This window comes from Bradyrhizobium sp. BRP19 (genome assembly GCF_020194195.1).
In the GTDB taxonomy this organism is placed as follows: Bacteria; Pseudomonadota; Alphaproteobacteria; order Rhizobiales; family Xanthobacteraceae; genus Bradyrhizobium; species Bradyrhizobium yuanmingense.
In genome coordinates, this window is the sequence record NZ_JADYVZ010000003.1 from 732,540 (window position 1) to 788,743 (window position 56,204).

Annotated in this window: 55 protein-coding genes (2 of these 55 cut by a window edge); 20 read left to right on the plus strand and 35 right to left on the minus strand. The window is 64.1% G+C overall.

What is annotated here, in order from left to right:
* Positions 1-1,285: the 3' portion of a winged helix-turn-helix domain-containing protein gene (locus I6F36_RS13730; protein ID WP_225152893.1), read on the plus strand. It extends 272 nt beyond the left edge of the window; 1,285 of the gene's 1,557 nt are visible here — the last part of the coding sequence; its start codon lies beyond the left edge, outside the window; it ends in the stop codon at positions 1,283-1,285.
* Positions 1,286-1,328: 43 nt separating this feature from the next.
* On the opposite strand, the gene I6F36_RS13735 is transcribed toward I6F36_RS13730, so the two are convergent.
* From I6F36_RS13735 to I6F36_RS13750, 4 genes are all read right to left on the minus strand, one after another.
* On the minus strand, positions 1,329-2,006 hold the full coding sequence (locus I6F36_RS13735; protein ID WP_225126518.1) for a hypothetical protein: 678 nt from the start codon (positions 2,004-2,006) through the stop codon (positions 1,329-1,331).
* Positions 2,007-2,096: 90 nt separating this feature from the next.
* The gene (locus tag I6F36_RS13740; RefSeq protein ID WP_192893067.1) at positions 2,097-2,810 is read right to left on the minus strand and encodes a hypothetical protein; all 714 of its coding nucleotides are present in this window, start codon (positions 2,808-2,810) and stop codon (positions 2,097-2,099) included.
* 133 nt (positions 2,811-2,943) lie between these two features.
* Positions 2,944-3,192, minus strand: a complete 249-nt coding sequence (locus tag I6F36_RS13745) for a hypothetical protein (protein WP_035997560.1) — start codon at positions 3,190-3,192, stop codon at positions 2,944-2,946.
* Between the two features lie 136 nt (positions 3,193-3,328).
* Positions 3,329-4,294: a nitronate monooxygenase family protein gene (locus I6F36_RS13750; protein ID WP_225171590.1), complete on the minus strand. Its 966-nt coding sequence runs from the start codon at positions 4,292-4,294 to the stop codon at positions 3,329-3,331.
* 108 nt (positions 4,295-4,402) lie between these two features.
* On the opposite strand from I6F36_RS13750, the gene I6F36_RS13755 reads away from it, so the two are divergent.
* Entirely contained in the window at positions 4,403-5,965 is a 1,563-nt protein-coding gene (locus tag I6F36_RS13755; protein WP_225171591.1) for an AMP-binding protein, read from the plus strand.
* 374 nt (positions 5,966-6,339) lie between these two features.
* Here the strand turns inward: I6F36_RS13755 and I6F36_RS13760 are convergent, their stop codons facing one another.
* The 7 genes from I6F36_RS13760 to I6F36_RS13790 form a co-directional block, all read right to left on the minus strand.
* Positions 6,340-7,113: a thioesterase family protein gene (locus tag I6F36_RS13760; protein ID WP_035997551.1), complete on the minus strand. Its 774-nt coding sequence runs from the start codon at positions 7,111-7,113 to the stop codon at positions 6,340-6,342.
* A 22-nt stretch (positions 7,114-7,135) separates the two neighbouring features.
* Positions 7,136-8,104 (minus strand): nitronate monooxygenase family protein, encoded by a 969-nt coding sequence (locus I6F36_RS13765; RefSeq protein ID WP_225111599.1) that lies wholly within the window; start codon positions 8,102-8,104, stop codon positions 7,136-7,138.
* Between the two features lie 271 nt (positions 8,105-8,375).
* Positions 8,376-9,776, minus strand: coding sequence for an aspartate ammonia-lyase (locus I6F36_RS13770; protein WP_035997546.1), 1,401 nt, complete (start codon positions 9,774-9,776; stop codon positions 8,376-8,378).
* A 30-nt stretch (positions 9,777-9,806) separates the two neighbouring features.
* The gene (locus I6F36_RS13775; protein WP_035997543.1) at positions 9,807-10,346 is read right to left on the minus strand and encodes a hypothetical protein; all 540 of its coding nucleotides are present in this window, start codon (positions 10,344-10,346) and stop codon (positions 9,807-9,809) included.
* Between the two features lie 47 nt (positions 10,347-10,393).
* Positions 10,394-10,996 (minus strand): YqaA family protein, encoded by a 603-nt coding sequence (locus I6F36_RS13780; RefSeq protein ID WP_081492862.1) that lies wholly within the window; start codon positions 10,994-10,996, stop codon positions 10,394-10,396.
* Between the two features lie 46 nt (positions 10,997-11,042).
* Entirely contained in the window at positions 11,043-11,447 is a 405-nt protein-coding gene (gene hisE, locus I6F36_RS13785; RefSeq protein ID WP_036036484.1) for a phosphoribosyl-ATP diphosphatase, read from the minus strand.
* A gap of 117 nt (positions 11,448-11,564) precedes the next feature.
* On the minus strand, positions 11,565-11,924 hold the full coding sequence (locus tag I6F36_RS13790) for a hypothetical protein (protein ID WP_225126523.1): 360 nt from the start codon (positions 11,922-11,924) through the stop codon (positions 11,565-11,567).
* A 227-nt stretch (positions 11,925-12,151) separates the two neighbouring features.
* Between I6F36_RS13790 and I6F36_RS13795 the strand changes: the two genes are divergently transcribed.
* From I6F36_RS13795 to I6F36_RS13820, 6 genes are all read left to right on the plus strand, one after another.
* Positions 12,152-13,201, plus strand: a complete 1,050-nt coding sequence (locus I6F36_RS13795; RefSeq protein WP_225126525.1) for an ABC transporter substrate-binding protein — start codon at positions 12,152-12,154, stop codon at positions 13,199-13,201.
* Positions 13,202-13,282: 81 nt separating this feature from the next.
* On the plus strand, positions 13,283-15,079 hold the full coding sequence (locus I6F36_RS13800) for a glucan ABC transporter ATP-binding protein/ permease (RefSeq protein ID WP_036021230.1): 1,797 nt from the start codon (positions 13,283-13,285) through the stop codon (positions 15,077-15,079).
* Positions 15,080-15,268: 189 nt separating this feature from the next.
* Positions 15,269-16,774, plus strand: coding sequence for a D-alanyl-D-alanine carboxypeptidase family protein (locus I6F36_RS13805; RefSeq protein WP_074447682.1), 1,506 nt, complete (start codon positions 15,269-15,271; stop codon positions 16,772-16,774).
* A 190-nt stretch (positions 16,775-16,964) separates the two neighbouring features.
* Positions 16,965-18,650 carry a long-chain fatty acid--CoA ligase gene (locus I6F36_RS13810; RefSeq protein ID WP_036021219.1) on the plus strand — a complete coding sequence of 562 codons (1,686 nt, stop codon included), beginning with the start codon at positions 16,965-16,967 and terminating at the stop codon, positions 18,648-18,650.
* A 15-nt stretch (positions 18,651-18,665) separates the two neighbouring features.
* The gene (locus I6F36_RS13815) at positions 18,666-19,220 is read left to right on the plus strand and encodes a DUF924 family protein (RefSeq protein WP_036021216.1); all 555 of its coding nucleotides are present in this window, start codon (positions 18,666-18,668) and stop codon (positions 19,218-19,220) included.
* Positions 19,221-19,328: 108 nt separating this feature from the next.
* Positions 19,329-19,814 carry a peroxiredoxin gene (locus I6F36_RS13820; protein WP_028180275.1) on the plus strand — a complete coding sequence of 162 codons (486 nt, stop codon included), beginning with the start codon at positions 19,329-19,331 and terminating at the stop codon, positions 19,812-19,814.
* 161 nt (positions 19,815-19,975) lie between these two features.
* Here the strand turns inward: I6F36_RS13820 and rnhA are convergent, their stop codons facing one another.
* The 3 genes from rnhA to ispH are packed head-to-tail and all read right to left on the minus strand — an operon-like array spanning position 19,976 to position 22,395.
* Positions 19,976-20,440: a ribonuclease HI gene (gene rnhA, locus I6F36_RS13825; RefSeq protein WP_035997507.1), complete on the minus strand. Its 465-nt coding sequence runs from the start codon at positions 20,438-20,440 to the stop codon at positions 19,976-19,978.
* On the minus strand, positions 20,437-21,420 hold the full coding sequence (locus tag I6F36_RS13830) for a homoserine kinase (protein ID WP_035997505.1): 984 nt from the start codon (positions 21,418-21,420) through the stop codon (positions 20,437-20,439). The genes rnhA and I6F36_RS13830 overlap by 4 nt, the downstream gene beginning before the upstream one ends.
* Before the next feature lie 6 nt (positions 21,421-21,426).
* The gene (gene ispH / locus I6F36_RS13835) at positions 21,427-22,395 is read right to left on the minus strand and encodes a 4-hydroxy-3-methylbut-2-enyl diphosphate reductase (RefSeq protein WP_036021214.1); all 969 of its coding nucleotides are present in this window, start codon (positions 22,393-22,395) and stop codon (positions 21,427-21,429) included.
* Between the two features lie 263 nt (positions 22,396-22,658).
* Here ispH and I6F36_RS13840 point away from each other — a divergent pair, with 263 nt between their 5' ends.
* Positions 22,659-23,354 carry a DUF1013 domain-containing protein gene (locus I6F36_RS13840; RefSeq protein WP_035997500.1) on the plus strand — a complete coding sequence of 232 codons (696 nt, stop codon included), beginning with the start codon at positions 22,659-22,661 and terminating at the stop codon, positions 23,352-23,354.
* Positions 23,355-23,437: 83 nt separating this feature from the next.
* On the opposite strand, the gene I6F36_RS13845 is transcribed toward I6F36_RS13840, so the two are convergent.
* The 5 genes from I6F36_RS13845 to I6F36_RS13865 all read right to left on the minus strand — a co-directional run bounded on the left by I6F36_RS13845 (position 23,438) and on the right by I6F36_RS13865 (position 29,522).
* On the minus strand, positions 23,438-24,184 hold the full coding sequence (locus tag I6F36_RS13845; RefSeq protein WP_225126527.1) for an OmpW family protein: 747 nt from the start codon (positions 24,182-24,184) through the stop codon (positions 23,438-23,440).
* Between the two features lie 193 nt (positions 24,185-24,377).
* Complete coding sequence (locus tag I6F36_RS13850; protein WP_225126530.1) at positions 24,378-24,647, minus strand: hypothetical protein; 270 nt, start codon at positions 24,645-24,647, stop codon at positions 24,378-24,380.
* Positions 24,648-24,805: 158 nt separating this feature from the next.
* Positions 24,806-26,716: a propionyl-CoA synthetase gene (locus I6F36_RS13855; RefSeq protein WP_225126532.1), complete on the minus strand. Its 1,911-nt coding sequence runs from the start codon at positions 26,714-26,716 to the stop codon at positions 24,806-24,808.
* 349 nt (positions 26,717-27,065) lie between these two features.
* Positions 27,066-28,457, minus strand: a complete 1,392-nt coding sequence (locus I6F36_RS13860; protein ID WP_225126534.1) for a tetratricopeptide repeat protein — start codon at positions 28,455-28,457, stop codon at positions 27,066-27,068.
* Between the two features lie 306 nt (positions 28,458-28,763).
* The gene (locus I6F36_RS13865; RefSeq protein WP_109142345.1) at positions 28,764-29,522 is read right to left on the minus strand and encodes a tetratricopeptide repeat protein; all 759 of its coding nucleotides are present in this window, start codon (positions 29,520-29,522) and stop codon (positions 28,764-28,766) included.
* An 86-nt stretch (positions 29,523-29,608) separates the two neighbouring features.
* Here I6F36_RS13865 and I6F36_RS13870 point away from each other — a divergent pair, with 86 nt between their 5' ends.
* Positions 29,609-31,186, plus strand: coding sequence for a sodium:proton antiporter (locus I6F36_RS13870; protein ID WP_225126535.1), 1,578 nt, complete (start codon positions 29,609-29,611; stop codon positions 31,184-31,186).
* A 111-nt stretch (positions 31,187-31,297) separates the two neighbouring features.
* Positions 31,298-32,068: a hypothetical protein gene (locus I6F36_RS13875; RefSeq protein WP_225135423.1), complete on the plus strand. Its 771-nt coding sequence runs from the start codon at positions 31,298-31,300 to the stop codon at positions 32,066-32,068.
* 75 nt (positions 32,069-32,143) lie between these two features.
* Here the strand turns inward: I6F36_RS13875 and I6F36_RS13880 are convergent, their stop codons facing one another.
* Positions 32,144-33,637, minus strand: a complete 1,494-nt coding sequence (locus I6F36_RS13880) for an FAD-linked oxidase C-terminal domain-containing protein (protein WP_225171592.1) — start codon at positions 33,635-33,637, stop codon at positions 32,144-32,146.
* A gap of 229 nt (positions 33,638-33,866) precedes the next feature.
* Here I6F36_RS13880 and cycA point away from each other — a divergent pair, with 229 nt between their 5' ends.
* Positions 33,867-34,262, plus strand: a complete 396-nt coding sequence (gene cycA / locus I6F36_RS13885; protein ID WP_035997470.1) for a cytochrome c-550 CycA — start codon at positions 33,867-33,869, stop codon at positions 34,260-34,262.
* A 119-nt stretch (positions 34,263-34,381) separates the two neighbouring features.
* Here cycA and I6F36_RS13890 read toward each other — a convergent pair whose 3' ends face one another.
* Positions 34,382-35,338 (minus strand): alpha/beta fold hydrolase, encoded by a 957-nt coding sequence (locus tag I6F36_RS13890; protein ID WP_036021165.1) that lies wholly within the window; start codon positions 35,336-35,338, stop codon positions 34,382-34,384.
* Between the two features lie 328 nt (positions 35,339-35,666).
* Between I6F36_RS13890 and I6F36_RS13895 the strand changes: the two genes are divergently transcribed.
* Positions 35,667-35,849: a hypothetical protein gene (locus tag I6F36_RS13895; protein ID WP_028180446.1), complete on the plus strand. Its 183-nt coding sequence runs from the start codon at positions 35,667-35,669 to the stop codon at positions 35,847-35,849.
* 7 nt (positions 35,850-35,856) lie between these two features.
* Here I6F36_RS13895 and I6F36_RS13900 read toward each other — a convergent pair whose 3' ends face one another.
* The 3 genes from I6F36_RS13900 to ykgO form a co-directional block, all read right to left on the minus strand.
* Complete coding sequence (locus tag I6F36_RS13900; protein ID WP_036021163.1) at positions 35,857-36,117, minus strand: hypothetical protein; 261 nt, start codon at positions 36,115-36,117, stop codon at positions 35,857-35,859.
* A 124-nt stretch (positions 36,118-36,241) separates the two neighbouring features.
* A complete protein-coding gene (locus I6F36_RS13905; RefSeq protein WP_057028269.1) occupies positions 36,242-36,877 on the minus strand; it encodes a tetratricopeptide repeat protein in 636 nt (211 codons plus the stop codon).
* Between the two features lie 120 nt (positions 36,878-36,997).
* Entirely contained in the window at positions 36,998-37,123 is a 126-nt protein-coding gene (ykgO, locus tag I6F36_RS13910; protein WP_006611362.1) for a type B 50S ribosomal protein L36, read from the minus strand.
* 342 nt (positions 37,124-37,465) lie between these two features.
* On the opposite strand from ykgO, the gene I6F36_RS13915 reads away from it, so the two are divergent.
* Positions 37,466-38,350 carry an amidohydrolase family protein gene (locus tag I6F36_RS13915; RefSeq protein WP_036021159.1) on the plus strand — a complete coding sequence of 295 codons (885 nt, stop codon included), beginning with the start codon at positions 37,466-37,468 and terminating at the stop codon, positions 38,348-38,350.
* Positions 38,351-38,751: 401 nt separating this feature from the next.
* A complete protein-coding gene (locus I6F36_RS13920) occupies positions 38,752-41,283 on the plus strand; it encodes an NAD-dependent epimerase/dehydratase family protein (RefSeq protein ID WP_225171593.1) in 2,532 nt (843 codons plus the stop codon).
* A 411-nt stretch (positions 41,284-41,694) separates the two neighbouring features.
* Here I6F36_RS13920 and I6F36_RS13925 read toward each other — a convergent pair whose 3' ends face one another.
* Positions 41,695-42,429, minus strand: coding sequence for an SDR family NAD(P)-dependent oxidoreductase (locus tag I6F36_RS13925; RefSeq protein ID WP_225171594.1), 735 nt, complete (start codon positions 42,427-42,429; stop codon positions 41,695-41,697).
* A gap of 160 nt (positions 42,430-42,589) precedes the next feature.
* Here I6F36_RS13925 and I6F36_RS13930 point away from each other — a divergent pair, with 160 nt between their 5' ends.
* Positions 42,590-42,961 carry a helix-turn-helix domain-containing protein gene (locus I6F36_RS13930; RefSeq protein ID WP_225171637.1) on the plus strand — a complete coding sequence of 124 codons (372 nt, stop codon included), beginning with the start codon at positions 42,590-42,592 and terminating at the stop codon, positions 42,959-42,961.
* A gap of 203 nt (positions 42,962-43,164) precedes the next feature.
* Positions 43,165-43,482 (plus strand): DUF1648 domain-containing protein, encoded by a 318-nt coding sequence (locus tag I6F36_RS13935; RefSeq protein ID WP_225171595.1) that lies wholly within the window; start codon positions 43,165-43,167, stop codon positions 43,480-43,482.
* Positions 43,483-43,784: 302 nt separating this feature from the next.
* Here the strand turns inward: I6F36_RS13935 and I6F36_RS13940 are convergent, their stop codons facing one another.
* From I6F36_RS13940 to I6F36_RS13970, 7 genes are all read right to left on the minus strand, one after another.
* Positions 43,785-45,176 (minus strand): hypothetical protein, encoded by a 1,392-nt coding sequence (locus I6F36_RS13940; protein WP_225171596.1) that lies wholly within the window; start codon positions 45,174-45,176, stop codon positions 43,785-43,787.
* 4 nt (positions 45,177-45,180) lie between these two features.
* Positions 45,181-46,161: a DUF6384 family protein gene (locus I6F36_RS13945; RefSeq protein WP_225136530.1), complete on the minus strand. Its 981-nt coding sequence runs from the start codon at positions 46,159-46,161 to the stop codon at positions 45,181-45,183.
* A complete protein-coding gene (locus tag I6F36_RS13950) occupies positions 46,154-47,332 on the minus strand; it encodes a cell surface protein (protein WP_225171597.1) in 1,179 nt (392 codons plus the stop codon). The genes I6F36_RS13945 and I6F36_RS13950 overlap by 8 nt, the downstream gene beginning before the upstream one ends.
* 452 nt (positions 47,333-47,784) lie before the next feature.
* On the minus strand, positions 47,785-47,952 hold the full coding sequence (locus I6F36_RS13955) for a hypothetical protein (RefSeq protein ID WP_225149806.1): 168 nt from the start codon (positions 47,950-47,952) through the stop codon (positions 47,785-47,787).
* A gap of 73 nt (positions 47,953-48,025) precedes the next feature.
* Positions 48,026-48,364: a hypothetical protein gene (locus I6F36_RS13960; protein WP_225171598.1), complete on the minus strand. Its 339-nt coding sequence runs from the start codon at positions 48,362-48,364 to the stop codon at positions 48,026-48,028.
* Positions 48,365-48,643: 279 nt separating this feature from the next.
* Complete coding sequence (locus I6F36_RS13965; protein WP_036021153.1) at positions 48,644-49,309, minus strand: CPBP family intramembrane glutamic endopeptidase; 666 nt, start codon at positions 49,307-49,309, stop codon at positions 48,644-48,646.
* A gap of 19 nt (positions 49,310-49,328) precedes the next feature.
* Positions 49,329-49,562: a hypothetical protein gene (locus I6F36_RS13970; RefSeq protein ID WP_035997430.1), complete on the minus strand. Its 234-nt coding sequence runs from the start codon at positions 49,560-49,562 to the stop codon at positions 49,329-49,331.
* 800 nt (positions 49,563-50,362) lie between these two features.
* Here I6F36_RS13970 and I6F36_RS13975 point away from each other — a divergent pair.
* Positions 50,363-51,094 carry a haloacid dehalogenase type II gene (locus tag I6F36_RS13975; protein WP_225171599.1) on the plus strand — a complete coding sequence of 244 codons (732 nt, stop codon included), beginning with the start codon at positions 50,363-50,365 and terminating at the stop codon, positions 51,092-51,094.
* A 41-nt stretch (positions 51,095-51,135) separates the two neighbouring features.
* Positions 51,136-51,603, plus strand: a complete 468-nt coding sequence (locus I6F36_RS13980; RefSeq protein WP_035997420.1) for a YbaK/EbsC family protein — start codon at positions 51,136-51,138, stop codon at positions 51,601-51,603.
* 6 nt (positions 51,604-51,609) lie between these two features.
* On the opposite strand, the gene I6F36_RS13985 is transcribed toward I6F36_RS13980, so the two are convergent.
* Positions 51,610-51,948 (minus strand): hypothetical protein, encoded by a 339-nt coding sequence (locus I6F36_RS13985; protein WP_035997417.1) that lies wholly within the window; start codon positions 51,946-51,948, stop codon positions 51,610-51,612.
* Between the two features lie 252 nt (positions 51,949-52,200).
* Here I6F36_RS13985 and I6F36_RS13990 point away from each other — a divergent pair, with 252 nt between their 5' ends.
* Positions 52,201-54,807 (plus strand): autotransporter domain-containing protein, encoded by a 2,607-nt coding sequence (locus tag I6F36_RS13990; protein WP_225171600.1) that lies wholly within the window; start codon positions 52,201-52,203, stop codon positions 54,805-54,807.
* 6 nt (positions 54,808-54,813) lie between these two features.
* Here the strand turns inward: I6F36_RS13990 and I6F36_RS13995 are convergent, their stop codons facing one another.
* On the minus strand, positions 54,814-55,803 hold the full coding sequence (locus I6F36_RS13995) for a tripartite tricarboxylate transporter substrate binding protein (protein ID WP_225126560.1): 990 nt from the start codon (positions 55,801-55,803) through the stop codon (positions 54,814-54,816).
* Positions 55,804-55,937: 134 nt separating this feature from the next.
* Positions 55,938-56,204, minus strand: partial view of a hypothetical protein gene (locus tag I6F36_RS14000; RefSeq protein WP_146207665.1) — the end only. 579 nt of this gene lie beyond the right edge of the window; only the last 267 of its 846 coding nucleotides appear in the window; its start codon lies beyond the right edge, outside the window; it ends in the stop codon at positions 55,938-55,940.

The window sequence follows — 56,204 nt, forward strand, 5'->3', positions numbered from 1 at the left end:
CAAGGGTTTTCGCTTCGTCGGCGACGTCCAGACACAAATCGGCGCGGTCGCGCCGGAGCCGGTCCGGATCGCCCCGTCCCAGGCCACCTTCGCGCTGCCGGAGCGGCCCGCGATCGCTGTGCTGCCCTTCACCAATATGAGCGGCGAGGTCCAGCAGGATTATTTCTCCGACGGTATCAGTGAGGACATCATCACGGCGCTGTCGAAGCTGCGCTGGTTCTTCGTCATCGCGCGCAACTCCTCCTTCGTCTACAAGGGCCGCGCCGTGCACATCCACGAGGTCGCGCGGGAGCTCGGGGTGCGCTACGTGGTCGAGGGCAGCGTGCGGCGGAGCGGCGAACGGGTGCGCATCTCGGCCCAGCTCAACGACGTCTCGACCGGCAGCCATCTCTGGGCCGAACGCTACGACCGGGAGCTCGCCGACATCTTCGCCGTGCAGGACGAGATCACGGAAGCGATCGTCGCCGCCATCGAGCCGCAGCTCTATGCTGCCGAAAGCTTCCGGGCCCAACAGAAGCCGCCGGGCAGCCTGGATGCATGGGACCTCGTGATGCGCGCGTTGTCGCATTATTGGCGCATCACCCGCGAGGACAATGCCGCCGCGCAGAAGTTGCTGGAAGAAGCGGTCGCGGTCGATCCCGCCTATGGCAAGGCGCTCGGCCTGCTCGCCACCAGCCATATCTTCGGCGCGCATATGGGCTGGGCCGACATGGCTGCCACCATGCCGGTCGCCGAGCGTGCGGCGCTCGCGGCGGTGGAGGCCGACCGCGAGGATGCCTGGGCCCATCACGGCCTTGCTTACACCTACCTGTTCCGCCGCCGCTTCGACGACGCGCTGGCTGAATTCGAGCTGGCCTTGCGGCTCAATCCGAATTTCGCGATGGCGCATGCCTTCCACGGCGTGACGCTGTGCTATGCCGGACGTTGGCAGGACGGCGATGCCGCCGCCCGCCGCGCGCTGCGGCTGAGCCCGCGCGACCCGCTAGCGGCGATCTATTGCGGGGTTGCGGCCTATGCCCGGTTCGTCGGCCGCGACTACGCGGGCGCCGTGCAGATGGCTCGGGAATCGATGCGCCAGCGCGGGGATTTCGTCGGCGCCCACCGCGTGCTGACGGCCGCCGCCGGCATGCTCGGCGATCCCGCCCTCGCGGCATCCGCCCTGGAAGGCCTGCGCCGCTCCCAGCCCGAGGTCTCGCTGGCCTGGATCACGCGCGAGCTGCCGATGCTGCGGGAAGAGGATCGTACGCACTATCTCGAGGGGTTGCGGCGCGCCGGAATGACGTGACGGTCGCTGGCGCGACCGCTCCGCTTGATCCCCGTGTCAGGTGCTAATCGTCGTCAGGCCCGAACAGCCTGATCTGCGGGAAGCCGCTGCGCGACCGCCCCGCGTAATCGCGCGCATCGGAATCCTCGCGGATGTTGCGCGCGACGTCATCCCAATCGGTGCGGTCGCGCAGGCCGCGCGGCTCGCGGGACTCGTAATAATAGCGGCGCTCGGCCCAGCGCTCGCGACGCTCGGCTCGGCGCCGTTCGGACGCGGCGCGCTTCACATCGGAATCCCTTGCCTTGGCATAGGCGTTATTCGGTAAGGACGACGGCTCGGTCGAGGCCTGCTGCTCGGCAGGCCTTGCGGCCTGTGGCGCAGCGGCGGGCTTCGGCGGCTCGACTGCAGCGGCTTGCGAGGGTTGCGGCGCCGGTGCGACATTCGCCTGCGTGGTTGGCGTGTCGGGTTTTGAGGGTTCAGGCTTTGCTTCGGCCTGTGCGGGCGCGGCGATCATCGCACCGAAGGCTTGCGAGCCGGTGAGATAGTTCACGCGCTCGGAGGGAGCGTTGGTGCTCACCGGCGTGGGACTTGCCGCGCGCTGCGCCATCTTGCTGGTGTCCGGCCCCTGTTTTGACGCAACCGGATTCATGATGTTGCCGGCGACGATGCCGCCACCGAGACCAATGGCGATGGCCGCGACGATGGTTCCGGCACCGACAAAATAGGCTGTCGAGGCGCGCATTTGTCCACTCCCTCTTTCGGAGCGGGCAACGCGTGGGGATTGCCAGATGTTCCTGATAAGCCGCGGCTCCTCGACGAGGAACCGCGTGCGTCAGATCTGCTGCGCGACCTTCTCAAGCCCGATGAGGCGAGCGAGCTTGCGCACTTCTTCCTTCTGGTCGTCGCGAAGCTGGAACAACAGCGGCATCGCGGCCGACTTCAGCTGCTGCACCTCGTCGCAATTCGGATCGATCTGTGCGCTGGGCGGTGCATTCGGATTCGACAGCCTGTTCGCCTGGATCTTGCGCGCGACGTTGCGCAGCGCGGTCTCGACCGAGGGCCAGTAATATTCCTGAGACGAGGAGAGTTTCAGGCGATCCCTGATGCCTGCGATCTGCACGTCGGACAGCAGCGAGTAGGATTTTTGCGGCTGCGGCTTGGCGACGACTTTCGGCTTGGCCGGAACTTCGACGGCCGGAACCTCGGTCGCGGCGGGCGCCTCGTGCGCGCTCGGCTTCGGCATCGGAAAATCGGAGGGGGTGGCGGCGGCGAAGGCCTGACGCAGCGGCTCGGTCAGGACCGGTGCCTGCGCCAGCTTGTCGGCGGCAACCTGGACCGGCTCAATCGCGGCCGAGGCCAGCGCGAGCGTCGGAACCAGACGGTCGGCCTTGGCGGCGCGGTTGGTTGCGAGCGGCTTGGCTGGGGGCGTCTCGGCGATCATCGCGGCGCTGACGCTGGGAACGCTGTCGCGGCCGAGGATGGCGGTGGTGGCGGCGCCGAGGACGAGGAAACAGGTCAGCGCGACGATGGTGATGGCTTTGGACAAACGTCTCTCCGCGTCCGACTTCAAGTCCACGTGATCACTGCCCGGAAACTGGGCGATAATTAAGGCTGAACCGTGCTATTGCGGCGGCAATCGCGCGGACTAAGGCGACATCGCCCGGAAACCCCCAACGAAATCAGGCTGCTGCCGCAAGGTCATAGGCATCCTGGATGTCGGCGACGATCTCCGAGGCTTCCCAGACCGCGCGCGGCTCGACCGATTGCAGCGTCACCGTCCAATTGCCGCCGCGGCGGGTCCGGGGGATGCTGACGATGTCAAACCGGACGTTGCGGCACAGCGGGTGGCGGGCCAGCGCATGGGCGACGCGGACGCGGATCTCGTCCAGGGTCGCGGCCGTTTTGCCGTTGAGATAATTGAAGTCCATCGCCTGTCCCTCTCGTCCTGATTGGCGGCCACAAGAGGGATTCTTGGCTGGCGATGGTTAATCCGCCGTTAAGTGGGATGGGCCGGAGGCATACGGGATTAACCCTGCCCGATCCGCTGTGGGAGAGGCGACGACGCTACCGCCCACTCGCCTCCCGATATTCGGCGATCGTCTGCGCAACGAGATCCTCGACCGCGAGCACATCGGTGACACCCGAGGTCGAATGCCCGCCGCTCCAGATATCGCGCCAGCGCTTGGGGCGGCTGTCGCGGGCGGCGACGTCGATATCCTCAGTGATATTGATCGCGCCGCGCGCCGGCAGATTGTCGGGATCGAGCCCGGCGGCCGCGATCGATGGCCTCAGCATGCTGGTCTGCAAGCCCGTGAACGCGGTGGTGAGCAAGATGTCGTCGGCGCTGCTCTCGACCAGCATCTGCTTGTGACGCTCGTCCGCCATGCTCTCACGCGTCGCGATGAACTTCGTGCCCATATAGGCGAGATCGCAGCCGAGCACTTCGGCGGCACGCAGCGCGCGACCGTCGCTGATTCCGCCCGCGAGCACGATGATGCCGTCGTAGAATGCGCGCACCGCACGGACGAAGGCGAACGGGTTGAGCCAGCCGGTCTGGCCGCCGGCACCGGCAGTGAGCAGGACCAGCCCGTCCGCCCCCGCTTCCGCGGCGCGTTCGGCATGGCGGATCGAGGCCACGTCCGCCAGCACCAGCGCACCGGCGTCGTGCAGCGGCTTCAAGACTGGCGCGGGCGAGCCGACCGACGTGATGACGATCTCCGGCTTGTGCCGCAGCAGCACGGCGAGATCCTGCTCCAGCCGCGCGTTTGAGCGGTGCACGATCAGGTTCGGACAAAGCGGCGCGGCCCGGCGGCCGGCCTGATCTTCGTGCCATCGCAAACGCGTCTCGATCTCGGTGAGCCATTCATCGAGCTGTTCCGCGCCACGGCAATTCGCGGTGGGAAAGCTGCCGATCACCCCGTTGCGGCAGGCCGCGACCATGAGCTCGACGCCCGATACCAGAAACATCGGCGCCGCGATCAGCGGCAGAGCAAGACGATCGCGGAAGCGTTGCAGTCGATCCGATGGCATGCATGCCTCCCTCGCGCGGGCTTTGTGGTTTCCTCCCGCAGTCTCTGTGCTAGCGTCGTCAGCAACATTGGCACGCCATAAGCCGGTGACAAAGCAACGAGGAAACATATGCCTGATCCGCTCCACGCATCATCCCCGGCTTGTGCGCAGACGCTACGGGCGCTGTCGCGCTATCCCGACCGCATTGCTTTCGCCTGGCCCGAGGGATCGCTGAGCTATCGGGGTGCCATCGACCTGATCGGACGGATCCAGGGCGTGTTCATGCGGCTCGGCTTGGAGCCCGGCGCCCGCGTAGCCTTCCTCACCGCGAACCGCGCCGACAGCTGGTGCGCCGGCGTCGCCGCCCAATTGGCCCGCCTCTGCATCACCTGGCTCCACCCTCTGGGCTCGCTGGAGGACCAGCTGTTTCAGCTCGAGGATTCCGAAGCCGAGATGCTGGTGGTGGATGCGGCCGCCTTCCGCGACCGCGGCGGCGAGCTCGCCGCGAAGGCCGGCCGGCTCAAGGCGGTCTTCAACATGGGACCGGCCGGCTACGGCGTCGATCTGCTGGCGGCGGTCGAGAGTGCGGGGCACGCCAGCGCACAGTGCCTCGCCGGCTCCGACGATCTCGCCACACTGAACTACACCGGCGGCACCACCGGAAAATCCAAGGGCGCGCTGCGCTATCACCGCGAAAATGCCGGCGCCGCCGGCGCGATCCTGGCCGACTTCGAGATCCCCGAGGCTGCGCGCTACCTCACGGTCGCGCCGATCAGCCATGTCGCGGGCACGAAGGTGCTGCCGACCCTGATGCGCGGCGGCACCGTGCACATGCTGAAAGGCTTCGATCCCGAAGCCGTGCTGTCAACGATCGCACGCGAGCGCATCAACTTCACGCTGTTCGTTCCGACCATGATCTATGTGCTGCTCGATCAGCCCGCGCTCGGCAAGACCGACCTCTCCTCGCTCGAGCTCGTGCTCTATGGCGCCTCCGCGATGTCGCCGAGCCGACTGCTGGAGGGCATCGAACGCATCGGCCCTGTGTTCTCGCAGCTCTACGGGCAGACCGAATGCTATCCCGTCTCGGTGCTGCGCAAGGCCGACCACGATCCCCAGCGGCCGGAGCTGTTCCTGTCCTGCGGCTTCCCGATCGCGGCCTGCGAGGTCAAGATCCTCGACGACAACGACCAGGAGGTGAAGACGGGCGAGGCCGGCGAGATCTGCGTGCGCGCGCCGCATGTGATGGCGGCGTACTGGAAGCGGCCCGATATCACCGCCGAGACGCTGAAGAACGGCTGGGTCCACACCGGCGACATCGCACGTCAGGACGAGCGCGGCTACATGTTCATCCTCGACCGCAAGAAGGACATGATCGTCACAGGCGGCTTCAACATCTTCCCCCGCGAGGTCGAGGACGTCCTGTCGCAGCACGCGGACGTGGCGATGGTCGCGGTCGTCGGCATTCCCGACGAGAAATGGGGCGAAGCCGTCACCGCCATCGTCGTCCCGCGCGAAGGGACGAACCCCAATCCGGACGAGCTGATCAACCTGGTGAAGACGCGGAAGGGCTCGGCGCATGCGCCCAAGCAGATCCAGTTCGTCAAGCAATTGCCGATGACCGGCGTCGGCAAGGTCGACAAGAAGGCGCTGCGCGCGGGCTTTTGGAGCGGGCGAGACCGGATGGTGGGGTAAATACTCCGGAATTCTACGGTGTCGTTGTTGCTTCGGCACCACAGCCCGCAACGGAGTCTGCGACGGCGATGCCCGCGCAATTGCCGGCGAATCAGGGAATCAACTAGACCGCTGACGGGGCTGGGAAGCGGAGAGTGAAATGAGAGTCGCTTCCCTGGAAAGTGCAGTCGCCGCGATCACGTTGATCACGGCCATCATCGTGGTGCTGTGGGGGATCAAGATCTTCTACGGTGTGTGAACTGGCAGGATGCCCTGGTCGAACACGACCTTGCATCCCTTCCGCGGCGGCGGAAGTCTGCCGTTCAATCCCGCGATGCGCGAGATAGCTCTCACACGATCGGTGTCATCGCCCGGCTGATCGCACATAGCGCCTCTCACCGCTTCTCGATCACGAGGCTCTGCACCGCGCGGCCGAAATAGCCTTGGCGGTCGGCGAGGCGTGACATCGCAAGGCCCGCGCCGTCGGGGCCGATCCAGGAATCGCCGTCGAGCAGGATCCACTCGCCGACCGGCTGGCGTGCAAAGCTCACGGTGAGGTCGGCGTTGATGTAGGTCCAGGCACGGAAGTCGAGCGTCGAGGCGGTGCCGTTGGAGAAATCGGCGGCGACCACGGCGCGCATCGCCTGCGAGACGGCCTCGCCTTCGATCAGCGGATGGTCGACACGAAACCAGATCGCGCCGGCGCCGGCCTGGCCGAAGCGGCCGCGCGCGGCGCGCATCGAGACCGATCGCACGAACGGGCTGGTGGCGGCGTGACCGTCCTCGACCAATGAATCCTCCGGCGACGGCAACGTGACCGGAAGTTCCTCGACCTCGTCGGGCAGCGTCAGCGCCTGGCGCCGGATCTTGAGCACGGTGGCGCCGACCACCTGCACGCCGTCGGCGAGCAGCTTGATCCCGCAGAGCTGGATCTTGCGGCCCTCGCGCAAGATTTCGGTGGCGATCGTGAGCGGCGCCACCGGTACCGGGCGCATCAGATCGATGGTCACGCGCGCGACATCCATCGGCACCGCCGCAGGGATGCGCTCAGCCGCCCATGTCACCAGCGATGCCGGTGCCGAGCCGTGCTGCATGCGCCGGTCCCAGGGGCCGGCTGCATCGGGGCTGGTGACGACGTCGTTGCCGTCGACGCGGTAAATGGGGGGCATGCAGCACTCGATCTGGGTGCGATCACAACGGCGGATCGATCGCTTCGTCGTATTCCTTCTTGAAGCGCGCGATCAGCTCGGCCGCCGGCACGACCTTGTCGATGCTGCCGATGCCCTGGCCGCTTCCCCAGATCTCCTTCCAGGCCTTCGGCTTGGCGCGCTCGCCGGAGGCGTCGGTGCCGAAGTTCATCTTGGAGGGATCGGACGTCGGCAGATTTTCGGGGTCCATGCCCGCCGCCAGGATCGAGGGCTTCAGATAATTGCCGTGCACGCCGGTGAAGAGATTGGAATAGACGATGTCGTCGGCGCTCGAGCCCGCGATCATCTCCTTGTACTTCTCGACCGCATTGGCCTCCTTGGTCGCAATGAAGGCCGAGCCGATATAGGCGAAGTCGGCCCCCAGGATGCGCGCGGCGCGGATCGCCTTGCCGTTGCCGATCGCACCCGACAGCGCGATCGGACCGCCGAACCATTTTCGTGTCTCGGCCACGAAGGCCAGCGGCGAGATGGTGCCGGCATGGCCGCCGGCGCCGGCCGCGACCAGGATCAGGCCGTCGGCGCCCTTCTCGATCGCCTTGTGCGCGAATTTCTGGTTGATCACGTCGTGGAAGACGATGCCGCCCCAGCCGTGCACGGCCTGGTTCAGCTCCTCGCGGGCGCCGAGCGACGAGATGATCATCGGCACCTTGTACTTGGCGCAGAGCTGCATGTCGTGGTCGAGCCGGTTGTTCGACTTGTGCACGATCTGGTTGACCGCGAACGGCGCCGACGGCCTGTCGGGATGGGCGCGGTCATAGGCCGCGAGCTCTTCGGTGATCCGCGCCAGCCATTCGTCCAGCAGCTCCGGCGGCCGCGCATTCAGCGCCGGAAACGAGCCGACCACACCCGCCTTGCACTGCGCGATCACGAGATCGGGCACCGAGATGATGAAGAGCGGCGAGCCGATCACGGGGATCGACAGGCGGCCCTTGAACAAGGCAGGCATGGACATTGCGGTACGATCCTCTCAGCCGGTCAAATTGAAGTTGGGAGCCATACCAACAAGGCAATCTTTCCACTGTCAAGTATTGCGTTTTGGCGCCGCAGCGGAGGCCATTGCCGCAATTCCAAGCAGCGGAATTCCTTCACCCGTCATTCCGGGGCGAGGCGGAGCGTCGAGCTATGATGCGCGATTGCGCATCAGAGAATCCATCGGGCGTCAGCACGCGTGGCGAAATGGATTCCGGGCTCGCGCTTCGCGCGCCCGGAATGACAGCGACCGCCTACCCGATCAAATCCGGGTTGATCAGCCGCTCGAACGAGAACATCTCGTCCCACTTCTCCTGCGTCAGCAGCTTGCGTTCGGTCACGACGATCTGGTGCAGCGACTTGCCGGTCTTGTAGCCTTCGCGCGCGATCTCGGCGCATTGCTTGTAGCCGAGCAGCGGCTTCAGCACCGTGACGATGCCGAGCGAGTTCAGCACCATGTTGCGGGTGTGCTCCTCGTTGGCGGTGATGCCGACGACGCAATTCTCGCGCAGGCTGTTGACCGCGCGCTCCATGGTGCGGATCGAGAAGAACAGCGCGAAAGAGATCACCGGCTCCATCACGTTGAGCTGGAGCTGGCCGGCGCTTGCCGCCAGCGTCACCGTGGTATCGAGGCCGATGACGAGGAAGCTGGTCTGGTTGACGACTTCGGGAATGACCGGATTGACCTTGCCGGGCATGATCGAGGAGCCCGGCTGAAGCTGTGGCAGGTTGATCTCGTTCAAGCCCGCGCGCGGACCGGAAGCGAGCAGACGGATGTCGTTGCAGATTTTCGTCAGCTTGCTGGCCGTGCGCTTGAGAACGCCGGAGAGCTGCACATAGGCGCCGGTGTCCGAGGTCGCCTCGACGAGATCGCCGGCGAGGATGAAATCGACGCCTGTGAGCGCGCTGAGGTGCCGGACGGCGAGCTTGGGATAACCGACCGCCGCCGTGACGGAGGTGCCGATCGCGGTGGCGCCGAGATTGATCTCGCGCAGCAGCGCGCGCGCTTCCGAGATGCGGTCGACCTCCTCGCCGATCGTGGTGCCCCAGCCCCGGAATTCCGCGCCGAGTGACATCGGCACCGCGTCCTGCAGATGCGTGCGGCCCATCTTCAGCACCCGCTCGAACTCGCGTCCCTTGGCGAAGAAGGCTTCCTGGAGCTGACGCAACGCCGTCATGTAGCTCTCGAGCCGCAGGATCAGGGCCAGCCGAAAGGCGGTCGGATAGGTGTCGTTGGTGGACTGGCCGTAATTGACGTGATCGTTCGGACTGACGTGCTGGTAGTCACCCTTGGCAAAGCCGAGCGATTCCAGCGCGAGGTTCGCGATCACCTCGTTGGCGTTCATGTTGGTCGACGTGCCGGCACCGCCCTGGATGAAATCGGTGACGAACTGATCCATCATGTCGCCCGCGATGACGCGGTCGCAGCCGAGGATGATGGCGTCCGCGACCTTGGCGTCGATCGCGCCGAGGTCGCGATTGGCCATCGCGGCGGCCTTCTTGACGTAACCGAGCGCCTTCACGAAGTAAGGCTCCTGGTTCATCGGAATGCCGGTGATGTGGAAGTTCTCCTTACCCCGGATGGTCTGGACGCCGTAATAGATGTCGTCGGCGATCTCACGCTGTCCGAGGAAGTCCTGCTCCGTGCGGCTCATGGGCGCTCCTTGGTTCTCGCGCGCCGGCCTTCAGTTCTGGCACAGCGCGCTGGTCACGAAAGTGTCGGTGCGGCAGTCGTCCGGTTTACGTTGCCGGCCCGGGATCAGGACCTTGGCCGAGCATTTTTCCGCGGAGTCGGCGTTCAGGCTCTTGCCTTCCTTGTAGCCCTTGCCCTGGCAGAGCTGGTCGGCCGCCTGCTTGCAGTCGGGCGCGCCGTTCGCAGAGACCGGGCAGATCACGCGCCCTGACACCATGGTCGAAGGCTTGGCCAGCCGCGACAGGTCGTCCATGGTTTCACTGGGGCTTTTGATCGGCGGCAGGATCGAAGGCAGCTTGTCGAACAGCTTGCCCATTTCGTTGATCAGCCCGGGATTCTCCTCGCGCGCCGGCGGCGCCGAGGGAGCGGGCGTCGATGGCGACGGGCCGGCCTGCGCTCCCTGCTGCTGAAGGCCGAGCGCCGGCGGGGCGGATTGCGGCCGGGCCGTCCCTCCGGCAGCGAGCAGCAGCAGCAGCGCTGTCGACATCAGCGTCCCATGCCGTGCCGCCGGATTGCCGGATCGAACCATCATGACGACAACCGTAGCCGAAGCCGGCGCGGCGGCAAAGCGCCGCGGCTCTAGATCAGCTTGATGGCGATAACGAAGCCGAGCACCAGCACGATCGCGCCGAGCGCGACCCACAATCCGAGATGCCGCTCGATCCTGACCCGGATCCAGTCACCGTAGCGGTTGAGCAGGATCGCGACGACGAAGAAGCGTCCGCCGCGCGCGACGATCGAGCACAGGACGAACAGGAGGATGTTGTAGCCGGCAAAGCCCGAGGTGATGGTGACGAGCTTGTAGGGGATCGGCGTCAGTCCTTTGAGCAGGATGATGACCGCACCCCATTCCGCATAGGAGGCGCGGAAGGCGTCAACCTTGTCGGCGAGGCCGTAGACCTGGATCAGCCACTGGCCGACCGAGTCGAACAGCAGCGCGCCAATGGCGTAGCCGACGACGCCGCCGAGCACCGAAGTCACGGTGCAGATCGCGGCATAGAACCAGGCGCGCTGCGGCCGCGCCAGGGACATCGGAATCAGCATCACATCCGGCGGGACCGGAAAGAAGGAGCTTTCGGCGAAGGACACGATGCCCATGATCCAGAGCGCATAGGGCTTGTGGGCGGCGTCGATGCACCAGTCGTACATTCGTTTCAGCATGGCGCCGCGATGAAGCACCATGGGACGGATTTGTCCATCGCCAGTTTTTGAGCGATTTGTGACGTTTCTAGTGGCGCTTGCGCGCGGCACGGCCGTCGAGCGCGACAATAGGCCGCCGCGAGGCCATGCGCGGTGACGCGACTTTGGGCAATTTCGGCGGCGACTTCGGCAGTTTCTCGGCAATTCCGAGCATGTCCTCCCGCCGCGTCATTTCCCGCCAGACGTCCTCGGGGCGCACTCCGGCCGAAGCCCACAGCACGGTGAGATTGTAGAGCAGGTCGGCGCTTTCCCGGATCACGGCCTCGCTATCGCCATTGACCGCATCGATGACGACTTCGATGGCCTCTTCGGCGAGCTTCTTTGCCATTTTTGAGGGCCCACGCTGAAACAGCCGGGCCGTGCGCGATGTTGCCGGATCAAGGTCTCTGGCCGCGAGCACAGCCAGATATAGCCGCTCAAGCGAATCACTCATGGTACGCAAAACTACTCGAAACAAATGGCCGGCGTGTTAACACGCGGCAATGTAAGCAAAAAACAGGCCGCCGCGGCAAGCGCGACGGCCTGTTCGTCGATCAGAATGGCCGATCCGTCAATAGCAGCTGTAGCCGGAATAGCCGTGGGCGCAGGGGTTCTTGTAGCCGCCATAGGTGTAGCGGCGGCCCGAGTCGTAGTAATAGGGACCATAGCCGGGGCCGCTGTAATAGACCGGGCCGCCCTCGTAATAGTAACCCGGACCCGGATCATAGGCGTAGGCATTGCGGCTGGCTGCGATCGCGAGGCCGGTCGCGGCGAGGCCGAACATCGCGGCAGCAGCGGCGCCGCCGCCACCGCCATGCCAATGACGACCGCCAGCGTAAGAGGCGGTGGGTGCAGCGGCAGTCAGGGCCACCACGGCGGCCGTGGCCAGAACGGCCTTGCGGCCGACGAACTTCGAAAGGCTGTCAAACATGATCTGGACCCTCCTTGGGACCTCGATTTGTGCCTGACGACAGGCTGATGTCTGTCAAACACTCACCACCTAAGTAGGTTCCCCAATCCCAACACAAGCTGAACGGGGTTGCGTAACGATGCCGCAAGCCCGCTCATCCGCCGTTCATGTTCGCGCGCGCACGTTCGTCGCGGGCCGGCGCTTGCCAAGCGTCACGAAACCATAACAATGCGGGGCCGGCGCGACCGATGTCCGGATTCAAGACGATCGCCCTTCAGTGCCTGCTGGCCCTTGCAATCTCGTTCGCCGCATCGACCGTGCGCGAAGCAATTGCGGCCGAGAGCGGCACTCCCTCGACCGCCATCCGTTTCACCTTCGACCGTCCTATCGATGCGAGCATGGCGCCATTCTTCCTTGCGGCGAAGGACGGCAGGTTCGGCGCCGAGCATCTCAACGTGTCCTTCAACAGCGCGAGCGGATCGCCAGAGGCGCTCGCACGGCTCGCCAAAGGCGACAGCGAGCTCGCGCTCGTCGACATCAACGAGCTGATACGCTTTCGTGACAAGGACGACGCGGCGCCGGTCAAGGCCGTGTTCGTGCTGTTCGACCGCGCGCCTTACGCGATCGTCGCGCGCAAAAGCCGCGGCATCCGTCTCCTGCCCGACCTCGACGGCAAGACCGTCGGCGTTGCCGACGGCGATCTGTCGATGCGGCTGTGGCCGGCGCTGGCGCAGCAGAACGGCATCAAGGCATCGCACGTCAAATTCCACAAGATCAGTGCCGCGGTGCGCGAGCCGATCCTGTCCGCAGGACAGGTCGATGCCGTCGCCGGGTTCAGCTATCTCTCGGCGGTGAACCTGCGCGATCGCGGCGTACCCGAAGCCGATCTCGTCGTGCTGCGCTATGCGGACTACGGCTGTGAGGCCTACGGCTTTGCCGTAGTCGCCAACACCGCCTTCGCCGCAGCGAAGCCGGATGCCGTGAAAGGCTTCGTCCGCGCCTTGATTGCGGGCATCACCGCGACGGCCAGGGAGCCGGCGCGTGCGGCGGAGGAGGCCGCGAGCCGCATCGAGGACGGCGACCGCAATTTGGAGCTGAAGCGCCTGCACGCGGTCCTTGCCGACAATATCCTGACCGACGAGGTCAAGCGCTACGGCCTCGGCGGCGTCGAGCCGGCGCGCCTGGAACGTTCGATCGATCAGATCGCGCGGGACTTCAAATTCCGCAAACGGCCGACGGCTCGCGACGTCTTCGACGGCCAGTTCCTGCCGCCGCTGGCAGAGCGGCTGATCAACTGAGCAAAACTGAAAGCTTGCGCTGTATCTCGCGGCGGTCCCTGCTTAGAATGTGAGCTCCGTCGTCACCGAGTCCCCGCCCGCATGTCCATCCTCCGACTCTACACCCGCGTTCTCGAGTTGCTCGGCAAGGAGGCGCGGCTGGGCTGGCTGCTCGCGGTCGCCAACCTCCTGCTGGCGGGATCCCAGTTCGCCGAGCCCGTGCTGTTCGGCCGGATCGTCGACGTGCTCTCGGGCAAGACCGTGGCCGGCTCGAGCTCGGCCTGGCCGTTCCTGGTCGCCTGGGTCGCGTTCGGACTGTTCACCATCGTCTGCAGCGCGCTGGTGGCCTTGCAGGCCGACCGGCTCTCGCATCGTCAGCGCCAGGCGGTGCTGACCGATTATTTCGAGCACATCCTGCAGCTGCCCTTGACCTTCCACTCCGGCACCCATTCCGGCCGGCTGATGAAGGTCATGCTCAACGGCACGGACGCGCTGTGGCGGCTGTGGCTCGGCTTTTTCCGCGAGCATTTTGCCGCGATCCTTTCGGTCCTGGTGCTGCTGCCGTTGTCGCTCTACCTGAACTGGCGGCTGGCGATCCTCCTGTTCGTGCTCTGCATCGTTTTCACGGCGCTGACCACCTTCGTGGTGCGCAGGACCTTCGGCATGCAGATGGCGGTCGAGGAGCACTACAGCGAGCTCTCCGCGCGCGCGTCTGATGCGCTCGGCAACGTCGCGCTGGTGCAGAGCTTCGTGCGCGTCGAATCCGAGGTCAAGGGGCTGCGCTCGGTCGCCGACGAGCTGCTGGCCGCGCAGATGCCGGTGTTGTCGTGGTGGGCGCTGGTCACGGTGATCACGCGCGCCTCCACCACCATCACGGTGCTCGCGATCTTCACCCTCGGCATCGCGTTGCACGACCAGGGCCTGACCTCGGTCGGCGAGATCGTGATGTTCGTGAGCTTCGCGACGCTGCTGATCCAGAAGCTCGAGCAGGTGGTCAGCTTCATCAACAACGTGTTCATGGAAGCTCCGCGGCTGCGCGAGTTCTTCAATGTGCTCGACGCCGTGCCCGCGGTGCACGACCGGCCCGACGCAATCGATGCCGGCAGGCTGTCGGGCCTCGTCGAGTTCCACGACGTCACGTTCTCCTATGACGGCAAGCGGCCGGCGATCGAGGACCTCACCTTCACCGCGCTGCCGGGCCAGACCATTGCGCTGGTCGGCCCGACCGGAGCCGGCAAGTCCACCGCGATTGCGCTCCTGCACCGAGCCTTCGATCCGCAATCCGGCGTCATCAAGATCGACGGCATGGACGTGCGCGGCGTCACGTTGACCTCGCTGCGGCGGAACATCGGTGTCGTGTTCCAGGAAGCGCTGCTGTTCAACCGCTCGATCGCGGAGAACTTGCGCGTCGGCAAGCCGGATGCGACCGAGGCCGAGATGCGTAAGGCGGCGGAGCGCGCGCAGGCGCTGGAATTCATCGAACGCAGCGGCGGCTTCGAGACCAATGCCGGCGAGCGCGGCCGCATGCTCTCCGGCGGCGAACGGCAGCGGCTCTCGATCGCCCGCGCCCTGCTGAAGGACCCGCCGATCCTGATCCTGGACGAGGCGACCTCCGCGCTCGACGCGGTCACCGAGGTCAAGGTGAACGCCGCTCTCGACGAAGTGATGAGGGGCCGCACCACCTTCGTGATCGCCCATCGCCTCTCCACCATCCGCAACGCCACGCGCATCCTGGTGTTCGAGAATGGGCGGGTGATCGAAACCGGAACTTTCGATGAACTCGTGGCCAAAGGCGGCCATTTTGCCGAGATGGCCAAGGCCCAGTTCATGGTGCAGGAGAACGCACGGGCCAGCGTGACGGCCGCCGAGGCTGCCGCGACAGCTGTCAAATCCCCCTAGCAAGTCCCGAGAGGACCGTCGAAATTCGGCCTACTTCGTTGCGGAATACCGCGCCGATCCCCCTATTCTCGACGCACCAGCCGGTATAGGTTTGCGACGCCGCAAGCGGCGGCGCTGGATTTCAGAACCGACAATCAGATCACGAGAACCGGCCGTATCAGGCGGATCTCCAAGGACCGGAATCGGATAGTGCACGCCCTTCGCCCGCTGCTTCGCAAATCCCTGTTCAACCTGTTCGCTGCGACGCTCGCCTGTGCCGCGATGCTCGCGCCGCGCACGGCGAGCGCCGAAGCGCTCCTGCTGATCGAGGCCGATAGCGGCAAGGTGCTGCAGGCCGAAAACGCGACCCTTCCCTGGTACCCGGCCTCCGTCACCAAGATCATGACCGCCTATGTGACGCTGAAGGCGGTCAAGGACGGCAGGCTGACGCTTGACACGCTGCTCACGGTGTCGCCGACCGCGGCCTCGCAATCGCCATCGAAGATGGGGTTCCGCCCGGGAACCCAAGTCACCGTCGACAACGCGCTGAAGATGATGATGGTCAAGTCGGCGAACGACATGGCCGTGGTGCTCGCCGAAGGCGTCAGCGGCTCGGTCGACGGCTTCTCCGCGGTGATGAACGACACCGCGAGGAAGCTCGGCATGGCGCAGACGAGCTATGTCAATCCAAACGGCCTGCCCGCCGAAGGCCAGATCACCTCTGCGCGCGACCTCGGCATCTTGGCGCGGTCTTTCCTGCGCGACCTGCCGGAATACGAGTACTACATGCATATCCCGGCGATCCGCTTCGGCAAGCGCGTCACCGGCAATTTCAACAAGCTGATCGGCCGCTATCCCGGCGCCGACGGGTTCAAGACCGGCTTCATCTGCGCCTCCGGCTACAACCTCGTCGCCTCGGCCACGCGCAACGGCCGCCGGCTGATCGCGGTGGTGCTCGGTGCAAACTCCGGCACGGCACGCGCGGTGAAGGCGGCGCAGCTGCTGGAGCGTGGCTTCGCTCCGGACAACCTCACCTGGCTGCGCCCCTCGCTCGGCACGGTCGACAATCTCGTGCCGGTCGATGCCACGCCGCCGAACCTGCGCGACGAGATGTGCGGACCCAACCGCAAGCGGCCGGCCAGCGACGACGACGATGCGCTGATTGCGGCCAGTGGCGGCGCGACCGGATCGGGCTCCGCCACCGGCGGCGCGGCCCAGTTCACCTTCTTCACGGCAGGCCTGCAGCCGCCGCTGATGAAAGCTTCCGAGCTGATGGCCTCGGCTGCGGCTCCGACCGAGCCCGTGCTGGTCTATACCGGCCCGACCCGCACCGGCACCGCCCTGATTGCCGCTGTGGCAGCCGATGCCGACCAGCAGGCCGCGTCCAAGCCGCGCGCCAAGAAGCCGCGCGTCGCCAAGAAGCCAGACGCCGCCGACAAGCCGGCCGATAAGCCCAAGGACACCAAGACCGCGGCGGCCAAGCCGGATGCCAAGCCGACTGACGGCAAGGCGGCCAAGCCGGCCACGCCCCAACCGGCCGCAACCAAGCCGGCTGGCGCCAAGCATGCCGCGACCAAGCCGGATGCGGTGGCGAAGCCCGCCGAGAAGCCTTCGGCCGGCGGCGATCAGGCGGCGAAGCCCGCCAAGCCCAAGGCAGCGACGACCCCCGCCGCGACGAAGCCTCCCGCCGCGGCCAAACCGGCCAACAACAGTTAACGCCGCTCTGCACTAAACCGCAGCCCCGCTTCGCACCTGCGGCAGCACCGTTTTGCGACGATTCCAGTAGCGACGGCCCGACCTTTGCCCTAAGCCACGACGGCTTGCCACCCGTTCCGGCAAGCTGGATACTGGCGACAACGAGGCAAGCCCGAGAACAACGGGCCCTGGTCAATGAGGGGAGTCTTCCATGGAGCGCATCTGGCTCAAGCAATATCCGCCCGGCGTGCCTGCCGATATCGAGCCGACGCAATACGCATCGCTGGTCGACCTGCTGGAGGAGAGCTTCACCAAGTTCGCCGACCGCAAGGCATTCATCTGCATGGACAAGTCGATCAGCTATCGCGACCTCGACCAGATGTCGGTCGCGCTTGCCGCCTACTTGCAGGGCCGCGGGCTGCAGCGTGGCGCGCGTATCGCCATCATGATGCCGAACGTGCTGCAATACCCGGTCGCGACGGCCGCCGTGCTGCGCGCCGGTTTCGCGGTGGTCAACGTCAACCCGCTCTATACGCCGCGCGAGCTCGAGCACCAGCTGAAGGATTCGGGCGCCGAAGCGATCATCGTGCTGGAGAACTTCGCCCACACCGTCGAGCAGGTGATCGCGAAGACGCAGGTGAAGCACGTCATCGTCGCCAGCATGGGCGACCTGCTCGGCTTCAAGGGCGTGATCGTCAACCTCGTCGTCCGCCGGGTCAAAAAGATGGTACCGGCCTGGTCGTTGCCGGGCTCGGTCTCCTTCAACGACGCGCTGTCCGCCGGCCGTGGCATGACGTTCAACAAGCCGAAGCTGTCGCCCGGTGACGTCGCCTTCCTGCAATATACCGGCGGCACCACCGGCGTCTCCAAGGGCGCCACGTTGCTTCATCGCAACATCGTGGCCAACGTCTTGCAGAACGATGCCTGGCTGCAGCCGGCGCTCGCTTCGCCGCCGCATGTCGAGCAGCTCATGATCGTCTGCGCGCTGCCGCTCTATCACATCTTCGCGCTGACGGCCTGTTATCTGCTGGCTGTGCGCGCCGGCGGCTGCAACCTGCTGATCCCGAACCCGCGCGACATACCCGGCTTTATCAAGGAGCTGGCGAAATACCAGGTCAACACCTTCCCGGCCGTGAACACGCTCTACAACGCCTTGATGAACCATCCCGACTTCAAGAAGCTCGACTTCTCCAAGCTGAAGATCTCGAACGGCGGCGGCATGGCGGTGCAGCGCCCCGTTGCCGAGCAATGGAAGAACATCACGGGCTGCAGCATCGCCGAGGGCTACGGCCTGTCGGAGACGTCGCCTGTCCTGACCTGCAATCCGCCGACTGCGACCGAGTTCGCCGGCTCGATCGGCATCCCCGTGCCGTCGACTTACATCTCGATCCGGGACGACGAGGGCAACGAGGTCCCGCTCGGCCAGGCGGGCGAGATCTGCGCCAAGGGCCCGCAGGTGATGTCGGGCTACTGGAACAGGCCGGAAGAGACCGCCAAGGTGATGACCGCGGACGGCTATTTCCGCACCGGCGACATCGGCGTGATGGACGAGAAGGGCTATATCAAGATCGTCGACCGCAAGAAGGACATGATCCTGGTCTCCGGCTTCAACGTCTATCCGAACGAGGTCGAGGAAGTCATCGCGAGCCATCCAGGCGTGCTCGAATGCGCCGTGATCGGCATCCCCGATTCCAAGTCGGGCGAAGCGGTGAAGGCCTTCGTGGTGAAGAAGGATCCGAACCTCACGGCGGATGCCGTGATCAAGTTCTGTCACGACCAGCTCACCGGCTACAAGGTGCCCAAGCACGTCGAATTCCGCAATGACCTGCCGAAGACCAATGTCGGCAAGATCCTGCGTCGGCAGCTGCGCGACGAGAAGAAGGCGGAGGCGGCGTAAGGCGCGCCTCCATTCATGGCTGACGCCCGCGACATCACGCCATCAGGCGTTCTCGCCTTCTGGCGAGAGGCCGGGCGCCAACGCTGGTACGAGCGCAGCGATGATTTCGATGCGGAGATACGACGCCGCTTTCTCTCGCTGTGGCAGAAGGCAGCCGCCGGCGAGCTTGCCTCATGGGAGACAAGCGACGACGGCGTGCTGGCACTCGTCATCGTGCTCGACCAGTTTCCCCGCAACATGTTTCGCGGCACGCCGCAGGCCTTTGCCAGCGACGCACAGGCGCGCGACGTCGCCCGCCGCGCCATCGCGCGCGGCGTCGATCGCAGGGTCGATCCCCTCCTGCTGGAATTCCTCTATTTGCCCTTCATGCATTCCGAGCACCTGGCCGACCAGTTGCATTGCGTCGCGCTGTTTCGAAACACCGACAATACCGAAAGCCTGAAATACGCGCGCGACCACGCCGATATCATCGCGCGGTTCGGCCGCTTTCCCCACCGCAACCGTCTCCTCGGCCGCGACACCACCGAGGAGGAGCAGGCCTTCCTCGACGGCGGCGGTTTTGCCGGCTGATGACATCACGGTGAACGGCCGCCATCCTCGCCGCTTCCGCCACTGGCAATATTGTGCAGGCCCGCCGCCCGGTCTAAAAAGCGGGACCGATTTTCAGGGAGAGTGACGATGGCGATCCAGATTGGCGACAAGCTGCCCGAGGCGAAATTCCGCGTGATGACGGCGGAAGGCCCGCAGGTGAAGACCACCGACGACATCTTCAAGGGCAAGAAGGTGGCGCTGTTCGCGGTCCCCGGCGCCTATACCGGCACCTGCCACAAGATGCATCTGCCGAGCATCTTCCTCAACGCCTATGCCATGAAGGACAAGGGTGTCGACACCATCGCCATCGTCTCCGTCAACGACGCCTTCGTCATGAACGCCTGGAAGCGCGACACCGACCAGCGCGACGAGGCCGTCTTCCTCGCCGACGGCAATGCCGACTTCACCAAGGCGATCGGCATGGAGCTGGACGCCTCCGCCAACGGCCTCGGCATCCGCTCCAAGCGCTATTCGATGCTGATCGAGGACGGCGTGGTCAAGAAGCTGAACCTCGAGGCGATGCCCGGCAAGGTCGAGGTCTCCGGCGGCGATACGCTGCTCGGGCAGCTGTGAGGCGCCACCGGTCTTAGCCACACATGACGCTGTCATGCCCCGCGAAGGCGGGGCATCCAGTACGCCGAGGCTTCTCGGTTGAATCAGAAACGTATCGGAGTACTGGATCGCCCGGTCAAGCCGGGCGATGACAGTGGTGAATGAGGCGACGATGGCGCCCCCTACTCCCTCACCCGCTGCTGCAACCGCGCCATGACGATGCCGTCGCGCGCCAGCTGGTCGGCGCGCTCGTTCTCGGGGTGGCCGGCGTGGCCCTTGACCCAGTGCCAGCGGACCTCGTGCTGCTTCAGCGCTGCGTCGAGGCGCTGCCATAGCTCGACATTCTTCACCGGCTTCTTGTCGGCGGTGCGCCAGCCGTTGCGCTTCCAGCCGAAGATCCAGCCGGTGATGCCCTGCCGGACATACTGGCTGTCGGTGTAGAGGTCGACCGTGCACGGCCGCTTCAGCGCTTCGAGCGCCGAAATCGCCGCCATCAATTCCATCTGGTTGTTGGTGGTGTGCGGCTGGCCGCCGTTCAGCTCTTTCTCCTTGTCGCCGAACTTCAGGATCGCGCCCCAGCCGCCCGGCCCGGGATTTCCGGAGCAGGCGCCGTCGGTATAGATCGTGACATTGGGTAGCTCGCTCACGCCACCAGCCCCGACGGCATCAGCCCATAATCGCGCACGCTCGTCACGCTCTGATGGAAGCGCAGCTTGCGGACATACTCGAGCGGATCCTTCGGCTTGACCAGCGCGCCTGCGGGCACGTTGAGCCAGTCGACCAGCCGCGTCAGCAGGAAGCGGATCGCCGCGCCCCGCGCCAGCAGCGGCAGCGCGGCCTCTTCGGCTTCGCTCAGCTTGCGCACCCGGCCATAGGCGTTGAGGAAGGCACGCGCCTTGGTGACGTTGAAGGAATGATCCGGCTCGAAGCACCAGGCGTTGAGGCAGATCGCGACGTCATAGGCCAGCATGTCGTTGCAGGCGAAGGTGAAGTCGATGATCCCCGAGAGCTTGTCGCCGAGGAAAAAGACGTTGTCGTTGAAAAGGTCGGCGTGGATCACGCCTTCGGGCAGGTTGCTCGGCCAGACGCCGCTCGAGAGATAATCAAGTTCGGCGGCAAGAAAATCGCGCAGACCGGGCTGCACCTCGTCGGCGCGGCTTGAAGCTGCGTCGAACAGCGGCCGCCAGCCGGAAACCGAGAGCGCATTGGTGCGCTTGATCGCAAAATTCGCGCCTGCCAGATGCATCTTCGCCAGCCCCTCGCCGACCCCGGCGCAATGGGTCGCGTTCGGCTTGCGCGGCCAGACGCCTTCGAGGAAGGTGATGATCGCTGCGGGCCGGCCTGCTAGCTCGCGCAGCGCCTCGCCGTCTCTTGCCTTCACAGGCAGCGGACAATTGACGCCGTGCTCGGCCAGATGCGTCATCAGCGCGAGAAAGAACGGCAGATCGTTCCTTGCCACGCGCTTTTCGTACAGCGTGAGGATGAACGAGCCTTTGCTTGTGTGCAGCAGGAAGTTGGAATTTTCGACGCCCTCGGCGATGCCCTTGTAGGAGAGCAATTCGCCGAGATCGTATTGCTTCAGGAAATCCGCAAGCTCGTCGGCGGCGACGTCGGTGTAGACCGCCATCAAGGTCTACTCGGCGGCAGCTTCGGGGCGCACCTGACGCGGCAACGGGAAGAACTCGTTCTCTTCCGCGGCCGAGACCGTCTCCACGTGCAGCGTGTAGCGCTCGGCGAAGGCGTCCATGATCTCCTCGACGATCACCTCAGGCGCGGACGCGCCAGCGGTGATGCCAAGGCTCTTGATGTTGCCGAACCTGGTCCAGTCGAGGTCCGCGGCGCGCTGCGCCAGCACCGCGATCTTGCAGCCCTCGCGCTCGGCAACCTCGCGCAGGCGCTGCGAGTTCGACGAGTTGGGAGCACCGACCACGATGAGCGCGTCCACCACCGGCGCCACCTTCTTCACCGCGAGCTGGCGGTTGGTGGTGGCGTAGCAGATGTCTTCCTTGTGCGGCCCGTTGATGTTGGGGAAGCGTTCCTTGAGCAGCGCGACGATCTCCGCGGTGTCGTCGATCGACAGCGTGGTCTGCGTCACGAAGGCGAGGTTGTTGGGGTCCTTCGGCGTGATGGTCTTGGCATCCTCGGCGGTCTCGATCAGGGTCACTGCGCCGGGCGGCAGCTGGCCGAGCGTACCGACTACCTCGGGATGGTGGGAATGGCCGATCAGGAAGATCTCGCGGCCGCGCTTGAAATGGATCGCGGCCTCGCGATGCACCTTGGTCACCAGCGGGCAAGTCGCATCCAGCGAGAACAGGTTGCGGGACTGGGCGTCGGCCGGAACCGATTTCGGTACGCCATGGGCCGAGAACACCACCGGGGCGGTGGTATTCTCGGGGATTTCGGCGAGCTCCTCGACGAAGATGGCGCCCTTCTTCTTCAACCCATCGACGACGTACTTGTTGTGCACAATCTCGTGGCGAACATAGACGGGGGCGCCGTACTTATCGAGCGCCCGTTCCACGGTGTCGATCGCCCGGACCACCCCGGCACAGAAGCCGCGGGGAGAACAAAGCACGATCTTGAGGTCTGGTTTGGCTGACATTGAGCGATCTCGGGACCGAATCACCCGATCGCGTTCTGCCGGGGCGGTCGATGGATGGGAATTTGGCTTAAAACTGTCGGCTTGAACCTTACAGCGGTTCAAAGGGAATTGGGCCCCCTTTCGGGCGGTGTCAAGGCACTATCTATAGCAGAACCATTGCATGGCTACCCCCTCCGGGCTTATATAGCGCGAATTCCCTGTCATCGCTGATGACCACCGGTTTCGCCTCCAGAGGGGTGGGCGAAGCACAAAGGAGATTTGCCATGAGCAACGCACCTCTGATGCCCAAGGCGACCGCCGTTTGGCTGCTCGACAACACCGCGCTGACCTTCGACCAGGTCGCCGATTTCACCAAGATGCATCCCCTCGAGGTGCGTGCCATCGCCGACGGCGACGCCGCCCAGGGCATCAAGGGCATGGATCCCCTCTCCAATGGCCAGCTGACCCGCGAGGAAATCGAGAAGGGCGAGAAGAACCCGGACTACCGGCTCCGCCTCCAGGAGAGCAAGGTGGTGCTGCCGCCCCAGCCCAAGCGCAAGGGCCCGCGTTATACCCCGGTCTCGCGCCGCCATGAGCGCCCGAGCGCCATCCTCTGGCTGCTGCGCAACCATGCGGAGCTCAAGGACGCCCAGATCATGCGCCTGGTCGGCACCACCAAGAGCACGATCGCGAGCGTGCGCGACCGTACCCACTGGAACACCTCGGCGCTGACCCCGATCGACCCGGTCACGCTCGGCCTGTGCTCGCAGATCGAGCTCGATTTCGAGGTGCAGCGCGCGGCGAAGGAGAAGCCGATCGACGCAGCCTATGGCGGCGCCACCCTGCTGCCGGCCTCCGAGACCACCCGCAAGGACGAGTACGAGCCCGCGGAGAAGTCCAGCGACGACCTCAACGTCGACGCCGTGTTTGCCAAGCTGAAGACGCTCGGCGGCAAGAAGCACGAGGACGAGGAGGAGTAATTCCTCCCGTTCATCCACCATCAACGCGAACGCGGCAGGAAAACCTGCCGCGTTTTGTTTGTACGCCCGAGCTGGGCTTCAGGTCAGAACTTGTAGGTCACACCCGCGCCGACCAGCCACGGATCGATATGCGCGGTGCCGGTGACCGGCAGGCCGGAGACGATGGCGCTGTAGTTCGGGCGCAGCCAGAGCTTCTTGACGTCGACATTGAGACCCCAGTGCCGGTCGATCATGTAGTCGAAGCCGAACTGGACGGCGCCGCCCCAGGCGTTGCTGACGTGCAGGTTGGTGGTGGTGGCGACGATCGCGGGCGGACCGGCGATCGCGGAAGGCGCATTGGCCGCGGAATTGTTGAAGAACACGGTGTAGTTCACGCCCGCGCCGACATACGGCTTGAACGCGCCGAACTGGTCGAAGTGATATTGCAGCGTCAGCGTCGGCGGCAGCAGCGTGGTCTTGCCGATCGGCAGATTCGCGAGCGAGCCGGTGCCGCTGATCGAATGCCTGGTCACGCCCAGGATCAATTCGGCAGCGATGTTCTTGGTGAAGAAATAGCTGATGTCGAGCTCGGGGACGACCTGGTCGCTGATCGACAGGCCTGAATTCGGCGACGACAGCGAAGGCACGCCCGCGACATTGACGGTGCTCCCGCCCGCATCCGGCAATACGCCGAGCACCCGCAGGCGGATCATCCACGGATTGAACGCCTCCACCGGCACCGGCGCCTTCTTGTAGACCGGCAGATCTGCCGCCTGCACTGATGCAAAAGTGCCCACGAGCATCGCGCCGAGCGTCGCGACCCGCGCCAAGTTTCTTATCGTTCCATCCATTTTCAATCCCCTTCAACCATGTCGACGCGTCGTTGCGCGACATCAGCGTCAGAGCAGAAAGAGGATGGTGAAGGATTTGATGCCGATCAAACCAGGACTATCGCGACGCGATTTGGCCCCCGGCGTTGCAGATGTGTCACGGAAACCGCGAATGCGAAGCGGGTGGCGCGGCAGCATAGTGCCGCAGCTCACATCACGGGCGCACGGGGTTGTTCAGCATGTACTCGCCGAGATCGCGCTGGCGGCGGTCGGCGCGCGCGGTGGCCGCGTTGCGCTGGACGTCGCGGTCCTTGCGGCAGGCTACGTATTCCGGCGAGCCCTGCGCATAGCCGCGGCTCTGGCAGACGGCGTCGTCATCATCGCCGCCCGCCGCCACCGGATTCTGGTAGCGCGCCGAGCAGGCGGAGAGAGCGACGGCGAGAGCTAAGGCGGTCAGCAGGCGTGGCGCGGCGGCAAGTGGCATACGAGGTCCCCTATCGGCCGGCCCTGTTTAGCGCGGAATGCGGAGATTGTAAGTCCCTGGACGCCGTTCCACGCTCGCTGTCGTTCCCCGCACAGGCGGGCGATGACAGTGGAGAGCGGTGAAGCAACGCCCTTCCCGCCCCGGGATGACGCTTCGCCTCACATCCGTCCCTTCAGCGCCTCGCCGATCTCCTCGAGTGCCTTGGGATCCTCGATCGTCGCCGGCATGGTCCAGGATTCTCCGTCGGCGATCTTCTTGATGGTGCCGCGCAGAATCTTTCCGGAGCGCGTCTTGGGCAGGCGGCCGACGGTGATGGCGAGCTTGAACGCGGCGACCGGGCCGAGCTTGTCGCGCACCAGCGCGACGATCTCCTTCTCGATCTCGGCCGGCGGGCGCTTCACGCCCGCTTTCAGCACCAGGAAGCCGCAGGGCACCTCGCCCTTGATCGCGTCCTTGACGCCGAGCACGGCGCATTCGGCGACATCGGGATGCGAGGCCAGGATCTCCTCCATGCCGCCGGTGGAGAGGCGATGCCCGGCGACGTTGATGATGTCGTCGGTGCGGCCCATCACGAAGATATAGCCGTCCTCGTCCTTGTAGCCGGCGTCGGAGGTTTTGTAATAGCCGGGGAATTCGCTCAGGTAAGCCTCCTTGAAGCGCGCGTCCTGATTCCACAGCGTCGGCAGGCAGCCCGGCGGCATCGGCAGCCTGATGACGATCGAGCCCATGGTGTTGGGGCCGACCGGCTTTGCCGCTTCGTCGACGACATCGACCTGATAGCCCGGCATCGGCACCGTCGGCGAGCCGTGCTTCACCGGCAGCATGCCGAGGCCGACCGGATTGCCGGCGATGCACCAGCCGGTCTCGGTCTGCCACCAATGGTCGATCACCGGTACCTTCAGCTGCTGCTCCGCCCATTCCACGGTCGGCGGATCGGCGCGCTCGCCGGCGAGGAACAGGGTACGGAATTTCGAGAGGTCGTACTGCCGGATGAATTTCCCTTCCGGGTCTTCCTTGCGGATGGCGCGGAAGGCCGTCGGCGCGGTGAAGAAGGCCACCGCCTTGTGCTCGGAGATCACGCGCCAGAACGCGCCGGCGTCGGGCGTGCCGACCGGCTTGCCCTCGTACATGATCGTGGTCGCGCCATGCAGCAGCGGGCCGTAGACGATGTAGCTGTGGCCGACCACCCAGCCGATGTCGGAGCCGCACCACCAGACCTCGCCCGGCTTGACGCCATAGAGGTTGAACATCGACCATTTCACCGCGACGAGATGCCCGCCATTGTCGCGCACGACGCCCTTCGGCACGCCTGTTGTGCCCGAGGTATAGAGGATGTAGAGCGGGTCTGTCGCGGCGACAGGCACGCAAGCCGCGCGCTTGCCGTCGTTCAGCGCCTTGCGGCGCAGGCTGGCCCAGTCGTAATCGCGGCTCGGCGTCATCTCGCAGGTGAGCTGCGGACGCTGCAGCACGATGCAGGCCTTCGGCTTGCTGCTGGCAAGCTTGATCGCCTCGTCGAGCAGCGGCTTGTACTGCACGATGCGGCCGGGCTCGATGCCGCAGCTAGCGGACAGGATCAGCTTGGGCTGCGCATCGTCGATGCGGGTGGCAAGCTCCTTCGCGGCAAAGCCGCCGAACACCACCGAGTGCACCGCACCGAGCCGCGCGCAGGCGAGCATCGCGACCACCGCCTCCGGCACCATCGGCATATAGAGGATGACACGATCGCCTTTGGCGACGCCGAAATCCTGCATGATTGCGGCGAGCGCCCGGACCTCGTTCAGCAGTTCGGCATAGGTGAGCTTGGTGACCGAGCCCGTCAGCGGCGAATCATGGATCAGCGCGACCTGGTCGGCGCGGCCGCGCTCGACGTGGCGGTCGAGGGCGTTGTAGCAGGTGTTGACGACGCCGCCGGCAAACCAGCGGCCGTAGGTTCCTTGCGAGGGATCGAAGACCTTCGTCGCAGGCTCGATCCAGTCGATCTCCTTCGCCGCCTCGGCCCAGAAGCCCTCGGGATCGGCCAGCGAGCGCGCATGGACTTCATGATAGCTGCTTTTGCCCTGGATATTCATTCCCGCGCTCCCGTTCCCTTGATTCACCTGGCTTGAACCTCGTGGCAGGACAGGCGCCCCGCCATGACCAGGATCAATTGCCGGCCTTGTTGGAGCCCATTTTCCCGGGAACGGGCCGCGGTTCAAGGTGAAAAGGATGGGTTTTTGGCGGAGAGGTGTGAAGCTTGCGCGGCATCGGCAGTCGGCTCCCTCGTTGGGGTGGGGGTGTCTCCGCGTTGGGATCGTGCAAGATCCATGAGGTCCCCAAGAGGAGAGAGCCCTCACCCGCCGCGCTCTCCGAGCGCGTCGACCTCTCCCGCAGGCGGGAGAGGTTACGGAACCAGCCGCAAGGCTTCAGCTCCTTCGCCTCTCAGCTCTCCATCGCGTTCAGCCGCTGCAAGCGGTCCTGCATGATCTTCTTCAGATCGTATCCGGGGCGGCGGAAGCTCGCATTGCGCGTCGTGAGGAACTCGCGCTGGGTCTTGCGCAGGTCGCTAGCGGAACGTCCTTTGGAAGCCCTCAGCACGCGTTCATAGGTCTCGGCGATCTGACGGTCGAGCACGCCGAGCTGCGGATCGGCGCAGATCACTTTCTCGACCTCGCGCTTGGCGGTCGCGCACTTGAAGGACGGACCGCTATCGTCGGCCGAGCGCGCATGCATTGGGCCCGGCGACGCCGCGCCGAACCTGGCGATCTCGGCAATCATGCTGCGGCGGCCGTTCGCTGCATTCTCGTTGCCGGGATCCAGCTTCAGCGCCGTCTCATAATCGGCAAGCGCCTTCTTGCGCTCGCCCATCTTCTTGTAGAGCACCGCGCGGTTGTTGTAGGTCTTGGCGAAATTCGGATCGAGCTTCAGCGCAGCCTCGTAGTCGCTCAGCGCCGCCCCGAGCTCGCCTTTGAACTGGTAGGAGTCGCCGCGGTTTGTCAGGAAGTTGGCGCGCTGCTCCCGCCGGATCGCCTGGTCGTAATCGGCAATCGCCTTGTCGTACTCGCCCATCGCAGCATAGGTCAGGCCGCGGTTGTCGTAATATTCCGGCACCTTCGGGTCGAGCCTGATCGCCTCGCCGTCGTCGGCGACCGCCTTGTCGAGCTGGCCGAGCTTCTTGTAGGCCGCGCCGCGATTGGTGTAGGTGCGCGCGCGGTCGGGATCGAGCCGCAGCGCCTCGTCGAAATTTCTGATCGCCTTCTCGTTGTCGCCGCCGAGATAATAGGCCACACCGCGGTCGGACCAGGCTTGCGCATCGTCCGGCTTCAGCTTGATCGCCTGGTCGTAATCGGCGAGCGCGCGGTCGAGGCGGCGCTGATTGGTGTAGACGACGCCGCGCAGCTCGTAAGCTTCGGCATCCTGAGGGTCGAGCTCGATCGCCTTGGTCAGATCCGCCGCGGCCCGATTGAGGTCGCCGCCGGCCTCGCGCAGGAGATCGCCGCGCACGCGCCAGGCCTTCGCGTTCTTGCCGTCGAGCGCGATGGCGCGGTCGAGATCCCGCAGCGCCTGTGACTGGCCTCCAAGGGTCTGCGCATTGGCTTCGGCGCGGACGACGAGGGCCGCGCTGCGTTCGGCGGCCGAATTGGCGGTCTGGTCGATGATGGCGCTGCACGCGGAGATCAACTCAACCGGGGCGGCCTTGCTTCCCAGCACGCACTCGGTGCTCGCCGCGGCGGGAGCCGCGAGAACGAAACTCATGGCCGCGCCGAGAAAGAGGGCGCGAAGCGAGATTTTGGCAGGCGAAAGCGCTTGCGCGGAGGCGTGAGTGCCGCACATGACATAGGGCTCCGTGACGTCGGGTTCTCACCGTTGTCGCAGCTGGCAAGCGATGGGTTCAAACCGGGCCTGGGAGGGACGGAGCGCTGCCGGCTCTCCCTCGCCCTGCTTGGGCAGGACTATCGCATATGAGATGTGGCTATGGGCACCGGCTGTCTCCACAGCGTCATGGCCGGGCTCGTCCCGGCCATCCACGCCTTTTCACAGGGCACAAAGAACGTGGATGCCCGGGACAAGCCCGGGCATGACGACCCCTGCAATATTCAAATGCGATTGCCCTGCCGCTTGCGGGGAGAGGCGAAAATCTCAATATCCATCCACACCGTTCAGCCGCTGCAAGCGCTGCTGCATCGCCTTCTTCAGGTCGTATCCCGGCCGGCCGAAATCGGCATTGCGGCGCGCGATGAACTCGACCTGCTCGCGCTGGAGCGCTTTGGCCTCGGCCGCATTGCGCGCCTCCCGGATCGCACGGGCATTGGAGGCAAAGACCTCGCGATCGAGATCGGCGAGCTCGCGATTGCCGCAGATCGCCCGTTCCACCGCCCGACGCGCTCGCCCGCAATTGAAGCTGGGCTTGCCGGCGACCGCCATCTGCGCGCCGATCCGCTCGATCTCGCGCGCCATCGCCTTGTGATTGGCTTTGGCCTTCTCGTGGTTCGGATCGATCCTGAGCGCTGCGCCGAAATCCTGCACCGCCTTCGGCTTGTCACCCTTCTTCAGCCAGAGTTCGCCGCGCGCATTGAAGACGTCGGCAAGGCCGGGATCGAGCAGAAGAGCACGGCTGTCGTCGGCGATGGCATGGTCCACCTGATTGTGCCGCGCATAGAGCGCACCGCGCGCGATCAGAGCCTTGATCAGATCGGCCTTCGTCGTCTTCTCGTTGTCGATCACTTCGGCGCAGGCAGTGGCGGCCTTGTCCATGTCATCGGCTGCGGCCGCGGCGAGGCAGGGCGCGACATCGACCTGCGTCACAGCCACCGGCTCGCCGCCGGTCGCGGCATCGGCCGGGGCGAACGATAGCGCATAGAGCAGTCCGGCGCCGATCAGCTGAATGAGAAAACGCATGCGTTGCAGTCGAAGCCTTGTCGTCGATGTTAAGCTCTTGCCTTGAAGCCGCACTATCCATCATACGGCCGGATTGGTGCTAGCTTGTGGCGCCGCTGAAATCGGCTTCGGGGATCATCGTGTCGACATTCGAATGGATCATTGTGTTGCTGCTCGGCGCGGTTGGCTTATCGGCGCTGGCGCGGCGGATCAAGGTGCCCTACCCGACCTTTCTCGCCATCGGCGGCGCGCTGATCGCCTTCGTGCCGTCGAGCCCGTCCTGGACGCTGGAGCCGGACCTCGCCCTTGCCCTTTTTGTCGCGCCGGTCCTGCTCGATGCCGCCTTCGACACGTCGCTGCGCGACCTTCGCAAGAACTGGGTTCCGGTCTCGACCCTGGTGGTGGCTGCGGTCGGCCTCACCACGGCCGCCGTGGCCTATGTCGCGCACCGGCTGATGCCCGACATGCCCTGGGCCGCCGCGGTCGCGCTCGGCGCCATCGTGGCGCCGCCGGATGCGGCCGCTGCGGTTGCGATCCTGAGCCAGGTCAAGCTGCCCCACCGCATGGTCAAGGTGCTGGAGGGCGAAAGCCTGCTCAACGATGCCAGCGCGCTGCTGATCTATCGCATCGCCGTCGGCGCGGTCGCCACCGAGCATCTGACCTGGAGCCAGGTCGCCCCGACCATGGCGCTGGCGCTGGTCGGCAGCGTCATCGCTGGTCTGGCCGCAGGCCGCATCATTCCGCTGTTCATGGAGCGGGTGACGGAGGCGCCGAGCGCCATCATCGTGCAGTTCGCCACCACCTTCATGGTCTGGATCGCCGCCGAGCATCTCGGTCTCTCCGGCATCCTCACCATCGTGGTCTACGCCATCACGGTCGCGCGCACCGCACCGGCGCGCATCCCGGCGCGGCTGCGGGTGCCGTCCTATGCGGTGTGGGAGACGACCGTGTTCGTGCTCAACGTGCTCGCCTTCATGCTGATCGGCATGCAGATGCGGCCGATCTGGACGCGGCTGGATGCGGACGTGCGCTGGGAATATTGCGTGGCCGCCGCCTGGATCCTGCTTACGGTGATCCTGGTACGCCTGTTCTGGGTGACGTTCTATCGCACGAGCCTGCGGGTGCTGATCGCGCAGGGGCTCTATCATCCCAAGGATCCGCAGCAGGTGGCCTCGCCCAAGGGCGGGCTCATCATCTCCTGGTGCGGCATGCGCGGCCTCGTCACGCTCGCCACCGCCTTTGCCCTGCCGGAAAACTTTCCCTATCGTGACTTCATCGTCTTCATCGCGTTTGCGGTGGTGCTGGGATCGCTGGTGATCCAGGGCCTGACGCTGCGGCCGCTGATCCTCGCTTTCAACCTCAAGGACGACGATCCCGTCGGCATCGAGGTCGCCCGCGGCCGCGCCGTGGCCTATCGCGCCGCGCTCGATGCGATCGAGAGCGATCCGTCGGAGGAGGGGGAAATCCTGCGGCTCGAATATCGCGCCATCCTGATGCAGGCCGAGACCGATCCCAACGGCGGCATCAGCAACGGCGAACTGCCCGCCGATCCCCTGCGCCGCCGCGCTATCGAGGCCGCGCGCAAGGCGATCTTCGACCTGCGCGCCACCGAGGTGATCGGCGACGATGCGTTTCATCGGCTCGAGGAGGAGCTCGATCGCGCAGAATTGAGCGCCGGCGGATGATGTCTCTCCGCTGTCGTCCCGACAAGAGTTTGGGCGCTCTGCAATGTGCGCCGAGTCACACGCAGCATCCCGCAGCTTGAACCAAACCCCGCCTCTCCAGACTCACCCCTGATGACGACCCTGATTGACGACCGTCGTGTACGCGCGCGTGATGCGTCGCCTGCACGATATTTTTATCTCCACATGGCGCTCGCCTGCGCCGCCACTGCCTTTCTCGGCTTCGCACCGACCTATTGGGTGCCGCTCGCTCACCGGACATTGTCCGCAAGCCCGGTGATCCATTTTCACGGACTCTTGTTCTTCACCTGGTCGCTTTATTTCGTGCTCCAGACCTGGCTCGCGGCCTCCGGCCGCGTGGTCAATCACCGCTCGTTCGGCATTGTCGGCGTCTCGCTTGCGACCGCGATGGTCATTTCTGGCTTCTTCGCGTCCGTGACCTCGATGAAGAACGCCGCGGCGCTCGGACAGGCCGATGCAGGCATCGCCTTCTCGATCGTGCCGCTGAGCGGCATCGCATTCTTTGCCGTGGTGTTCGCGCTCGCCATCATGAACGCGCGCAGGCTCGAGGTTCACAAGCGCCTGATGCTGCTCGCGGCGGTCTCGATCCTCGACGCCGCGATCGCGCGCTGGTTCCTGACCTTCCTCGCACCATCAGGACCGCCCGGCCCGCCGCCGGTGCCCGTGACGATCGCGCCTGCTGTGGTCGCCTCCATTCTGCTTGTCGTCGCCATGGTGCGCGACTGGCGCGCCGAGGGCCGCGTGCATCCGGTATACATCACGGGCACGCTCGCGCTTCTGGCGGTGAAGGTGCTCAACTGGCCGGTCAGCGAAACGGCGGCGTGGCACGCATTTGCCGGCGGCATCCTGGCGCTGGCGCAGTAGGCGACCAACACGCCGCTGTCGTCCCGAGCATCAAATCCGTCATGCTGGGAGAGGTTGCACCCGTCACGGTGGAGCCTAGAACCGCGGCAAATCCGGGAACGCCAGCTTGCCCGCGTGGACGTGCATGCGGCCGAGCTCGGCGCAGCGGTGCAGGGTCGGAAATACTTTTCCGGGATTGAGCAGGCCCTGCGCATCGAAGGCGCATTTCAGGCGCTGCTGCTGGTTGAGGTCGATCTCGCTGAACATGTCGGGCATGAGGTCGCGCTTCTCGATGCCGACGCCGTGCTCGCCGGTGAGCACGCCGCCGAACTCGACGCAGGCGCGCAGGATATCGGCGCCGAAGGCTTCGGCGCGTTCGATCTCGCCGGGCTTGTTGGCATCGTAGAGGATCAGGGGGTGCAGATTGCCGTCGCCGGCATGGAACACGTTGGCGCAGCCGAGCTGGTACTTTTCCGAGAGCTCGCGGATGCGCGCCAGCGCCTTCGGCAGCGCGCCGCGCGGAATGGTGCCGTCCATGCAGAGATAATCGGGCGAGATGCGGCCCACGGCGGGGAACGCGGCCTTGCGGCCGGCCCAGAACAGGTTGCGCTCGGCCTCGGAATTGGAGATCTGCAGCGTCACCGAGCCGCAGCCTCTCGCGATGGTCTCGACACGCGTGATCAGCTCGTCGACCTCGATCTTGGGCCCGTCGAGCTCGATGATGAGCAGCGCTTCGACATCGAGCGGGTAGCCGGCATGGACGAAGGCCTCCGCGGCGTGGATCGCGGGCTTGTCCATCATCTCCATGCCGCCGGGGATGATGCCGGCGCCGATGATGCGGGCCACGCATTCGCCGGCCGCCTCGACTTGCGCAAAGCCGACCATCAGCGCCCGCGCCGTTTCCGGCTTCTGCAGGATGCGCACCGTGATCTCCGTGATGACGCCGAGCAGGCCTTCCGAACCGGTGATGACGCCCATCAGGTCATAGCCGGGATTCTCGCAGCCCTTGCCGCCGATGCGCAGGATCTCGCCGCTCATCAGCACGATCTCGCAGCCGAGCACGTTGTTGGTGGTCATGCCGTATTTCAAGCAGTGCACGCCGCCGGAATTTTCCGCCACGTTGCCGCCGATCGAGCAGGCGATCTGCGAGGACGGATCGGGCGCGTAATAGAAGCCGGCATGGGCGACCGCCTGGCTGATTGCGAGGTTGGTGACGCCGGGCTCGGTGACGACGACGCGGTTGTCGAAATCGATCTCGCGGATGCGCTTGAACTTGCCGAGGCCGAGCAGCACGCCGTCCTCGAGCGGCAGCGCGCCGCCGGACAGCGAAGTGCCGGAGCCGCGCGGCACCACCTTGATGTTCTGCGCCGCACAATATTTCAGGACGAGCGAGACCTGCTCGGTCGTATCGGGCAGCACCACGACCATCGGCGGCTGCCGATAGGCGGTCAGCCCGTCGGATTCATAGGCCCGCATCTCGGCGAGGCTGTCGATCACGCCCTCGCCCGGCACGATTGCGCGCAAGGCGGCGACGATTTCGCTGCGACGCGCCAGCACGGCCTGGTCGCTTGCGGGCATCATGATGGCCATTTTAAGAAGCCTTCGTCCGACGGATGGAATTATCTCGGCAAATCAATCACGTCTTGCGGACTTTGGGTAGGTCCTCCGAAGGTCGCATTGCTTTGTTGCAGCGCAAGTTCTCTCTGGGGCAAGTCTGCTAGCAGGAAACCTGTCAGAGTTTCGCGGCTTGTCCACTTGCACCGGACCTGCCAAAACCACGACCCTCCATCTGACCCGGGAAGAGACGAAGAGCACACTTATGACAAAACTGACTTTCGGCGCGGTGACAATCCTCACCGTCATTGCCACCGCACCCGCCGCGATGGCGCAGGATGTCGCGGCCGGCAAGACATCGTTCAACAAGTGCCTGGCCTGCCACGCGATCGGCGAAGGCGCTAAGAACAAGGTTGGCCCGGAGCTCAACGGCCTCAACGGCCGCAAGTCGGGCGCGGTTGAGGGCTATAGCTACACGGACGCCAACAAGAATTCCGGCATCACCTGGGACGAGGCCACGTTCAAGGAATACATCAAGGATCCCAAGGCCAAGATCCCCGGCACCAAGATGGCGTTCGCCGGCATCAAGAACGAGACCGAGATCAACAATCTCTGGGCCTTCCTTGCCCAATACGACAAGGACGGGAAGATCAAGCAGTAAGCGCGCACGAGGCGGACGCTAGAGCTTCGGTTCTGATCGGATCGGAATCGAAGCTCTGGCTTTCTTGTTCTGACGCGTTTCTTCGCGCGAACCGGTTTCCACTTCGCTCGAAAAACGCTTTAGTCGGCGACCGCCTGCGCCGGGGCGATGTTTCCGATCATCGTCTCGATCTCCGCCTTCACGAGATCCGGCACGGCGTTCTGCACCATGTGGCCGAGATCGGGCAGCACGATCAGCTTTGCATTCGACACAGCCGCGGCGAACGGACGCGCGTGGATATTGGTTCTCACCGTCTTGTCGGGCTCGCCGGCGATGATCGTAACAGGCGCCGTAATCGCGCCATAGCGCGCGACTTGCGCGGCGACCGACTCCTTCAGCGTCACCAGATCATAGGCATTGGCGATGAACTCGCGCGGGCGCAGTAAGAGCGGTGTCGCGGAGTCCTGCACGAAACCATCCGGCATGATCTGCGGCAGGAACACGTTGCGGGCCCCGGCTTCGGTGATGAAATAGCCGAGCGGCAGCGTGATGGTGTAGGCGAGCAGCGGGCCGATCACGGGCGTTGCGATGATCTCGTTGTAGCGCCCGACACCGCCGCGCCAGGGATGCGTGACGGGCGCGAGCATCACGAGACCTGCCACGCGGCGCGGGTGATCGAGCGCGATCCGCGCGCCGAGGGCGCCGCTCCAGGAATGCACCACGAAGACCGCGCGATCGATCCCGAGCTTGCCGAGCGCCTCGTCGATCATGCGCGCCTGAATCTGCGGCGTCGAATCCTGCCGGCTTGCGCGCGTGCTCCAGCCATGGCCGGGGCGGTCGATCAGAATCACGCGATGATCCCGGGCGAGGAGATCGCCGAGCGGCCGCCGCATCGCTTCGAGGTTGGAGCTCGCGCCGTGAAGCATCACGATCGGCGGGGCGGCCTCGCGCGGGCCGATCTCGACGACGTGAAGCGCGGCGCCCTCGACCTCGACCATGCGCCCCTGCGGCGGAAAGGCCCGCTGCACGGCGACGATTCCGGCCTGCGTGAGCAGCGCCAGCAGGACCAGCGCCGTCACGACTGACATCACGATCATGGAGAGAATCCGGGTGATCCTGGGCACGGGGCAGTTACGGGTCTGCTCGGCCGGCAGTTTCGCCGCCGGCGGTGCGCGCTTCCACCAAAAATGCTGGGGCTGTGGATATGTGCATAATTGCTGATCGAGAAAACTCAATGAAATCAGAGCCATTCTAAGCCGCACGCAAGCTTCGGACCAGCTTCATGCGGGCGTCATCGCAGCTTCCATATAATCGCCATGGTCGGTTCCGCCATCTAGGCGCGGGTGGGCGCCGATCCTCCCCGCAACATCAGGGGGATGCGGGAAAGACCGGCAGGATTGTCCTGGTTTGAACCGGAGAATTTCGATGAGCTTCAGATCGAACGATACTGCAATCGACGAAATCGTCGCGAGCTGCAACGGCGACCTGCGCGGTGCGGTGCGGGCGCTGCTCCTGATCAACGAGCATCTCGAGACCGAGCTGGCAAAGGCCTACGCCGCAGCCGCCGACCGCGGCCTGGTCGAGCGCGGCAGCAGCGTGCTGCATTAAGCGCAGCCTAGTTCGCCCCCTCCTCCTGCTTTTCTTCCTCGGGCGTGACCGGGGGACAGACGCGAATCGTCGAACGCGCAAGCTTGGCATCGGCCTTGGACTTGTAGGGACCGTCGCCGAACCAGATGTCGCCAATGATGACTGGATTGCTGGTCACGATGGCGCATTTGCCGGTGGCACGGTTGCCGACCACCCAGAACAGTCCGTCGGCGAAGCTCACCGTCCCCGACGCGAGCAGCAACGTCGCTGCGACCATCAAATGCTTCATGGCTTTCGCTCCTGCCATGCAGGTAGGCCTGCAACAGGCCCCGCAATAGTCCTTGCAACGCCCCGGCTCGGATCGTGGTTAATCCGCGCCGGCCGCGATCGCTCAAGAAATGATCGAGTTGTAGCTAGATGTCGCGGCCTTCGACCTTCTCGGTCAGCGCCTTGACCTGGTCGGGGATCTTTTCCAGGTGCGGATTGACGGCGAGCGCCTTGCGGTAGGCCTCGAGCGCGCGCCTCTCGTCCCCGACCTCCTGCATGATCATGCCGAGGCCGGCGAGCGCGCCGAAATGGCGGGGCTCTCGGATCAGCACTTGCTGAATGTCCGCGAGCGAGCGGCCATAATCGTTCTGCATGTAATAGAGCGTCGCACGCCGGTTCCAGGCTTCGATGTAATCGGGCCTGAGCTTGATGATCGAATCCAGGAGCTTGATCGCGACGTCGATCTTCTTCGCATCGACGGCGGTCTTGGCGCGCGACATCAGGAGCGCGGCGGTGTCGCTCGGGGTCTGCAGCCAGATCGCCCAGATCCGCGCCTCGACATGCTTGGCGCTAGCCTCGTCGGGCGCCGCCTTCAGCGCGCCGAACAGGAAATCGAGATTCTTGCTGCGGTCGACCTTCGGCAGCTTCGACGGCGCCTCGGGCAGTTTCTTCTGCTTGCCGGGCGGCTCGACCTGCTGGGCCAGGGCGGCCGGCGCAAGGCCGGCGGTTCCCAGCACGAGGGCCAGACACAGGGTGCGCGCGAAACGAAATCTCACTGCCATGGTGGAAGTCTAAACGCGCAAAGCCACCCTTGCAAAGCAAAGGCGGCGTCAAACTCGTGTGAGACCGTGATCTTGCGGAGCGCGCGAAGGCGCCCGGCAGGGCGTGATCAGCCGCTCAGATCAGCCCTGGCGCGCCTTGAAGCGGCGCTGCACCTTGTTGATCACATAGACCCGGCCCTTGCGGCGGACCAGGCGGTTGGCGCGATGGCGACCGCGCAGCGATTTCAGCGAGTTACGGACCTTCATGGCAGAATCCTGAACGTTCGAAAGGCCGTGTTCGGCACTACCGTTTCGGCACGCGCGAATGTGGCAAAATGAGATTTTTCCCGCTGGCGGACCGACCGCCCGGGACGGAGCGGTTCTTAAGGCATGGCGGGAGGTCATGTCAATGTTAACTGCCCGGCTCCCAACGAGCAAAATCGCGAAAACAACCCCATGCACAGTAGAAGCGGCCGGATCGGCCCGATCCGGCGCATTGGAGGTCAGGCCCGGCAAAGACTTTTGCCGCCTGCGCTTTCGCCGCCACCAGCGCCTTGCCAAATTCGTTATATCCTATAATCAATTCGGCAACCCGTCGGGAGGACACCCATGCCGAAGCTGAAGCTGCCTGATATCGACAAAGTCGTCGCCATCGACATCCACACCCATGCCGAGGAGCCCTGCGGCACCCATCCCGACGACGGCTATGACGATTTCCAGGCGCAGATGGCGGAGTATTTCAAGTCGCCGCACAAGCATCCGCCGACCGTGCCGGAGACCGCGGCCTATTACCGCTCCAAGAACATCGCCGCGGTGATCTTCCCGGTCGATGCCGAGCGCGAGACCGGCTTCCGCCGCTACAAGAACGAGGAGATGCTGGAGATCGCCTCCGAGCATCTCGACGTGCTCATCCCCTTCGTCTCGATCGACCCGCACAAGGGCAAGCTCGGGGCCCGCGAGGCACGCAAGCTGATCGAGGAATACGGCGTGCGCGGCTTCAAATTCCACCCGACCATGCAGGGCTTCTACGCCAACGACCGCATGGCCTATCCGCTCTATGAGGAGATCAACAATGGCGGCGCGATCGCGCTGTTCCACACCGGCCAGACCGGCGTCGGCTCCGGCATGCCCGGCGGCATGGGCATGCGGCTGAAATATTCCAACCCGATGTACATGGACGACGTCGCGGCCGATTTCCCCGACCTCAAGATCATCCTCGCCCACCCCTCCTTCCCCTGGCAGGAAGAGGCGCTGTCGGTCGCGACCCACAAGCCGAACGTCTACATCGATCTCTCGGGCTGGTCGCCAAAGTATTTCCCACCGATCTTGGTGCGCTACATCAACTCGATTCTGCAGGACAAGATGCTGTTCGGCTCGGACTGGCCGGTGATCACGCCGGACCGCTGGCTGTCGGATTTCGCCAAGATCGAGATTCGCGACGAGATCCGGCCGAAGGTACTGAAGGCGAACGCGCGCAAGCTGCTGGGAATCTAGACTATCCGCTTCCATGAAACCGGCATGCAACTAGGTTTGGCCACGGGGTACACATCTCGGCTGGCGTAGCCTAGCATATCCTTCCATATCTGGTCCGGATTCGGACGGCGCGTAGAGTACCTCGAACACGACGCGCGCCGCCTGCTCCGGATCCTCTGGGTACGTCAGAGCGACCGACATCGTACCCACAGTTCTTTCAGGCTGGCGGCCGGGCCGCGGTCCACATCGACCTCACGACGTTGTGTGATTCCACCCGATTCAAGCTTGGGCTGCTCACCAGCGGCGTCGAAGTAGGTGGATGGGGCGCGTGATACTCCGGCGATCCAGGACGCAAAAGCAGGTTGGAGGGAAACTTTCGGGTACCCGGGTCGTTCGCTAAGACACGTTGAGCAGCGAATGCCATGTCTCGCCCCACCGTCCTGATCACCGGCAGCAGCGGCTTTCTCGGCCAGGCGATCGCGCGCGGCTTGATGGATCGTTACCAGGTCATCGGCCTCGATGTCAGCCGCCCTAAGAAGCCGTTGTCCGGCATCGAGACAATTGAGATCGACCTCACCTCGGATGCAATCGTGGCGAAGGCGCTGGACCAGGTTCGTGCGCGAACAGGCGGTCGGATCGCCTCGGTCATTCACCTTGCCGCCTATTACGACACGACCGGCGAAGACAACCCGAGATACGATGCCGTGACCGTTCAGGGAACGCGCCGACTGCTGGCGGCCCTTCAGGCATTCGACACGAAGCAGTTCGTCTTCTCGAGCACGCTGCTCGTGCATGCTCCTAGCTCAGCAAAGGGAAGAAAGATCGATGAAGATTCGCCGATCGAACCAGCTTGGGCCTATCCGCAGTCAAAGGCGAAGACCGAGACCCTGATCCTGAACGAGCATGGCAACATCAAGGTCGCGATCCTGAGGCTTGCAGGTGTCTATGACGAGGATTGCCGTGCGGCATTCATCGCGCAGCAGATCGCCCGCATCTTCGAGCGCTTGCCGACCGCTTATCTCTTCACCGGCGACATCACCACTGGCCAGCCCTATCTCCACAAGAACGACCTCGTCGAGGCCGTGGTACGCGTGGTCGATCGACGCAATGATCTTGCTGATGAAACGACACTGCTCATTGGCGAAGAGGAAACGCCGAGTTACGACGAGATGCAGAGGCGGATTGGCCAGCTTGTGCATGGGGAGAGATGGCGGACGATGTCCCTCCCGAAAGAGATGACGAAGCTCGGCACTTGGATGCAGGAGAAGGTTCTCGATCAGGATACCGACATCAAGTCGTGGATGATCGAGAATGCCGACGACCATTATGAGATCGATACTTCGCGAGCGAGGAGCCTCTTGGGGTGGAAACCCCGACACAGTCTGACCGCCACGCTGCCCGAAATGATCCGGCGGCTTAAGGTCGACCCGACGGACTGGTACGAGACGAACAAACTTCATCCTGCGACGGTCGCCGCTTCCGAACCCGAGCTCGACCAGGCCGCGGAGAGACTGCGGCAATCGGTGGAGCCTTCGAAAGATGAGGTTGAGGCCGAGACGGGACGGCATCGGGCGCGCACGCTCTGGGCGCCGCTGACCAATGCAGCGATTGGACTGTGGCTCGTCGCCTCGCCTGTCACGCTTGGTCTCTTCGATCCATCCGCGGCGCCAATTCCACCGGCGCTGGGACATGAGATCGCTTCGCCCGGGACACGTGACGGCAGGCTCGGCATCAGCGAGATCGTGTCCGGCATTCTTGTCGTCGCGTTCGCACTCATCGGCATGCGTCGGCGCTGGCGCTGGTTGCAGTGGCTCACCGCTGCCGTCGGCATATGGGTCATGTTCGCACCTCTCGTGTTCTGGACCACGAGCGCTGGAGCCTACGCCACCGATACGCTTGCTGGCATGCTGATCGTGACGCTCGCGGTGATGGTTCCTCCAACACCGGGCATCAGCCGCCAAGCCCTCGCCGCCGACGATGATCGCCCCCTCGGCTGGACCTACTCGCCATCCACATTCAGCCAGCGCCTCCACATCATTGCTCTGGCCTTTGTCGGCCTGTTCGTCTCGCGCTATCTCGCCGCCTATCAACTCGGTCATATCGACGGGTTGTGGGATCCTTTCTTCGGCCCAGGTGATGCAGCGGTCGCCAATGGCAGCGAGGCGGTGGTGACCTCCTGGGTCTCGAAGGGCTTTCCGGTCGCCGATGCCGGGTTTGGCGCCTTCGCCTACGCGCTAGATGCCCTGGCAGGCGCGATCGGCGACCGTCGCCGCTGGCGCACAATGCCATGGATGGTGATTCTGTTCGGCCTACTGGTTATCCCGCTCGGGCTCGTGAGCGTCAGCTTCATCATTATCCAGCCCCCTTTGATCGGTGCACTGTGTACGCTCTGCATCATCCAGGCCGCGATCACGATAGTGCTCATCCCCTATTCGATAGATGAGGTACTGGCGAGCTGTCAGTATCTTTGGAGCGCGAAGCAGGCGGGCCAGCCGTTCTGGCGCACTTTCTGGCGCGGTGGCCCGGCGCTCTCCGAGAAGCAGGCGCCGACGCCAGATCTCGACCGCCCGTTATCGGCCCTGCTGCGCGATATCGTCACCGGCGGCGTCAATTTTCCCTGGACGCTGGTCGCGAGCTCTTTTCTTGGAATGCTGCTGATGATCACGCCGCTTGCCTTCGGCACGAGCCCGATCCTCTATTTCAGCGACCATATCACCGGCTGCCTTGTCATCCTCGTCGCCGTTACGGCGATGGCGGAGGTGGCGCGTGCCGCGCGGTTCGCCAACGTCGCGCTCGGAGCATGGGTGGCAATCTCCCCCTTTGTCCTGGACGGCGCCACGACAATCGCGACGATAGCCAACGTTGCAACCGGTGTCCTCCTCATCGGGCTGAGCCTGCCACGCGGCACCCGTAGCGCCGCGCATTACGGCGGATGGGACCACGCAATAGTATGACGCAACGGCGGGCTCTGCGTGGGCGCCACCGAAGATGATGCGGGGAGCTTTCTCATGACGCATCTGATCGGACAGCGGCATCACGTATGGCTCGCCGAGTGCTTGATCGCTGCAACAACAGAGGTGCCCTCTCTCCCGCAGGCTTGCGGGAGCGAGTCGGGAGAGGGTGCTTCCGCAATGGGACAATCCCCAAGAGGACAAAGCCCTCACCCGGCGCCATAGCCGATGCGAAGCATCGGCGTCTTAGAGAACGGCGGCCAGAGGCCGCCTATGCCTCTCCGCAAGCGGGAGAGGTGAACGAGCCCCACCGATCAATTCAACCTAAAGCCATTTCGCTCTAATCGTATCCTCATCGCAGCGCATGAGGGCTTCGATCCCATTGACCAAAGCCCTCGCACTCAGACGAAGGCTTCAGACTTGAGCCAAGCCTCCATCGACAAAGACCTCGCCGCCGGTCATGTAGCTGCTGTCCGAGGACGCCAGGAATGCGGCCACCGCGCCGGTCTCGCTGGGGTCGCCGACGCGCCCGATGGGCGTGGCGCTGCCGAGTGCATCGAAGGCTTCCTCGCCCACGACCTCCAGCGCCAGCTCCGTCTTGGTCGGCCCCGGCGACAGAACGTTGACGCGGATGCCGGTGCCGCGCAGGTCCAGCGCCCAGCTGCGCGCCAGATTGCGGATCGCGGCCTTGGTCGCGCTGTAGATGCTGAACTGCGGCGTCCCCATCACGCCCGTGCTCGAGCCGGTCAGGATGATCGACGATCCCCTCCGCATCAACGGCAGGGCTTTCTGCACGGTGAACACCAGCCCCTTCACGTTGACGTCGAATATCTGATCGTAGTGCTCGACCGTGATCTGGCCGAGCGGCGCAAACGCGCCGGTCCCGGCATTGGCGAACAGGACGTCGACATTGCCGCGTTCGGCCTTCACCGCCGCGTACAGCCGGTCGAGGTCGGACAAGTCGGTGACCGATCCCCTGACGGCGCGCGCCGAGGACCCCAGCTGCGCGAGCGCGGCGTCGAGCGGCTCCTGCCGTCGCCCGAAGATGTAGACGAATGCGCCCTCATCGACGAACCGTTTGGCGGCTCCGAGGCCGATGCCCGTTCCACCGCCCGTCACCACCGCCGTCTTGCCTTGTAGTCTGCTCATGATGTGCTCCTTCATTGAGGTTGCACTGAGCTGGCGGCCTACCCACCTAACCACAAGTATGCACCTTTTGGTAAGTACCCAAAAAATGTCGTCAGATCGTTCAGACCTCATCTCCCCGCCGGCGCAAGCCCAAGCAGACGTCCAACGTTGCACGCCGAACCTGCCCGGCTTCACCTGCGGCCTCGACGCGACCCTGCGGGTCGTCTCGGGCAAGTGGAAGCCGCTGATCCTGTACTTCGTCGCCCAGGACGGACCAACCCGTTACGGCGAGCTCCGGCGCGCCATCCGCGACGTCAGCGACAAAGTGCTGATCCAGCAGCTGAAGGAGCTGGAGGCCGATGGCCTGGTGAAGCGGACCGACTACAAGGAGGTGCCGCCGCGGGTGGACTACAGCCTCACGCTGCTGGGCCAGAGCCTCGCCGAAGCGCTGGTGCCGCTCTGCACGTGGGGCACCGAGCACATGGCAGAAGTCAGCCGGGTGTTTGCGGAGCGAGCGACCTGGACACGGCCAGGACGTCAGTCGACTGCCTAGCTCGCGCTACTCGTCGTCCGAAGTCTGCTCCGCCCCTGATAGCAGCGCGTTGCCGCAACTCGACTTGCGTCCGACTTGGGCCACAACCGGACCTGGGGTGATTGCTCAACTCGCCGGCAACCATAGGTGTAGAAAAAGCGAGCACGTCCGCAAAGACAAGCCTAGATTGCTGCTGCGTCTTCGACGTTAGAGGAAGTTCAGGAATGTTATCCGCAGACTATGCGTTTGGCCTGGCTCTTGCGCTAGTGGTCGCATTCAACCTTTACTTTGGGCCGCGTATCGAGCGCGAGCGCGTAGCGATGCAGTGGGGACGCAACGGCGAGCCAACATGGTACGCCCCCAAATGGTTGGCAATGTGGGGAATGCTCGCTTTCATGGTCGCAGTACGGCTTTTCATCTGGCTGGCTTCGACATATGCGCCGCAACGTGTGCACGGTGTTGAACTCGGCATAGTCATTTTTTCGGCAATTGCCGCCGGCACCCACCTCTTCGTGTTGATGAAGGCGAGAGCGGTGCGCTGAACAAGGTTTTGCAAGTCTGCAACGGGCCAGAAGCGGACATCAAATATTGGGCAATCCGGGGAGTCTGTCAGCCATCCTCCTAGAGGTCTTTAAGCGCGCTTCGCTCGCCAGCATTGAAGTGCCCGGGAAAGGGTCCATGCGGACTGGTTTCTCGCCGGCCATGCCCGGTCGAGCTCCGCTTAGAGAGACAAGATGCGCATTCTGCAGTCGACTGGCGTCTCGGCGGCGGCCTACTGCAACGCTCACACCGATTCGCAGCGGCTCCATGCCAGCGATACGGGATACTAGCCTGCATGGTGGAATCAGAATGATCCACCCGTCCTGAAGTCTCCGCCCCCAAAGGATCCTCCGGTCCCGAAACCATCCGGCGGCGGGATCGGCAGCCCTCCGCCAAAGCCCGAGTCCCATGGGCTGGGCCCATGGTGGAAGCCATCACGTAGAACCTGCCCCAGTATCGCACCTCCAACAGCGCCGGTCAAAATACCTCCAAGGACGTTTCCGAGTGATGCCTCGTTGCCGAAAGTGCCGTAAGGCGTGTCGTAGCCTTGATGCCGGAGTTGCGCCCATTCGTGTTCGACCGTCGCACGGCGCTGAGCAAGCTCCTTGAGCCTCTTATGGGTCTCTACTGCCTGTCGTAGCGCCAGGTTCATTGCTGCGTCCGTAGACTGAATCCGCCTGACAATCTCCTCGTCCTTGGGCGTCGGCGTGCGAGTGGCCTCCTCGTAGAGTTCGTGCAGATCTTCGCGCTGGTCGGCGACTGCCAGCAGCTCGACCGCATCACGGTAGGGAGCGTCCCCCTCGAGGATCGATGCGTCATAGGTGCGGTCTTGAGCAGCCAGGGCCGCGCGCGCCTGTTCAAGCTGGCGCTCGCGGTGTGTTACCGCATCCCGCGCCTTGGCGACTACAGCTTCAGCAGCCTCGGAGCCAGCGTCCACGAGCGCCTTGCGCTCCAAGGCCTTCAGGTTGGATCGTTCCTCTTGCAGCTTCTCGATAATCCTCCTGGAGTGGTCGCGTAGGCGCTCGGGGATTTCGTTAAGAAGAGAGTAGTTGACCCGCGCCTTGTCATACCGGACTACGCTGGCCACCAGGCGATCCATGTAGCGGGTGAACGGGTTTGCCCGGTAGGCGGCGGTTCCGAACTTCCGGCTCCACAGGTACATGAACAGCCGGTCGGCTTCGTAAGGACGGCGCTTTTCCTCCCGGTCGGCTTCCGCCTGTATGGCCTTCTTCTCGGCTTGCTGGGCTTGTCCGGTGATCTCGTCAACTCGCGCCCGCACAGAAATCCATTCGGGGTTGAGGCTGATCTTGGCTTCGACGCTCTTACGAATCGTTTCCGCGTTGGCCAAGGCCCGCTGCAGATCATCCAAGGCAGCCTGCCGCTCGGCCTCCGCTTGCCGCACCTGTTGCTCGGCTTCGTGCCGTCGCTCGGTCAATCGCTGCAAGGCTTGCTGACGGCTCTCGAGCAGGCTGATGGCCTGACGCTCCGCTACATCCAGCTCGCCGACGACTTGGTTCTGCCTGATTGCGTCGAGCTTTAGACGTGCGAGTTCGCGGAACGCTTCCGTGAGCTGGAGGCGGAGGCGACCCACCTCCTCAGTCGCCTGCGCATAGGCCCGCTCGACTTGCGCCTCCTGCTGGCGAGCCTTCTGGATGAACTGTTCGATCTCGGCAAGCGCCTGCCTTCCGGATATCATGGCCTTACCATTGCGTGATTGCCCCGCCGAGAACCGGCAACTTGTATTCCACGTCTAGTTGGCCGCGCCGCTTCTCGCCGAGATTATTCTGCTGCACGATTCCGTCGTCGTTCTTGTCTCGCTGCACCTGCATGGCCGTTGCCTCGCTCACACGCACGCCCCACTTTGAGACCTCGACGGTGCGGCCGTCCTCTTCGCTCGTCACCGGTAGCTTTAGAACGCGCCCGTCAGGCGTGACCGGTTCAACGATCAAATAATAGTTGCGGCTGGCCGGATTGCGCTGCGGTACGCGCCACACGCCTGTCGCATCGCCTGGTCGCGAGACGATACGTAGGACGTATTCCCGGCGCAGCTCCGCGCGTAGGGTGTCGAGATCGTCGACGGCCTTCCGTGCGCCATCGGCGTCGCCGCGGGCAATGGCGGCTGTTCCATCCGCAAGGAGGGCGTCGGCTTTCTCCCGCGCTGCTGGCACCTTCGCTTCCCGCAGGAGATCCTCGTGCTTCTGCTCCAGGGCTGCAGGCAGCCTCTCGGCCAGGTCGACCCTGGTACGCTCCGCTTGGGCCTGTTCCTGCGCTGCCCGTCGATTTGCCGGCTCGACTACGCCGAAGTGGTAAGCGCCCCAGCCGAACGCCAGCAGCGCCAGCAAAGACATTACACGCCGACCGATGCGACCACGATTGACCCAGGCGAGCGCGATCGTGCGGGCGAAGCTGGCAGGAGGCGGGTTATAGACGAAGCGCTGCTCCTTGAGAGCCTGCACCCCCTCGACCAGTATACTGTCAGGCACTTCGATGCCCTGCCCATGATAGATCTCGCGCAATCGCTTCAGGAGCTGGGCGTCCCGCTGCTCTTCGCCCAGCTCTCGACTGACGAGATTCTCCTGGTGGCGCAGCGTGTCGACGACGTCCATCGCGAGCATCACGTCATTGAGGCTCGACGGAGCCTTCAAGGGCTCCTGCCCAATCGATGCAGCTTGATCAGCCATTGGACGGCAGTGCCTGTCCTTCCGCTACGAGACGCGCGATGCGGCGCTTGCCTTCCTCGACCGCGTCACGGATTTCGGCCGAGTTCCGTGTCGCAAGTTGTCGCATTTCCCCGATGATCTCCTGGGAGCGCTCCTGAAACGTGATCACGGAATCCACGAGCTTCTTGACCGCATCCGCGCGGATTGTCGGGCCATACCCCGCCCTGACGGCGGCTTCTCCGACCTGATCGCCAATTTCGGCCAGCACTTCCAGGCTCCGCGACACACCCTCTTTCATTTCATTCAGGGTCTGTGTCGACTCATTTAGGCCGAACATGCCCGTGAATGAGGCTTTCAGAGCCGTGAAGACGGAATCGTTGGTCGAGAAAAAGGTCACGGCTTGCGCGTAGACGCGCTCCTTGGCGTTTGTCATCTGCATGAGCCGAGCCATGACGACCTCAGACGTGTTGTAGCCAATCGTTAGGTTGTCCGAGAGGTCCTTGGCGATCTGATAGCGTTTCTCCTCGTCCTGGGTGCGCCGGAGTTGCTCGTCACGGGCGAGTTCGAGCCGTGCGCGTTCAGATACCTCCTGTCCCGTGAAATTGGCCACGGCACTAGACGCCTTGTGCAACTGCGCCTGGGCGGCGGCGAGGCTTTCCTCCGCTATCTTAAGCACCTCCAGCGCCATCACCTCAGCATGCTTGAGCGCGCCGCGGAAGTCACGGTAGGCGTCCAGGATGACCTGCTCACGCTGGATCTGGTCCTTCGTTGAGCGTGTGACGTCAAGATAAACTTGCCTGATCTCATCAAAGCGATCGGCAACATCACCGCGAGACAGCTTCATCCAAACGTTGTTGATGCGTTCGAAAAGATCAATCTTCTGGTCTTCCAGCTGGTCAACCATTTTCTTGGTGTCGTCGCGAATGGAGTTGAAGGATTCGGTGATCTGGCGGTAACGTTCGCCGATCTCCATCGCCTGAACTTGCTCGCGGACGACCTCGTTGAAGACGCTGGTCTGACCGAGAGTGCGAGCGATGATGACGATTCGATCTTCATCGAGAGCGGTGATTTTCTCCAGCAACCCGGCAATTGGAGCCTCCATGGCCTGGGGCGGGGCAATACCTATTGCCTGCAAAGCTCGGGTCGCTCTGTCAAGATACTGCATGGGCGACGTTGCTACGACGTCAGACATTGGCGCCTCCCTTGGAGTTCTTTGATAGGTTCATGAACGCGCTCCAGGAATCGACGCTTACAGCATCGGGAAGCGCCTCCATGGAGAATTGCATCCCAATTGCGTACCGGTCGTCTTGGTTCCTATTGCCCGTCTGGAGGCTGTGGCGCTGTCATCGCGACGATGCGTCCGCTCCGCTCGCACGGGGGCTCTCGAAGCGGAAATCAAGTTCGGGTGCGGTTTAATGCTGACAGCCGACTTGACGATCGACGCCTCGTTGTTCCACTGAGGGCCAGCAGGGGAAGTCGAAGGAGAGCTGAAATATGGAAGAGGCCGCCTGAGATGGCGGGCTTACCTCATTGTGCCAACGGCCTCTTCGTTGTTCGCAAGCGCTTCGTAAGCCTCGGCCAGCTCCAAATAGCCATCCGGGGACGCTTGACCTTCCTGATCCCAGCAACGACCGGGCTGGTGCGCTATTTTGAACCGTGCACCAGGGCCTCCTCGGCTTTTGCCAACTCGTCGTATGAGCGCGCCAATTCAAGAAAACTTTGCTTGGTGTGTTCTTCCGCAATGGTTTCGGCCACCCGACGAAACTCGTTGGCTCGCTCTCGAAGGCGCTTTGCGTGTGCGGCGTTGCCCATCCCGTCGTCATCTCCGGGTGAATACGTAAAGCACGTCGGTGTCTGGTCAGAAGCTGAGCCGACCGGAGGGCATTTAGATCGGTTGAGCCCGGCACTCTTCGGCCTGATCCCCGAGTCGCATAGCGTGCGCAGCGTGGCGAGGATCAACCTCTGCTCCGGCCTGGTCACTCGATGTCCCAGAAGAGGCGTTTCGTCTGTCGAAAAAAGACCGTTGCGGAGCACCTTCCGGCGCGAGTGCGCTGCAGACCATATGACGGGGACTATCCAGCGCGACAAGTTCCCCGGTGAGAGCATCCAGCACCCGCATGGCTGCTAGTGCGGGTTGTCCTTGGCAGATCAGTTCAGCGACTAATTCGATCTGTTGCGCTATTTTTTCTTCCAGCAGTTTCACCTTTTGGTCGTGCTGATTCATCGCACCACTCCACCGCAGGCGTTGCTCCCTATAAAATTTCACCACTGGCTGTATTTATCGAAGTTGCGCTGGGTCAATTCGGAGAACGATTTGTGGGTCACCATCGCTTACGCATTGCGTGTTCGATGCGGCACTTGTCTGCTTAGGGTCACGCCCGGAAGAACTCAGGTCGAGCATATCGGGTCCGCTACACCCCGAGCAGCTGACATCCGACGGAGGTATCGCGTCGGCCCCTTCGGGCCAGGAGCAGTCGTATGACTTCCGAACCTGCAAGGCGCGTTAGGCGAAATTGATCAAATCTAGCAGGTAATGCGCGAGTGCCACCGGCCATAGCACACCCGACCGCCGCAGCATTAACATGAGGAAAAGGCCAACAGTAGCCGTAGAAAGGACATTACCAAGGCCGGCCCACCAATGAATTGCGCCGAACAAAACTGACGTCGTGAGAACGGCAAAGATGCCGTCACCCAGATAAGGCCGGAATGCTAGCCGGATGTATCGGCGAAATATGACTTCTTCGCTGATAGCTACCAAGGCTAAGCCAAAAAAAAGATCGAACGCTTTTAGCCATCCGGTCGGGTGCGGATATGCGCCGAGAACGGTTGTAGGGAATGCCGCATTGAGGAAAGATTGCGGCAACTGGACAAAGCGATCTAGCAAGCAAATTCCGACGATCCAAAGGACAATCTCAAAAAGTGAAATTTGACGTCCACCTGTTCGAAATGCAGCGATCCGAGCAGAAGGCACTGCCGCCAAAATGGTGAGAGCAGTGATCCGACCCACATAGTCCCAGAGAAGCCAACTTGCCGCTTGATGTTGATGCAGCCGCATAACTTGCGACGCAACTAGCGCTATAAGGGCGAGGACGAACCACCAAATCAACGGGCGCGTATCGGAGCGATTGCTCTCACGCTCTTTAGGCACGACGAAAGAGTGCTCTTCCATGCTCGATGAGATATTCGCTTTACGTTTTCACGGAGACGAATCCTTCGCTCCACGCGTCCTTGTCGATTTCCATCTCGCTGACTTGGAAATTATCGGGATAGTCGCGAAAGCCCTCAAAGCGCAGCTTGCGCAGTCTTGCTGCATCTGCTTCGGCCGCGCTGCTATAGACCCCGACGAGTTTATCTTCGGTATCATTCTCATCCAGAGCATCTTCGCGCGGATAGCTATGCCAGAGCAGGAAAACTGTGCGCATTTGTGTAAGGGCCATAACCGCGTGATTGCTTACGTCAGTTCGTCCAACCACCGCTGAGCCAATTTCGGCTCACCCGGAGTGTTTGAAAGGCGAGAGCCCATCTGCAGGAACCGCTCGTGGAGCTGGAAGGGTTCAATGCCGCACTTGTGGCGCAGGCGCTCGATTTTGGAGCCTAATTCAAGGAGCTCCTCCCGTGCGGGGTCGCGCAAACCAACTCGTTCGTACGAGCCGAAGAGTCCCCACTGTCCCTTAGCGCACCCCTGTAGTGCCGACAGAAGCAACTCCCTGTACGAAGCTTCAAGGGCCGCGAGCTGTCGTTCATACGAGGGTCTCATCGGCTCGAATAGGTTCTTGGGTCAAAGAATGCAGCGAGAGCGGAGACGACAGCGACAACGGCCAAGAACAGGACCGTGGTAGGATCGATGAACAGATACAAGACTGCCAGTATTCCGGCGACGGTCAGAGCTGGTCCAATGAGCGCACGGTGCGTCTTAAGCCAGTTGATCACACTGTGGCGGACCTGAGGGACGTAGGCCGTAGCCGCGAGGAGAGCGAAAAGTACAACAAGCCATTTCGGCATGGGACGAAGCGCCTTATTTGCCCTGCAACTACAATAGCTAAGCACGTCTGCATGAAGAATAGAGTTCAAATTATAGCGACTACCCGGCAATGTCTGTCTTGGGTCACAAGCTGCCGATCACACCTGCAGTGGCAGACGTCCGCTTTGCTCTGGTAAGCTGACGAATTATACGCACGCCCCAATCGGAGTTCTTGTGACCACAACCCCGGAAGGACAGCCGATGCCCATCAAAGCCGTCGTCTTCGACGCCTATGGCACGCTCTATGACATCCAGTCGGTCGCGGACGTCACCGAGGATGCGTTTCCGGGCTATGGCGCGATCATCACGCAGGTCTGGCGCATCAAGCAGCTCGAATACACCTGGCTGCGCTCGCTGATGCGGCGCTACCAGGATTTTGACGCGGTCACGCGCGACTCCCTCGTCTATACGCTGCGCGTGCTCGGGCTCGCCTATGAGAGCGAGGCATTCGAGCGCGTCATCGAGAAATATCTGCATCTCGATCTCTATCCGGATGCGGCCGAAACGCTCGCGGCCCTGAGACCGCGCAAGCTCGCCATCCTCTCCAACGGCAGCCCGGACATGCTCAATGCGCTGGTACGCAATTCCGGGCTCGACCGCCTGCTCGATGCCACCATCAGCGTCGACGCGAAAAAGATCTTCAAGCCGAGCCCACAGGCCTATGAGCTGATCGGCGAGGTGCTCGGCACCGCGCCTGATGAGGTTCTGTTCGTCTCCTCCAATCCCTGGGACGCCGCCGGGGCAAAATCGTTCGGACTGAAGGTTGCCTGGATCGAGCGGGTGACGCCCGAAGCGATGGCGCTGGCTTGCGTCGAGAACGAACTCGTGGCACCGCTCACCATGTTCAAGGCGATCCGCACCCAGATGGACGAGCTCGGCTTTGCGCCGGATCATCGCGTCCGCGCCCTCTCCGAGCTGCCGGGAATCGCTTAGGGGTCGTCGCCCGCCTGTAAGATTGGAATGAGCTGCCCGAAATGAGCCTGGAATCCGTTCGCGCCTTCTTCGCCGAGAAAGCCCCCGACATTTCCGTCATCGAATCCCCGATCAGCTCCGCGACCGTGGCGCTGGCGGCCGAAGCCTATGGCGTCGAACCCGGAATGATCGCCAAGACGCTGTCGTTGCGGATCGGCGAGCGCGTGATCCTGATCGTCGCGGCCGGCACCTCGCGCATGGACAACAAGAAGGTGAAGGCGCAGTTCGGCGGCAAGCCGAAGATGCTGGGTCTGGAGGAAGTCGCCGACATCACCGGACACGAGGTCGGCGGCGTCTGCCCGTTCGGCCTGAAGTCGCCGCTGCCGATCTATTGCGACATCTCGCTGAAGGCATTCGACGTCGTGGTGCCGGCTGCCGGCTCGACCCATAGCGCGGTGCGCATCACACCGGAGCGGATGGCCGAGCTGACCGCGGCTGAATGGGTCGACGTCTGCGAGCACAGGCCCTGAGCGGCGCTATTCGTCCTCGTCGTAAGGCCGCTGTGGAGGCGGCGGAGCAATGTAGCGTGGTGGCGGTGCGGCCCGGCCGCGCGGAACCTGTTGCTGCGGCGGCATCTGGTTGCTGGACTGGAACACCGCACGGCAGCCGCTCGAAAGCTGTGGCGTATTCTGCTGCAAGCAGGCCACGATGCGGTTCACGTCGGGAATCTGATCGCTGCACAGGCGCCACACATCAGGTGTGCAGGCCATCTGCTGTTCCATCGTGCCGCGGTATTCCTGCGCGGATGCAGCGCTGTGCGCCATGATGCCGCCGACCGCAAGCGCCACACCTAGCGCGATCCGCTCTGTTCGCATGTCCAGATCCTTCCCAAGTCTCTCGAATTCTCTTCAATCAATGAGACGCGAGCTTGTTCTGGACCAACAACAAAATGTGAAAAGCGCGACTGGAACCATGGCAGCTCCCGCTGACGCCTTGGTCCGTGGCGCCCCAGCAACAGGGCAGAAGCAAACCGGCCTCTTGCGCCTTTCGCCATAAGGCATTTCGCCTGACGCCAAGAATCATCACGGCGCTCCCGCTAGCAATGGGCTGCAATGAGGGGAATGTCGATGCCGACTGCAAGACCGGTCTGTGCGCAAAACGTCGCCACGGCCGCAATCTTTCGCCGCAAGCTGCTCGCGCTGGCGCCCCTCGTGCTGGCCTTCCTGGTCCTGACGTCCAGCCCGGCGCGCGCCGCCTGCACCGTGGCCGGCACCGGCACGATCGGCGCACTCAATTCGGGCGATGTCGCAACCTGCACCGGCCTCGGCAACACCGATCACATCAACGCCACCGGCGGCACCAACGTCACCGTCAATGTCGGCGACGGCACCACGACATCGCTGCTGCCCGGCGCCGGCATACCTGCGATCGTTTTCGACGCCACCATCGCCTCGCATGTCACCGTCAACAATCAGGCGACAGTCTCGACCTCCAGCGGAGCGGTTCTGCTCTCCAACGGATCGACCCACAACAATGTGACGGTCGCCGCCGGTGCGATCGCGGAGGGTACGGGCAACGCCGAAGCAGCCATCGTCATCGACAATTCGAACGACAACCTCCTCAACATTCGCGGGACGGCCGTCGGCACCGGAGGAAACACGACGGGACTGCGGATCAGCGGGACGTCGAGCGGCAATGTCGTCCTCGTCTATGACAGCGGATCGATCGGCGGCGGCCATACCGGCGTGCAATTCATCGCCGGCGGCAATTCGCTCGTCAATGGCGGCACGATCTCCGGCGGCTTCTTCCTCGCCATCCAGGGCTCTTCCGGCAGCGACACCATCTTCAACGCCGGCACCATCTCGGGCGGCGGCAGCGGAGCGATCGAGCTGAATGGCGGCGATGATCAGCTCGGCCTCGCGCCGGGCGCGACGATCACCGGGAATGTTCGCGGCGGGAGCGGTACCGATACGCTGAACTTCGGCAGCATTGGCAGCGCCATGTTCGACCTCGGCAATCTCGGCCCCGGCCTGCAATATGACGAGTTCGAGCAACTGAAGAAGAACGGCAACTCCGTCTGGACGCTGACCGGCACCACCGCCTTCAACGGCGCGACGACAGTGGACGCGGGCGGCCTGGTCGTGAACGGCACATTGCCCTCGGTCGTCACGATCAATGGCGGCTATCTCGGCGGCACCGGCACCGTCGGCGGACTCGTCGTCAACAATGGCGGCATGGTCGCGCCCGGCAATTCGATCGGGACGCTCAACGTCAACGGCAACGTCGCCTTCAATGCCGGCTCGACCTTCCAGGTCGAGATCAACCCCGGCGGCCAGTCCCACAGGATCGCAGCGACCGGGACCGCCACGCTCAACGGCGGTACGGTGCAGATCGTGCCGCTCGGCGCAGGCTTTATCGCCAACACGCAATACACCATCCTCACGGCGGCGGGCGGCGTCAGCGGCACGTTCGCCGCGCTCACGAGCTCTAGCAGCCCGCTAGTCACAGGGCAGCTCAGCTATGACGCCAACAACGTCTACTTCCTGCTGCAGCAGATCGGCGGCTTCGGAACGTTGTCGGGGCTGACGCCGAACCAGGCCGCGGTGGCCGGCGCACTCGACCAGGTACAGCTCGGCGGCGCATCGGGACCGCTGGCCACTGCGATCAACACACTCGCCGCGCTCAATACGCCAGGCATCAAGGCCGGCCTCGACGACCTGGCCGGTCAAATCCACGCCGATGGACGCCGCTTCGTTGCGGATCAGGCCGACATGTTCCAGAGCTTCATGTGGAATGCCGGGACGCAGTCGCGCGGCGAGACCGTTCGGATGACCGCGTCCGCCTACGCGCCGGAGCCCAGGGACCCGATCGGCAAGGCGTTGAACCGCCGCCGCGCGGCGCCGATGCAGAGCGTCTGGTTTGGCGGCTATGGTAATTGGGACAAGGTGGCCGCGAGCGACATTGCCTTCGGAACCAACACGACCATCGCCGGCGCCGCGCTCGGTGCCGACCTCTGGCACATGCCGGGCTTTACGGCAGGCCTCGCGGTCGGCGCATCGACCGGCCAACTGCGAATGACCGGCCGCGCCGACCGTATCGAGGCCAATGCCGGGCATGCCGGCGTCTACGCGCGCGGCGAAGCCGGCGGCTTCAATCTCGCATCGGCGATCAGCTATTCCTTTGCGGCGCTCGACTCCTCGCGCACGATCGCGTTCCTCGGCGAGACGGCAACTGCCGCCTCGCGTGCAAACACCTTTGCCGCTTCGCTGGGCATCTCGCGGCCGTTCCAGACCGGATGGGGTCTTGTCGCCGAGCCCTTTGCCAAGGCTGATTGGTACGCGACACGCCAGGGCAGTTTTTCAGAGGCAGGTGCGCCGGGGGTCAATCAGCTGGTGCGAGGCGGCAGTTTCGACCTCGGCTATGGCACGGCCGGCCTGCGCGGCAGCCAGCGCATGATGATGCCGAATGGCCACGCGGCACAGTTCGGCGCGACCATTGCCGTTCGTCATGAGTTTACCGGCAGCGCGGCAACCACGACGGCGGCGCTGGAGGGCGCACCCGGCATTCCGTTCGCGATCACCGGCGTCGAGCGCGCGCGCACGGTGGCGCTTGCCGGCGCCGAAATCCGGTGGGACCTGACGACCGCGACATCGTTCAAGGCCTCGTACGAGGGCGCGTTCGCGCCGGGATACGACCGTCACACGCTGCGCGGCCTGGTCCGCAGCGAATTCTGAACGGCCCTACTCCACCTTGCCGATCTTCTTCACCGCCGCGATCAGCCGCTTGCTGTCGGTCGCGACGAACTCAGAGAAGGCCGGCGCGTCCTGATAGGCGACGAGGCTGCCCGAGGTCTCGAATGCCTTGAGCACATCAGGGCTCGTCATCACTTGCGTCATCGCCTCGCGCAGGCGGATCGCGATCGGCGCAGGGAGAGCGCTCTGCGCGAACAGCCCGGCCCAGATGTAAAACTCGACATCCTTGTAGCCGAGCTCCTGGAAGGTCGGCACATCAGGGAAGCTCGCGATGCGCTGCGCGCCGCAATTGCCGAGCACGCGCAGCTTGCCATCGTCGACCTGCGGTTTCAGCGTGCCGGGTGCGGCGGCGATCGCCTGCACGGTGCCGCCGAGGATCGCAGTCAGCGCAGGACCTGCGCCGCGGAACGGCACGTGCAGCAGCTTGATGCCGGCGCTGCTCGCGAACATCTCCATGGCCACATGCAGCGTGCCGTACGGCCCGGACGAGCCATAGGCGATCTGGCCCGGCCGCTTCTTCGCATCCTCGACGAAATCCTGCGCGGTTCTCCAGGGCGCCGAGGCCGGCACCGCGAGCAGCGTGGGATCGGCGAGCACGCGCGCGATCGGCATGAACTGCGAGACCTCGTAGGCGACGGGTCGGTCGAACAGCCGGTCGGCCTCGGGGAGCACCGCGAGCGAGGACAGCGTCATCAGCAGCGTGTAACCGTCGGGCTCGGCACGCGCGGCCGCGGCATTGCCGACCGATCCGCCGCCGCCTCCCGCCCGGTTGTCGACGATCACAGGCTTGCCGAGGATCCGCTCCAATGCCGTCGCGACCGGTCGCGCAGCGAGATCGGCCTGTCCGCCGGCCGGGAACGGAACGATCATGGTGATGTTGCGCGAGGGGTAAAGAGCTTGGGCAAAGCTTGATCGAGAGCAAGCGGCCTGTGCTAGGGGCAGCACGGCAGCGGCCTTCAGAAGTTCGCGGCGGTTCATTGGTGGGTACCTCCCCGATTGTTTTCGTGATTGGGAGGCAGCCTAACCGGAATGGATTGTGTTGCGATAGCCGTGCGCTTGCACCCTCCCCGGCGGGGCCTGGAGGGGGCGGCCGGTTGGCCGCATCTCCCCAACTACTGCGACTGCAACAGGGTGGGCAGGCTCTTGTCGAGGACGTTGCCGAGCAGTTGCCGCGTCGACGCGCGCATCACTGGATTGTTGGCGGCTTCCGGCGGTTCTGGCCACTGCGCCCAATCGATACGCAGCGTCGGCGGCCCGGTCATAAAGTTGCTTCCGCTGATCGAGCCTTCGCCGCTCTTCAGAATATCGAAGCTTTGCCCGTCATGAACGTAGATCCGTATGACCGCGTAGATGTCGGCGATGTCGTACAGCGGGCTGAC

Bases quoted from the DNA above. Each gene is read 5' to 3' on its own strand.
- I6F36_RS13855 (WP_225126532.1), bottom strand. From the start codon at position 26,716: ATGAATATCCAGGGCAAAAGCAGCTATCATGAAGTCCATGCGCGCTCG.
- I6F36_RS13990 (WP_225171600.1), top strand. From the start codon at position 52,201: ATGCCGACTGCAAGACCGGTCTGTGCGCAAAACGTCGCCACGGCCGCA.
- I6F36_RS13915 (WP_036021159.1), top strand. From the start codon at position 37,466: ATGCCGAAGCTGAAGCTGCCTGATATCGACAAAGTCGTCGCCATCGAC.
- hisE (WP_036036484.1), bottom strand. From the start codon at position 11,447: ATGAGTGATTCGCTTGAGCGGCTATATCTGGCTGTGCTCGCGGCCAGA.
- I6F36_RS13755 (WP_225171591.1), top strand. From the start codon at position 4,403: ATGCCTGATCCGCTCCACGCATCATCCCCGGCTTGTGCGCAGACGCTA.
- I6F36_RS13890 (WP_036021165.1), bottom strand. From the start codon at position 35,338: ATGATCGTGATGTCAGTCGTGACGGCGCTGGTCCTGCTGGCGCTGCTC.
- I6F36_RS13935 (WP_225171595.1), top strand. From the start codon at position 43,165: ATGTTATCCGCAGACTATGCGTTTGGCCTGGCTCTTGCGCTAGTGGTC.
- I6F36_RS13895 (WP_028180446.1), top strand. From the start codon at position 35,667: ATGAGCTTCAGATCGAACGATACTGCAATCGACGAAATCGTCGCGAGC.
- I6F36_RS13780 (WP_081492862.1), bottom strand. From the start codon at position 10,996: ATGGTGCTTCATCGCGGCGCCATGCTGAAACGAATGTACGACTGGTGC.
- ispH (WP_036021214.1), bottom strand. From the start codon at position 22,395: ATGTCAGCCAAACCAGACCTCAAGATCGTGCTTTGTTCTCCCCGCGGC.
- I6F36_RS13970 (WP_035997430.1), bottom strand. From the start codon at position 49,562: ATGCGCACAGTTTTCCTGCTCTGGCATAGCTATCCGCGCGAAGATGCT.
- I6F36_RS13810 (WP_036021219.1), top strand. From the start codon at position 16,965: ATGGAGCGCATCTGGCTCAAGCAATATCCGCCCGGCGTGCCTGCCGAT.
- I6F36_RS13955 (WP_225149806.1), bottom strand. From the start codon at position 47,952: ATGGGCAACGCCGCACACGCAAAGCGCCTTCGAGAGCGAGCCAACGAG.
- I6F36_RS13830 (WP_035997505.1), bottom strand. From the start codon at position 21,420: ATGGCGGTCTACACCGACGTCGCCGCCGACGAGCTTGCGGATTTCCTG.
- I6F36_RS13905 (WP_057028269.1), bottom strand. From the start codon at position 36,877: ATGGCAGTGAGATTTCGTTTCGCGCGCACCCTGTGTCTGGCCCTCGTG.
- I6F36_RS13790 (WP_225126523.1), bottom strand. From the start codon at position 11,924: ATGTTTGACAGCCTTTCGAAGTTCGTCGGCCGCAAGGCCGTTCTGGCC.
- I6F36_RS13795 (WP_225126525.1), top strand. From the start codon at position 12,152: ATGTCCGGATTCAAGACGATCGCCCTTCAGTGCCTGCTGGCCCTTGCA.
- I6F36_RS13975 (WP_225171599.1), top strand. From the start codon at position 50,363: ATGCCCATCAAAGCCGTCGTCTTCGACGCCTATGGCACGCTCTATGAC.
- I6F36_RS13920 (WP_225171593.1), top strand. From the start codon at position 38,752: ATGTCTCGCCCCACCGTCCTGATCACCGGCAGCAGCGGCTTTCTCGGC.
- I6F36_RS13840 (WP_035997500.1), top strand. From the start codon at position 22,659: ATGAGCAACGCACCTCTGATGCCCAAGGCGACCGCCGTTTGGCTGCTC.
- I6F36_RS13765 (WP_225111599.1), bottom strand. From the start codon at position 8,104: ATGTCCATGCCTGCCTTGTTCAAGGGCCGCCTGTCGATCCCCGTGATC.
- I6F36_RS13760 (WP_035997551.1), bottom strand. From the start codon at position 7,113: ATGCCCCCCATTTACCGCGTCGACGGCAACGACGTCGTCACCAGCCCC.
- I6F36_RS13880 (WP_225171592.1), bottom strand. From the start codon at position 33,637: ATGGCCATCATGATGCCCGCAAGCGACCAGGCCGTGCTGGCGCGTCGC.
- I6F36_RS13945 (WP_225136530.1), bottom strand. From the start codon at position 46,161: ATGGCTGATCAAGCTGCATCGATTGGGCAGGAGCCCTTGAAGGCTCCG.
- I6F36_RS13750 (WP_225171590.1), bottom strand. From the start codon at position 4,294: ATGCCATCGGATCGACTGCAACGCTTCCGCGATCGTCTTGCTCTGCCG.
- I6F36_RS13735 (WP_225126518.1), bottom strand. From the start codon at position 2,006: ATGCGCGCCTCGACAGCCTATTTTGTCGGTGCCGGAACCATCGTCGCG.
- I6F36_RS13950 (WP_225171597.1), bottom strand. From the start codon at position 47,332: ATGTCTGACGTCGTAGCAACGTCGCCCATGCAGTATCTTGACAGAGCG.
- I6F36_RS13985 (WP_035997417.1), bottom strand. From the start codon at position 51,948: ATGCGAACAGAGCGGATCGCGCTAGGTGTGGCGCTTGCGGTCGGCGGC.
- I6F36_RS13980 (WP_035997420.1), top strand. From the start codon at position 51,136: ATGAGCCTGGAATCCGTTCGCGCCTTCTTCGCCGAGAAAGCCCCCGAC.
- I6F36_RS13800 (WP_036021230.1), top strand. From the start codon at position 13,283: ATGTCCATCCTCCGACTCTACACCCGCGTTCTCGAGTTGCTCGGCAAG.
- I6F36_RS13965 (WP_036021153.1), bottom strand. From the start codon at position 49,309: ATGGAAGAGCACTCTTTCGTCGTGCCTAAAGAGCGTGAGAGCAATCGC.
- I6F36_RS13850 (WP_225126530.1), bottom strand. From the start codon at position 24,647: ATGCCACTTGCCGCCGCGCCACGCCTGCTGACCGCCTTAGCTCTCGCC.
- I6F36_RS13745 (WP_035997560.1), bottom strand. From the start codon at position 3,192: ATGGACTTCAATTATCTCAACGGCAAAACGGCCGCGACCCTGGACGAG.
- I6F36_RS13865 (WP_109142345.1), bottom strand. From the start codon at position 29,522: ATGCGTTTTCTCATTCAGCTGATCGGCGCCGGACTGCTCTATGCGCTA.
- I6F36_RS13820 (WP_028180275.1), top strand. From the start codon at position 19,329: ATGGCGATCCAGATTGGCGACAAGCTGCCCGAGGCGAAATTCCGCGTG.
- I6F36_RS13995 (WP_225126560.1), bottom strand. From the start codon at position 55,803: ATGAACCGCCGCGAACTTCTGAAGGCCGCTGCCGTGCTGCCCCTAGCA.
- I6F36_RS13875 (WP_225135423.1), top strand. From the start codon at position 31,298: ATGACGACCCTGATTGACGACCGTCGTGTACGCGCGCGTGATGCGTCG.
- I6F36_RS13900 (WP_036021163.1), bottom strand. From the start codon at position 36,117: ATGAAGCATTTGATGGTCGCAGCGACGTTGCTGCTCGCGTCGGGGACG.
- I6F36_RS13925 (WP_225171594.1), bottom strand. From the start codon at position 42,429: ATGAGCAGACTACAAGGCAAGACGGCGGTGGTGACGGGCGGTGGAACG.
- I6F36_RS13815 (WP_036021216.1), top strand. From the start codon at position 18,666: ATGGCTGACGCCCGCGACATCACGCCATCAGGCGTTCTCGCCTTCTGG.
- I6F36_RS13845 (WP_225126527.1), bottom strand. From the start codon at position 24,184: ATGGATGGAACGATAAGAAACTTGGCGCGGGTCGCGACGCTCGGCGCG.
- ykgO (WP_006611362.1), bottom strand. From the start codon at position 37,123: ATGAAGGTCCGTAACTCGCTGAAATCGCTGCGCGGTCGCCATCGCGCC.
- I6F36_RS13940 (WP_225171596.1), bottom strand. From the start codon at position 45,176: ATGATATCCGGAAGGCAGGCGCTTGCCGAGATCGAACAGTTCATCCAG.
- I6F36_RS13860 (WP_225126534.1), bottom strand. From the start codon at position 28,457: ATGTGCGGCACTCACGCCTCCGCGCAAGCGCTTTCGCCTGCCAAAATC.
- I6F36_RS13770 (WP_035997546.1), bottom strand. From the start codon at position 9,776: ATGAGCCGCACGGAGCAGGACTTCCTCGGACAGCGTGAGATCGCCGAC.
- cycA (WP_035997470.1), top strand. From the start codon at position 33,867: ATGACAAAACTGACTTTCGGCGCGGTGACAATCCTCACCGTCATTGCC.
- I6F36_RS13960 (WP_225171598.1), bottom strand. From the start codon at position 48,364: ATGAATCAGCACGACCAAAAGGTGAAACTGCTGGAAGAAAAAATAGCG.
- I6F36_RS13775 (WP_035997543.1), bottom strand. From the start codon at position 10,346: ATGATGGTTCGATCCGGCAATCCGGCGGCACGGCATGGGACGCTGATG.